The sequence below is a fragment of the Solwaraspora sp. WMMA2101 genome, from assembly GCF_049179175.1.
Lineage (GTDB): Bacteria > Actinomycetota > Actinomycetes > Mycobacteriales > Micromonosporaceae > Micromonospora_E.
The window spans coordinates 1,033,999-1,091,669 of record NZ_JBMHMA010000006.1; the positions used below are offsets into that span (position 1 = coordinate 1,033,999).

Consider the following 57,671-nt stretch of genomic DNA (forward strand, 5'->3'; position numbering starts at 1 on the left):
AGATGGAGTCCGCCGGGGTCGCCCAGGCCGCCCACCTGAACCGCTCTCTGCCGGCCGTTGTCGTCCGCGGTATCAGCGACCGTGCCGACGGGACCAAGGTCCACACCGACGGCGAGAACTGGCAGCCGCGGGCCGCCGCCAACGCCGCGGCCTTCGCCCTCGCGCTCGCTCAGGAGCTCGGGGCGCAGTATGGCTCCTCCCCTCGCCATCCTCGGAAAGAAGCAGGTGATGCGTCGATGTCCGGATCTGTCAGAAACGTCGCCAAGGACAACGCCCACGTCGGATTTCAGGCACATACCGTTCATCACGCGACCGTCTGCGGCGCGCCGGGCGGGCCCGGCAGGGAGACATTCCACGACCAGCTGGCAGACTTGCGCGCCGCGCTCCGTAAGTATCATGAGGCGGGTGACGTGGACACGGTCACGTACCGCGCTGCCGAGCACGAGATCGATGCAGCCTCCGCAGACGTGCCACCGACCGACGACGAGGCACGCAGTCGTGCGACCACCGCCCTGCGGAAGCTGCGCGGCCTGCTGCTGGACTGGACGGACCTCGCCACGCGGGTCGCGGGGCTCATAGCAGCTCTGCGCGCCCTGTCATGAGCGCCGGGCCGCAGGAAGCATCGTTCACCAATGTCGCGAGCGGCGATGCACGGGTAGGGTTCCAGGCCCAATGGGTCCACATCGAAGGCGGATACCACGTCACCGAGGACGACCCGCCTGAGCAGCAGTTCGAGGTCGGCCTCCGCTATCTGGGGATCAGCGCGCCGGCCGAGGCGAGGGAGCTGATCATGAAAGCGGTCGCCCGGGGCTACACGAACTCTCGCGCCTATTTCTACCTGGCGCTCGCACTGCTGAGCGGCCGTACCGTGCAGAGCCTGACGGACCAGGAACTCAAGCAGCTGGCACAGGTGCGCCGTTGGGCGGCACAACGCTCCGAAGATCCCTGGGCCCGAGGCATCGATGTCGTCGGCTCGCTGCTGGACTCGCTGCCGCAGACCACGGCGGAGACTCCCGACCCGGCCGCGATCGGTGCTGTGGTCAAGGAGTTCGAGTCGCTCGACCCGTCTCTACAGGAGAGAATCCTCAACCATCTCGAGGTCTTCCTGGCCGGCCCGCACCAGGACTGGACCTGGCAGAAGACGTTCGCGGCCGCCCGGCGGGACAGGACGGCCAAGGACCGGGCACAGCGCGTCTGGAAGTTCTTCCAGCCCAAGCCGATACCTCCTCGGCCGGTTCCGCCGACCCCGATCCGCACCAGCGCGGCGGACCTCCTGCGCGCCACCGGCGGCTCGGCACTGCTCCTCGTCACGGGCCTATTGGTGATCAACTACGCTTTGGCGCACTCGTGGCCCCGCTCGGCCGGCTACCTGATGGTCGCTCTTGGAGCCGCCGTCGTGGCGGTCCGGGCGAGATTCACGATCAGACTCGCTCAGCATCGACGACGGGTGGCCCGCCGGCGACTCACCTTCACACCACAGCGCGTTCCCGCACAGTCCGATCGGTTCGCCCCAGCGATGGACTCCCTGTTCGACCGCTACTTCGGACGTTACCTGCCGCAGGGCCTGACCCGGGAGACGTGGCTGGCGGAAACGGCGGGCATCCGGCAGTCCCTGCGCAACGAGCTGGTCGAGCTGTACCGGGATCAATCGGTCGACGCCAAGCGGGTCGCCTGGCTAGTGAGATTCCACGCCAGCGACGTCAAGCGGCGGTGGCTCAGCGGTGACCTCACGACAGATCCCGACAACTCGCGAGTGCCATCCCCGACGTGGGCCGCCTTCGTCGCCGCCGTGTTCGCCCTGGTCATTGCCGGGCCACTTCTCCTGTGGCAGGCCCTCGTCGAAGCACCGTTCACGACGGCGATCGCGACGATCGGCGTCGTGGCCGGGGCTCGCCTCGCCATCCAGGGCTGGCATGCGATCCTGCTCGAGCGCCACCGCTACCGTGACGACGTGGTCCGGGTCCGGCACGACTATGAGGACCGGTGCGCGGCGTACGACAGGTGGGTACGCAAGTTGGAATCGAAGCCGACCGATGCGGAGATGGCGCACTGGCTCGACTGCGATCGCAAGGTCCTGGTCCAGGACACGCTGCGGCACTACCGCTTGGCCGCGCAGGACGTGATAGCGCACGCCTTCATCGAGGCACCTGTGCCCGGGTGCAAGCGGGCCCGAGTCAGCAAAGGACCATGGCGCTACTCGCGATACAAACTTCTCCTCTTCCTGCTCACCAAGGACGGCGTCCGCCAGGTCACGGTCACCCTCGACTTCGAGACCACGGGGTTCGGCGATCAGCAGCGCCTGACATACCAGTACAACTCGGTCGTCGCGGCGCACGTCGTCGATGCCCGCAACGGCGAGAAGAAGCTCTCCCTGACCCTGACGAACAATCCCCGGGACGAGCTGACGATCACTGGCGAGTGGCCAGGCATGCCGGAGCTCGGCGACGACGACCGCATCGCCTCCCAGGTCTCCCTTGACGCCTCGGGCCTCGAGCGCACCCTGCATGTGCTGGAAGGCATCGCCGCCGAAGGCAAGGAGTGGATCACCCACGAGAACCGCCGGGAACGCGCCGGCCTACGGCGGCTCGTCGCGGCAATGGAAGACTGACAAACGCGGTGCCGCCCGTTTCTGGGGTCAGGGCCATCCAGCGGATCACGCCCCTGACGATCTCTGCGGCGGCGCAGACTGTGGGCTGTGTCAAGGATCTTGGACAGGTCTTCGTAGGTTTGCTGGTCAGGCGGCTATCAGGGCCTGGTAGCCGGTGAGGGCTTCGGCCGGGGTGCGGTAGTCAAGGCTGGAGTGCAGCCGTTGTCTGTTGTAGAACACCTCGATGTACTCGGCGACGGCGAACCGGGCGCGGGCACGGGTGTCGAAGCGTTCCCGGTGGTACATCTCGTTCTTCATGGTGGCGAAGAACGATTCGGCGGCGGCGTTGTCCCAGCAGACACCGGTACGTCCCACGCTCACCCGCACCTGGTTGTCGGCGCAGTGGCGGGCGAACCTGGCCGAGGTGTACTGCGCGCCCCGGTCGGAATGGAACACCGCATCCGGGCGGACGTGGCCGTGTCGGATGGCCATGGCCAGGGCGTCGACCACCAGGCTCGTGCGCATGTGCTCGGCGGTCTGCCAGCCCACGACCATCCGGGTGGCCAGGTCGATGACGGTGGCCAGGTACAGCCAGCCCTCACCCGTCCTCAGGTAGGTGATGTCGCCGACCAGGCGGGTGCCCGGGGTGTCGGCGGTGAAGTCCCTGTCGATCAGATCCTTCGCGGTGACCGGGTCCCGGCCGGGCACCGTGGTCCGCTTGTACGCCCTGGGTTGACAGGCCCGCAGGCCGAGCTCGCGCATCAGGTCGGCGACGAGCCCGACGCTGCACGCGACACCCTTGCGGTTGAGCGCGGCGGTCACCCGCCGGCAGCCGTAGGTGCCCCGGGAGGCGTCGAAGACCCGCCGCACGTGGTCGGCGAGGGTCCGACGTCGGGCGGCGGTGACCGTCTCGGCGCGTTCCCGCCAGGCGTAGTAGGTGGAGCGGGGCACGCCCAGCAGGCGGCACATCCAGGCGATCGGGTAGGTGGCCTTCTCCGCGTCGATCACCGCGCACCGCAGGGCTACGGGTGCGTCCGGGCGAAGAAGGCCGCGGCTTTTTTCAGGAACTCGTTCTCCATCCGCAGGCGGCGGATCTCGTCTTCCATCTCCTTCACACGGGTGTCCTCGGTCCGGTCGGTGTGCGGCGGTACGGGCGTGGCGTGTTCACGGCGCCAGGTGTTGACCCAGTTGCCCAGGGTGGCTTCGTGGACCTCCAGATCACGGGCCACCGCGGCGATCGGTCTACCGGTCTCGACGACCATCTGCACAGCCTCGGCCTTGAACTGCGGACTGTATCGACGACGTTGCTCGGACATGGATCCATCCTCTCAACTCGGAGGACATGTCCAAGATCCTTGGTACACCTCAACAGCTTCACGAGTGATTCGGACGGTGGGCTCGCAAATTCGATGACACGGGCAGATGCTTTCGCAAGCACCGTGCCGAACCAGGTAGCGGACTGGCTGCGCGTCGCCACGGACGTGACCATTACCGCCCCTTGCAAGGACGCCCTGTCCTCACGCCGACTCCCCTGAGGCGGGGTCGCGGGTCAGAAACTCGAAGACGGTGAAGCCGAATGAGGTGAGGCTGTAGAAGGAAGCGCCGGCTGCGAGAATCGCGTTCGGCGGGTTGGCCCCACCCAGCCACGACAGAATCCCCACGAGGCATCCGGCGACCAGCGCACCCAGCATAATGATCGCCGCCCACATGCTGCGCATCAGAGATGTCCTTCCAAGTCGCAGGAGCGGCTAACGAGGTACGAGTTGACAGAGGAGCCGACGGGCATCCTCAGCGGGGGCGGCCCGCAGTTGGAGGCGTCGTGTTCGTCACGGCGCTGGCCGCCGGGTCCCACGTCGGTCGGGATGATCGGGCAGTTCAGCAGTGCCGTGATCAGTCCATGCGGCCGGGCCCTGGGTTTCCATGCGACGGTAGACATAGACTCAGAGTCTCGACTCCAACACGGTCCGGCGACCCCCGTCCGGGGCCGGACGGGGGTCGACAGACCACTTGACCAGGGCGTTGTGGGTCCTGTTGTCCGGTGCAGATTGTCCGGCCTGGACGGTGATCGGCAGGAGGTGCTCGACATGCGACCATCGGCATCGGAACATTTCCGGTCCGGGGTGCAGAAGGCGGTGACCCAACTCGGCGGCGATCGGACGGCGGAGGCCAGCAGCGGCGTCACCAAGTCCACCTGGTACGACACCAAGACGGGCCGCTCCGTGCCGGGCGAGCAGACCTGGCCGGCAATGCGCGCACTCCTCGAGACAATTCCTTCCCGGCTGACCGGCGTCTCTGATTGGGAGGACCTTTATCAGCGGGTACGCGCGGAGCGTGGACGCCCCGCCTTTCGGTCTGCTCCCCATCACCTGCCGCCGGGAACCCGTCCATTCGTCGCACGAGAGGCCGAGTCAAGACTCATCGGCGAGTTGCTCGACCTAAGTGGTGCCCAATCGACGCCGATCGTAGTGATCGCCGGGCCGCCTGGCGTCGGTAAGACCGCCCTGGCAGTGGATTGGGCGAACCGGATGGCCGACCGGTTTCCGGACGGTATCCTTTACGTCGACCTGCAGGGCTGGGGGCCCGGCCGGGAGCTGACGGCGGCAGAAATCCTTCCCGGCTGGCTGCGGGCAGTCGGCCTCGACCCTGCCGCTCTGCCCGCCGATCAGACAAGCCAGACGGCCGCGCTTCGCAGTTCCGTCGCAGGTCGGCGTATGCTGATGGTGCTGGACAACGCAGGCTCCGAAGAGCAGGTCCGCCCGCTGTTACCCGGTTCACCGCCATGTCGAGTCATCGTGACCAGTCGCCACGCATTGGACGGGCTTCGGGTCCACCACGGCGGCCATGTCGTCACGCTCGCCCCGCTGGCGCCCGGCGATTCGGTCGGGCTGCTTCGTGAGATCGCCGGCTGGATCGTGCCCAACGAGGCGGCCAGGATCGCGCGGCTTTGCGGCCACCTTCCGCTGGCCTTGCGCGTCGTTGCCACATCGATCCCGACCGCGTCGCCTGGCGAGGTCACCGCCCTCATAGTCGAGTTGGAGGGACAGGATCGGCTCGGACGTCTGAGCACCGACGATCCCCGCACCGACCTACGTACGGTCATCTCGTGGTCGTTCCGTCAGTTGCCGGCCGCCGTTCAGGAGACGTTCCGTTCGCTCGGACGGTTCCCAGGACGGGCCTTCGATAACGCGACGGTCGCTGCCCTGACAGGTGCCCGGACCACTCAGAGCGCCGCGAGGCTTCGAGCCCTCGTCCGAGCGCACCTCGTGCACCGGGAACCCGACGGCCGATTCGCCATGCATGACCTGATCAAGGACTACGCGGTCGAGCTTGCCTCCGCCGAACCGGATGTCGAGGCCCGACTCCGGCTGTTCGGCTACTACCTGCACGCTTCCCAGCAGGCCGACCGATGGATAGCGCCGCACCGTTTCCAGCTCACTCTGCCGGTCGGTCCCTCGGTTGCCGCGCCCTTCGCCGACTATGCCGGAGCACTGCGCTGGTTCGAGGCAGAGAGCAGCACTATGGTGGCGCTATGCCTGACCGCCGATGAAGCAACCGATCATTTGCGGTGGCAGCTCGCGTTTCAGTTGAAGAGCTTCTACTTCCTCAGCAAAAGGACCGAGGAGTGGCTACTAAGCCACAGGGCTGCGCTGAGCGCCGTGGTGCGGGCCGGAGATCGTCGGGGCCAGGCGATGACCCGCAACAATCTTGGGCTGGCCTGGCATGAACACGGCGACGACGATCGGGCCTTGGAGCAGTACGAGATCGCGGAGGCGCTGTTCGCGGCGGCCGGCGACCTACACGGAATAAGCAACGCGGTGGCCAGCCAAGCCGTCGTGCACCGACGACGCGGCGACCTGGATCGCGCACTCGCGCTGAACAAACGCGCGCTCGTGTTCTACCGTGGTGCCGCAGAGGAGAGTTTCGGCGCACGGCGGTACGTCGCAATTACGCTGCGCTCGATTGCCCTCGTCGAAACCGAGGCGGGAGACCTTGCCAGCGCCGAGAGTCATCTCCGCGAGGCAGTCGGCCTATGCACTGAGCTCGGCATGGAGATGGACCTCGCCCGCACGTTGAACGCGCTGGGGCACGCGCTGGTCCTAGCTCTCCGATTCCCGGACGCGGAGCGCGCCTACCAGGCCGCTGCCGGGTGTGCTCGGGCGTGCGGGAGTCGCTTCGAGGAGGCCCTAGCCCGGCGCGGGCTCGGCACGGTGGCGGCGGCGGCCGGCGACCGAAACCTGGCCCGCGCGTGCTGGACGGACGCACACGCCATCCTCGTCTCGCTGAACTCTCCAAAGGCGAACGACATCGAGGCCGACCTCGATGCCTTTGACAGTCAAGCCTCCTGATCACCGGCCGACTGCCGGACCCAGTCGCGTAGGATCGTCGCGATCTCCAGATCGTCCGAACTCAGCTCGCCTGTCTCTGCGGCGTCGGCGATGGCTGGCCAGCTCTCCTCCAGCTCCTCCAGCGCCAAACCGACCTGCCCATCCACGTGATTCGCACCAGCCAGCGAATAGGCGAGAAGACACGTCGCCATCAAGCTGCGCGGGTCGTCGGAACCGAAGCGGTCTGTGCAGTCCTGCTGCCAGTAGATGGCCAGCTGCTGCAGGTCGATCTCGGTATCGGTGTGGTCGCCATCCAGCCGTACGACGCCCGGTGCCTCTGCCACCGGTTCGGGGCGACTCCCGAGCACTGCCCGGTTCCCCAACGTCGCCCGGTGTCCCGCCGAGCCATACTCAGCCCTGATCAGGTTGGCCATCGTCACACCGGTTCGAGGATGGCCCGGCCCCTGACCGCGTAACCGGCCTAGCAGGACCTTCCAGAGACCGTCCGCCGTCTCCTCCCCGAGCTCGGACCGGACGATCAACGCGTTCTCGGCGGTGCTCAAGGTGTCTGGGTGCTCAGATCCGAGCAGGTGCGCCCGGCGCTCACGCAGGTCGTCGAGGATCGCCACGGCCTCATCAAGGCAACCGATCGCGCGGCAGCTGAGGGCGAGTCCGTTAAGGACGTCGAGAGCGTACTGGTCGTCCGGGCCTGCAACACGCCTCCACCGCGCCCGAGCACCGAGCCAGAGCCGGTGGGCGGCCTGCTGGCTCCGCCTCCGCTCAGCGGCCGTGCTACCGAGATGCCCGCGAACCAATGCCAGGCTGTTCAGGGCCAGCAAAGTCTCGCGGTGAAGCGGACCGAGATCCGGGTGGTCGCGGCGTGCCTCGTATGCCTCCCGGACGAATCCATACGCCCGGTTGGGCCGGCCCGCAGCCAGGTGCGCCAGCCCGAGGTTGTGCCGGACCGTGACAGCGTCCGGGTGATCGGCCCCGATCTCCCGGGTCAGTGCCGCGACCGCCTTTTCCAGCAGGCCGAGCGCGACCGACCAATTTCCCTGCTCCTGATGGGCTGCGGCGAGCGCGGTGGCCACTGCGTACACGGTCTCCGCGTCGGCTCCGGGAGCCGTGCGGCACGCATCATACAGCGTCTGGAGCAGGCCGAGCGCGTCCCCGCTATGTCCGGCCTCGATCTCGGTGCGGCCGGTCTCATGGAGCAGATATCGCTCGTCCGGACCGATCGCCCAAGCGTCGCCGCCCCGTAGCAGGCCGGTCACAGCGCGGACGTGCGGCAGGTGGTGGGCTATCTTAGCGTGTCGGTACGACGTCCGGGTAGCCTCAACGGCCGATGTAAGGGCGCGAAGCGCCGACTCGCGGTAGCGCGCCCGCACGCCGGCAGGGAATGTCTGGACCCGAATCGCTCGCGCCGTCAAGGCGTGCATGGTACAACCACCCACGCTCCGCACGACCAAGCCCCGATCTGTCGCGACGTCGAGAGCCGCAGGCGCGCTTTCGCCTGCCATTGCGGCGAGCAGGTCGTCGCTGACGAATGTCGGACTCAGGACGCTCAGTGCCGTCAGCGCTGCCCGCGTCGCACCGGGTAAGGCTGCGAAGCTGCGAAGCAATGCCACCGCGAACGGTCTCACACACCCAACGGGCAGCTCACCCACCAGCCCACCAGCGACGGACTCAAGCCGGTCCGGTTCAGCAGACGCCAGCTCAGCGAAAAGCGCCGGATACCCAGCGAAGTCGGGCAGCGTGCTCAGTCCGGACGCCAGCGTAAGCCCGAGCGGGTGCCCGCCAAGCAGGTTCACGATGTCTCGGACGGCCTGCTGCTCGCCGGGGCTCACTCGCCGCCGGCTGATCAGCACCCGGCGACCCATCAATGGACTCAGCCGTTCAAGAGAAATCGTCGCCGACGCGGGCCGGTCGATGCGTCCCCGGGTAGTGATCAGTGTGTAGCCGAAGGCGGTTGGCGCACACAACTCGTCAACGAGTTCCGGACAAACGGTAGCCGGAAGGTCGTCCAACAGCCACAAATACGGCAGGCCGCTGGCGACGAGTGTCGGTGCCACCGCCTCCGGGCCACTCACACCCATGCACTCCGCCACGTCTGCGAGCTGACGCCGGAACGCCATCCGGATCGCAGCGTCACTGTTGGAGTTGGCACCACTACCACCGAGCTCGAACAGGAACACCCCGCCCGGATGCTCCTGTGCGAACCAGCGGGCATACTGCACAGTCAGTGCGGTCTTCCCGAGCCCACCGGGCCCTGTTACGACAACTACCGGTTTGCCCCGATCCGCGTTCCGGGACCGAGCGCGCATGCCATGGCGGATCTCCCACAGCTCGTCCCAACGGCCCTGGAACCGGGTGTTGCCGACGTGTTCCCGGGGGTACCACGGCGGATTAGGCCGTAGGGGTGCATCGCCAAACACTCCTGTGTGTCTCTTCACAACGGCGGTGATCTCGGCGGCGAGGTTCGCGTCCGGTGTTGCCGTACGTGGCAGCCGGAACCGCGTGAGCTCCCGCGGTCGTACCTCTTCCGGGGACATGTCAAGAACAACCGCCATCACCCGCGACGTGTCGCCTAGTCTGGCGGCCGCCGACAATGCCAGGTGCAGCTCCTCTCGGCAGTGTGGACTGTCCTGCAGGCGCGGAGACATCAGCGCAACGAGCGTCCGCGAACGCCTAAGCGCGCTCGTGATCGAGTCACCCAACGGGGCGTAGAGTTCGCCTTCGACCTTGTCCTGGAAGACCGACAGGCCTGCGGCGGTCATCGCGCCGTACATGGCGTCGGCAGCGTCGCCGTCGGCCCATGAGTAGCACAGGAAAACCTCGTAGGAAGGGACCTCCTCGTCCATGGCTTAAGCCTGCCATGCCTTCGCCTGCCTGCGCAGACACCTCGACCGGCGAGGAGTTCGAAATTCGTTGATGCGCCCTCAAAGGCGTGATTCGGCTGAGTCAGATCCAGGCTTGCTCGAGTGCCAGAGCGAGTCGCCTGGTCCAGCCCCACCGTGCGCACGCTCGCCGCCGAGTTCACGCCGAGGACCCGACAATCGCCAGCAGCCCCTTCGCAAGCGGACCGGCCAAGGCGTCCACCGTGCTGCCGGCTGCGGCCGCTGGGCTGGCCTACTCGTCTCGTTTCTTCAGATCACAGTCGCGGAATAGTCGCTGAGGCGGCTGCAGGAACAGCACCCCGGGCAGGATCAACGGTACGAGATTCGACCACCGCGACGCCGGCCACGCACTGCAGGCCAGGAACTCCTGCACGCTCGGTCCGCCACCCGTCGAGCCGCGTCGGCCCTCCTCCTGAACGCCAGGTTCAAGAAACTAACGCTTCCACACTCCGGAAGCGCTCGCGACACCGCTCCCCCAACGCCCAGGGGATGTTCCCCCTCGGGGTCCTCGACCGATGGAAGTTTTGGCGTTGAAGGAAGACGATCAAGCTCGGAGGTCCAAAACGTGCGGCTCTGTCAAGTTTTCGGTGTAACTGAGGTGAAATAGCTACTTGCGTCCGGTACGGAGTCGGCCGTCGAAGGCGATCTCGAAGGCGTTCAGGGCGGCCTTCCAGCGGATGGCCCAGCGTTTGCGTCCGGTGCCTGTGGGGTCCAGGGACATCACCGCCAGGTACACGCACTTGAGCGCGGCCTGTTCGTTCGGGAAGTGGCCACGGGCGCGGACCGCCTTGCGGATGCGGGCGTTGACGCTCTCGATTGCGTTGGTGGAACACACGATCGTGCGGATCTCGGCGTCGAAGGCCAGGAACGGCGCGAACTCCGCCCACGAGTTGGTCCACAGCCTGACGATCGCCGGGTACCGGTCGCCCCACACCTCGGCGAACTCCAGGAACCGCTGCTGCGCGGCCTGCTCGGTCGCTGCGGTGTAGACCGGCCGCAACGCCTTCGCGATCGCGTCCCAGTGCTGACGGGCCGCGTACCGGAACGACGCCCGCAGCAGGTGCACGACACACGTCTGGGTCACCGCCAGGGGCCAGGTCTGCCCGATCGCCTCGGGCAGACCCTTCAACCCGTCACACACCACCATGCACACGTCCTCGACACCACGGTTACGCAGCTCGGTGAGTACCTGGAGCCAGAACTTGGCGCCCTCACCGCCGTCACCGGCCCACAGCCCGAGGATGTCCCGGTGGCCGTCGACGGTCACCGCGAGCGCGACGTAGATCGGCCGGTTCGCGACCTTACCGTCCCTGATCTTGACGTGGATCGCGTCCAGGAAGATCACCGGATAGACGGGATCGAGCGGCCGGTTCTGCCACTCGGCCATCCCGTCGAGGACCTTGTCGGTGATCGTGGAGATCGTCTGGCGGGACACCTCCGCCCCGTACACCTCGGCGAGGTGGGCGCTGATCTCACCGGTGGTCAGGCCCTTCGCCGACAGCGACAGCACCAGGTCCTCCACACCGGACAGGCGGCGTTGGCGCTTACGCACGATCGTCGGCTCGAACGAACCCGCCCGGTCCCGGGGCACGCTGACCTGCACCGGTCCGACATCGGTCAGCACGGTCTTCGTCCGGGTCCCGTTGCGGGAGTTCCCGCTACCGTCGCCCGCCGGGTCGTGCCGGTCGTAGCCGAGATGGTCGGTGATCTCGCCTTCCAGGGCGGACTCCAACACGATCTTCGTCAGCTGCTGCAGCAGCCCGCCCTCACCGGACAGTTGCAGGCCCTGCTCACGGGCCTGGGCGACCAGTTGGTTGACCAGGGCCGGGTCCATACTCGCCGCCGTGGCCGGCTTCCGGGACCGCTTCGTCGTCTCGTTCTCAGGCACTGCGGAAGTATCCGCTGTGTCCGTGATGACCGTCATCAGAGGTGTCTCCTTGCTTGTCAGGAGTTACACCGTTGTTCTTACAGACCCAGCGACGGCCACCGCCTACCCGGGATCCGGGGCGTCTACAGCCACGTAAGCCCCATCGTCGAGCAACGCCTCGCCGACAGACTGCAGGCACGATGGGAGCGCACACCCCGCCCCTGGGGGTGACAACACTTCCCACTAGGAAGTGCTCACCGTGGAGCAGGACAACCGGTGAACGGAAGCTGTCACCCCCAGGGAGCGGCCCCGCTCCCCCGGTAAGAGCCGCGACAGCAGCAGGCCCGTTACCGGATGTCCGGCAACGGGCCTCGTGACGTGCTCGTACAGCTGGTGGGCGATACTGGGTTTGAACCAGTGACCTCTTCCGTGTCAAGGAAGCGCGCTCCCACTGCGCCAATCGCCCTCGTTGTTGACGAGGTGGAGACGGGATTTGAACCCGTGTACACGGCTTTGCAGGCCGTTGCCTCGCCTCTCGGCCACTCCACCGAGGTTGCCCCCGACGTGTCGTGGTGGCATCTCCGAGCGGACGACGGGACTCGAACCCGCGACCCTCACCTTGGCAAGGTGATGCGCTACCAACTGCGCTACGTCCGCATATGCTCGGCTTTCCCGCCCCGCCGGGGCGCTCCTGCCGACGAATGAGAACTCTAGCCGAGCCGTCGCGCCGTTGCCAACTCGGGGTCACCTCGGCGCGCCCGACGCCGATGCGCTGGACAAACCTCCCATCGCGGCACGGACGGGCTCCCGCCGGAACCCGTCATGCGAGGCGGGTTCGGGTTAGCCGATCTCCGCCCCGACGTGAGTCAGGAAATTGACTGGTAACTCATCGTATCGATGATAGTGCGTTACCGTGTTCGCCGTGACAAGACGTTCGGCCGAGATACGCCTTGACTCGCTGCTGCGGACCGCCTGCGAGGTGATCGTGCAACGCGGGCTGGCGAACACCCGTACCGCTGATGTCGCCGAAGCGGCGGGAGTCAGTCAGGCGCTGGTGTTCTACCATTTCTCGACCAAGGACAGGCTGCTCGCCGAGGCGTTCGCGTACGCCGCCGAACAGGACCTGGCCAGGCTCGACGCCGTCGTGCGGTCGACAGCCGGGCCACTGGAAAAGATCAAGAAGATCATTCGGTTGTACGCGCCGACCGGCCGCACCAAGTCGTGGGCACTCTGGATCGACGGCTGGTCGGAATCGATGCGTACCCCCGCGTTGAACCGGGTGTGCCGCAATCTCGACCTGCGGTGGAAGGAGGCGCTGACCGGGGTGATCGCCACCGGATGCGCCGACGGCACCTTCACCTGCCCGGATCCCAAGGGCGCGGCGTGGCGGATCAACGCGCTGATCGACGGACTCGCGGTGCAGGCGACGATGCACGACCGGGTCGTCTCCCGGCGACAGCTCACCGAGTGGATCCGGTTGGCGGTCGCCCGGGAGATCGGATGCACACCGAACGAACTGGCCTGACCATCGCGTCTATCGAAGCGGTTCAATCAGCGTCGGCGAGCAGCGTGACGACGTCCGGGCGCCGCAGGGTCCCGTCGACCACGTACACCCGGTGCCGTCGGGCGAGCTGTCCGCCGGCCGGCACCGGCACCGGGGTGTCGAACGCCAACGCCGCGCAGACCCCTGGGTAGCCGCCGGCACGCACGAACCAGTGGTCGCCGTCGCCGAGGCCGGTGAAGATCACGGTGTACGGCGACCCATCGGCGCCCTGACCGGTCAGCGCGACCCACGGCGCGGTGCTGCCGTTGACCGTCTCCTCTCCGTCGGCGTCGACGGTGAACACGGTGGGTGTGCCGGGGGCCAGCCGCCAGAAGAAGCCGCCGTACCCGGCTCCGCCGGGGCGTCCGTTGGTCGCCGGGCTGCCGAGGATGATCTCCCGGTCGGCGGGGGCGGTCAAGGAGTACCCGATCTCGAAGCGCCAGGCGGTGGTGTCCCCGGCGACCTCGCCGACGGTCACCGCACGCTCCTCGGTCAGCAGGGTGGCGCCCGCCGGATCGCACCACCGTAGCCGCTGCCGGAACCCGTCCGGGGCGCGGTCGAGCCAGCTGTCGTGGACGATCCGACCGTGGTCGTCGCGCCAGGTGTAGCCGGTGTCGCGGACGTAGGTCCGCCCGCCCCAGAGGTTGGTCCCGGAGACGTCCTGCATGGTGACGGAGACGCCGAGGTGCCAGCGGTGGTCCTCCGGCAGGGTGTCGGTCACCGGCACCCCGGCGAGCGTACGCACGGGGTGCAGGTACGGCCGGGGCGAGTACCGGGGGTCGACGTCGGGGTGGACCACGTACTCGGCGACGGGGCGTCCCGCCACGCGCAGGACCAGGTTGTCGGTCATCCTGCTCCTTCCGTACGCCTTTCCCCCATTAGGAAAGCGCTTGCCGATTGTGCCAGGTCGAGCGCCGTGACGGTGGCCGGCAGCCGACGTCGGCACCACTGCCCGACGGCCAGCGCCGGGACGGATAATCAACCGCAGGCGGCGACGTGGCATGCGGCGTCAGAGGGCCGCCGTCGAGGGGAGACCAGGTGCCGGGACCAGCGATCAGCATCCGGGACGTCGCCTTCCGCGCCGGCGTCTCCGTGGGCACCGTGTCCAACGTGCTCAACCGGCCGGACATCGTCGCCGCCGGCACCCGGTCGCGGGTGCTCGCCGCGATCAGTGAACTCGGCTTCGTCCCGAACGACGCGGCCCGGCAGTTGCGCCGGGGCCGGGGGCGCACCCTGGGCCTGGTGGTCCTCGACGTGGCCAACCCGTTCTTCACCGACGTGGCCCGTGGCGTCGAGGAGGCCACCAGCACCGCCGGGATGCCGGTGATCTTCTGCAACAGCGACGGCGACGCCGCCAAGGAGAACGCCTACCTCGACCTGCTCGAGGAGCAGCGGGTGCAGGGCGTTCTGATCACCCCGGTCGACGACGCCAGCGAACGCCTGCTGCAGCTGCGGGAACGGGGCGTACTGGTGGTCCTGCTGGACCGCCGATCCCGCCGGCCGGACCTGTGCTCGGTGTCGGTCAACGACCGGCTCGGCGGCGAACTGGCGGTACGGCACCTGATCGACGCCGGGCACCGGCGGATCGCCTTCGTCGGCGGCCCGACCCATCTGGAGCAGGTCCGGGATCGGTACGCCGGAGCGGCGGCGGCGCTCGTCGACGCGGGGCTCAGTGAGCGGGCACTGCGCCGGTTCGACACGCCGAGCCTGACGGTGGCCGCCGGTCGCGACGCCGCCGCCCGGGTGCTCGGGGTGCCCCGCAGCTCCCGGGTGACCGCCGTCTTCTGCGCCAACGACCTGCTCGCGCTCGGCGTTCTGCAAGGGTTGACCCGTCAGCAGGTCCGGGTCCCCGAGAACATCGCCCTGGTCGGCTACGACGACATCGACTTCGCCGCGGCCGCCGCGGTGCCGCTGTCGTCGGTACGTCAGCCCCGGCAGCGCCTCGGCCACACCGCCGCGACGCTGCTGCTCGACGAGGCGGCCAGTCCCGGCACCCACCGCCACGAACAGGTGGTCTTCGACCCGGAGCTGGTCGTGCGGGAGTCCAGCCAGGACGTCCGAGCACCACGTCCGGAGCCCTGACTCCCCTGGCGCAGGGTCGGTGGTCCGCCGGCGGCCCGACCTTGACAGTCACATCGGCGCACTCGTATGTTTGGAGCCCGCATTGAAACGGTTCATACAGGAGGCGACGTGCGGCGGTACTGCTTCCTGCTGCGGGTCCGCCCGGACCGGATCGACGAGTACCGGGCCCGGCACGCCGCGGTCTGGCCGCAGCTGCTGCACGCGCTGCGCGACGCCGGCTGGCACGACTATTCACTCTTCCTGCATCCCGACGGCCTGCTGGTCGGCCATGTCCGCGCCACCGACCTCGCCTCGGCCCAGGCCGCGATGGCCGCGACCGAGGTCAACGCTCGGTGGCAGGCCGAGATGGCGCCGTACTTCACCGATCTCGACGGCCGCCGACCCGACGAGGGCTTCGTCCTGCTCGACGAGATCTTCAACCTTGACGACCAGCTCGCCGCGACCGGCGACGCGTGACCTGGGACGGCGGGGCAGCAGATGCCTGAGGTGACCGCACGGATCAAGGCCGTACTGCGCACGCAGCGGATCGAGGTGCCGTCCTGGGCGTACGGCAACTCCGGCACCCGGTTCAAGGTCTTCACCCAGCCCGGGATTCCCCGGACCCCGTAGGAGTAGATCGCCGACGCCGCCCAGGTGCACGCGGTCACCGGGATCGCCCCGATCGTGTCGCTGCACATCCCGTGGGACCGGGTCGAGGACTACCCACAGCTCGCCCGGTACGCCGTCGACCTCGGTGTACGGATCGGCACCATCAACGCCAACGTCTTCTCCGACGACGACTACCGCCTCGGCAGCGTCACCAACCCCGACCCACGCGTCCGCCGCAAGGCCGTGGCACACCTGCTGGACTGCGTCGACGTGATGGACGCCACCGGGTCGACGGATCTGAAGCTGTGGTTCGCCGACGGGACCAACTACCCCGGCCAGGACAGCATCCGGGCCCGGCAGGACCGGCTCGCCGAGGCCCTGGACACCACGTACGCCCGGCTCGGGGCGCAGCAGCGGCTGCTGCTGGAGTGCAAGCTGTTCGAGCCGGCGTTCTACACCACCGACGTGCCGGACTGGGGTACGGCGTACGCGCACTGCCTGCGCCTGGGCGACCGCGCGCAGGTGGTCATCGACACCGGACACCACGCCCCCGGCACCAACATCGAGTTCATCGTGGCGTTCCTGCTGCGGGCCGGCCGGCTCGGGGCGTTCGACTTCAACTCCCGGTTCTACGCCGACGACGACCTGATGGCCGGTGCCGCCGACCCGTTCCAGCTGTTCCGGATCATGTTCGAGATCGTCGCCGCCGACGCGCTGGACCCGGCGGCCGGCATCAACTTCATGCTCGACCAGTGCCACAACATCGAGCCGAAGATCCCCGGCCAGATCCGGTCGGTGCTCAACGTGCAGGAGGCCACCGCCAAGGCGCTGCTGGTCGACGCCGAGGCCCTGGCCGACGCGCAGGCCGCCGGCGACGTGCTGGGCGCCAACGCCGTACTGATGGACGCCTTCCACACCGACGTCCGCCCGATGCTGCGCGAGCTGCGGACCGAGCAGGGCCTCGACCCGGACCCGATGGCGGCCTACGCCCGCAGCGGCTACCCGCAGCGCATCGTCGCCGAACGTCGCGGCGGGCAGCAGGCCGGCTGGGGAGCCTGACCCGGCCGGCGCTCCGTCGAGGATTGCGCTGGGCACTGGCGGGTAGGTCGGCACGTGCCCGACGACCGCACCCGGCCCGCTCAGCGCACCAGCCGCGAGAGCTGGACGCGGCTGGTGCGCCACGGTTGGACGCGGCTGGCCAGAGAGAGCCGCGCCCGGCTCCGGCACCTGCGCGGCAACATGATCATCCCGGTGCAGGCCGGCCTCGCGGCCGCGCTCGCCTGGCTGCTCGCCGACGATGTACTGCGCAACCCGGACCCGGTGTTCGCCCCGGCGGTCGCGGTCGGCACCATCGTGTCGGCCCTCGGCAACCGCCTACGCCGCACCCTGGAGACCGTCATCGGGGTGGCCGTCGGTATCGGTGCCGGTGACGTCCTGATCGCCCTGATCGGCAGCGGTCCGTGGCAGACCGGGATGATCGTGGCGATCGCCGTGGCGCTGGCGCTGCTGCTGCGCGGCGGCAGCACGCTGCTCGTGCAGGCCGGCGGCACGGCGGTGCTGATCGCCACGCTGGCCCCGGCCAATCCGGACATCGTCGTACCCCGGTTCGTCAACGCGGTGGTCGGTGGCCTGGTCGGGCTCGCCGTGGTGCTGGTGCTGCTGCCGCTCAACCCGCTGCGACTCGTGCAGCGTGCGGTCGGGCCGGCGCTTGACCGGCTGGCCACGCTGTTGGACGATGCGGCGGCGGCGCTGACCGCCGGCGACGCCGCCCGGGCGCAGCGGGCGCTGGACCGGGTGCGGGACTTCGACGAACGCCTGGCCACGCTGCAGGACGCACTCGCGGCGGCGAACGAGGTGGTGACGTTGGCACCGCAGCGGTGGTCGAACCGGCACGTACTGGCCAAGCTGACCAGCAGCGGCGAGCACCTGGAACGCGCGGCCCGCAACTGCCGGTCGATGCTGCGCCGGATCGTCTCGGTGCTCGAGGACGACGAACCGGTGCCGGGTCAACTGCCGACGGCGGTCCGCCAACTCGGCGAGGCGCTGCGCACGATGCATCACGAACTCGACCGGGGTCGGGAGTTCCACCGGACCCGGGAGCAGACGCTCGGGGCGGTCGACCAGTCCGGGGCGGCGTACGCCGAAGGGCTCGGCTACTCCGGCAACGTCGTGGTGGCGCAGGTCCGCACGGCCGGCAGCGATCTGCTACGGGCTACCGGGACCGGGCGGCGGGCCGCGAACCGGATGGTCCGCCGCGCCGCCGGGCACAGCCGACCACCGTCACCGCCACCGGCTCCGCCCCGGCCGTGACCGGCCCCAGCCGGTGGCCGGCGACGGTGCCGCCGCCGACTGCCACACATCAGCCGCCGACCGCCACCCGTCACCTGACGGGCCCACCGGCATGGCACCGGTGGCGGGCAGCGGGCCGTCCGGGTCCGCCGTCGACCGCAGCAGCCGGGCCCGGACCCGCATCAGCAGGCCGAAGCCGACGAAGACCATCGCGCCGCCGACGATGAACCAGGCCACCGGGATCCCGGAGGTGTCACCGGCGGGAATCGCGTCGACCGGCTGTGGACCCCCACCACCGGTGCCGGCCGGGGCGTCGGCGATGACCGCAGGGTCCTCGACGACCGGTGGCACCGACTCGGTCGGCTCCGGGTCGGACCCGCCAGGTTCGGTGACCACCGGCAGGGTGACAGCGGTGTCGGCGAGCAGGTTGACGTCCTCGTCGTATGCCTCGGCGGTCAGCGTCACCCGGCCTTCGGCGTCGTCGGTGAAGCTGAACTGGTACTGCGCCGTGACGGTCCGGTCCTGGCAGAGGGTGCCCGGGTCGAGCGCGACGTCGGTGAGGCGGGCGGTGTCGTCGTCGATCTGCACGTCGACAGCGAACGCCTGGCCCTGTTCCACCCGGGCGGCCCGGATCTGGTCGAACTCGACGCCGCCGACGCGCAGCAGCAGCGACCACCGGACCTTCTCGCAGTCCCCACCGAGGTCCCGGCTGACCACCACGGTCATGCCCACCGGGCCCTCGCCGGCGACGGCCTCGTCGGGCAACTCGGTGATCTGTGCCTGGTATCCGCCCTGCGCCGCCGCCGGTGTGGCGGCGAACAGCAGTCCGGCAACTCCGGCCAGCCCGACCGCGACTCCGGTCGCGATTCGCCCCACCGAGCCCACCACCTTCGTCCTCGTCCCACCGATCATGTCCACCGGCCACGGTACGTGCGTACCGGTTGGACCGATCATGTCCACCGGCCACGGTACGTGCGTACCGGTTGGTCGGACAGGGCCCAACTTGTCACCCAGCGCAAAGTAAAACGGGCAATTTAACCACCTGTGGTGAACCGGTGACCACGGGGCAAGGTTGGCGATGGTCAGTCGACCCGGCACAATCCGCAGACGTGTCTGCCGACCTGTCGGACTTCGTCCGCGCCCACACCCGCCTCGCGCCGGTGGCTCACGTACCCGAACTGCGGCTGCACCAGGCGGCCGAGCCGATCGGGCTGTGGGAGCTGACCGAGGGCGAGTTCCGCAGCGAACAACCGCCACCGTTCTGGGCGTTCGCCTGGGCCGGCGGCCAGGCGCTCGCCCGGTACCTGCTGGACCGGCCGGAGACCGTCGCCGGGCTACGGGTGCTGGACCTGGCCACCGGTTCCGGGCTGGTCGCCGTCGCGGCGGCCCGGGCCGGCGCGGCCGTGGTCCGCGCGGTGGACCTGGACCCGGTGGCGGGTGCCGCCACCCGGCTCAACGCCGCCGCCAACGACGTACGGCTGGACGTCACCGTCGGTGACCTGCTCGACGGTGACCACGGTGACGCCGACGTGGTGCTCGCCGGCGACGTCTTCTACAGCGAGGCGATGGCGGCCCGGGTGCTGCGGTTCCTGCTGGCCGCCGCCGCCGACGGGGCGCGGGTGCTGGTCGGCGACCCGGACCGGGCGTTCCTGCCGCGCGAGCGGTTCACCGAACTCGGCAGCTACCAGGTGCCGGTGCCCCCGGCGTTGGAGAGCGTCCGGGTGCGGCACACCCGGGTCTGGCAGCTACGCCCGCCGGTACGCCGACCGTCCCGGACGCTAGCGTGACCGGGTGCTGTTCCGTAACTGGGAAAGGGTCGACGACCGGTGGCCGCCGGTGGTCCGGGTCACCGACCACGTCGGTGCCGACCATCTGCTGGTGACCCGGCACGCCCTGGTGCGGCAGGTGTTGACCGACCCGGGCACGTACCGGCCGGACAACGCCCTGGACGCGGTCACTCCGATCCCCGTCGCGGCGCTGCGGATCCTCGCCTCGTACGGCTTCCGGCTGCCGCCGACGCTGGCTAACAACGGCACCTCGACCCACCCGGCGATCCGGGCCGCAGTGGCGGAGGTGCTGCACCCGACGCGGGTCACCGCCCAGGTCGGCTGGCTGACCGCGCTGGTCCGCGACCGGGTGGCGGCGCTGGACGCCGCGTTGGCCGCCGGCCGGCCGGTCGATCTGTACGCCGGCCTCGCCGCCGACCTGCCGCTGCTGGTCCTGGCCCGGCTGGTCCAGCTGCCGCCGGCGGCCACGGCGACGGTCAAGCGGTTCGCCCGCGCCGCGCTGGAGCTGTTCTGGGCCCCGGTGGACGCGGACCGGCAGATCGAACTGGCGCACACGGTCGGGCGGTTCCACACCGTGCTGCGCGACTTCGCGGTCACCGGCGACGGGTTGGCCGCGACGCTGCGTGCGGCCGGGCAGTCGCCGGACACCGTCGTCGGGGCGCTGTTCTTCCTGCTGGTCGCCGGGCAGGAGACCACCTCGCAGTTCCTGACCCTGCTGCTGCACCGGTTGGTCGGCGAGCCGACGGTGCTCGCCGGGCTGCGCGACGGATCGGTCCGGGTAGACGACGTGGTGGAGGAAGGGCTGCGGCTGGTGCCACCGATCGTCACCTGGCGGCGTCGGGCGGCGGTGGACACCACGCTGGCCGACGTACCGGTGCCGGCCGGCGCGAGCGTGGTGCTCTGGCTCGCCGCCGCCGGCCGCGACCCGGCGCTGGTGGCCGGGACCGACCAGTTCGTGCCCGGTCAGCGGGGGTCCCGTCGGCATCTGGCCTTCGGCGCCGGGGCCCATCGGTGCGTCGGGGCGCAGCTGGCCCGGATGGAGACGGCGGTGGTGGTCGAGCAGGCGCTGCCGCTGCTGGTCGGCGCCGACGTGGTCCGGGCACCGTGGTCGCCGGACAACCTGTCGTTCCGGATGCCCGACACGTTGCTGATCCGCCGTCCGACGGCGGCCGGCGGACCAACTGACGGGGCAGACCAACTGATGGGGCAGATCGGCAGGCGGAGGCCGGTCAGCTGACGTCGTCGGCCCAGGCCCGCCAGTCGTCCAGGACGCCGTAGAGCGCCGGCGTCAGCCAGCCCGACGCGGAGCGGCGGAACACCCCCGGCTCCATGCCGCCGGCACCGTCGGGGACCGCCCCGACCATGGTCGGCACCAGCTCGCTGAGGTTGGCCCAGTGCACCAGCTCCGGCTCGGCCGGCCAGGCACCGAGGACCACCCCGGCCGGGACCGCCCGGCGCTCCAGCGCCTCGAGAGTCAACGCGGTGTGGTTGAGCGTGCCGAGCCCGGCCCGGGACACCACCACGGCCGGCGCGCCCAGCGAGACCGCCAGGTCGGCCACCGTCCAGGGCTCGCCGGAGGGTCGCAGCCCCATCGGCACCAGCAACCCGCCCGCGCCCTCGACGAGCACCAGGTCGTGTTTGTCGGCCTCCGCGCGTACCGCGTCGACGGCGGCGTACAGCTCCAGCGGTTCGGCGCCGGCGACCCGGGCGGCGGCAAGTGGCGCGAGCGGCTCCGGATAGCTGACGAGGGTGCGTACGGTCGCCGGATCGGCGAGGCGGGCCACGACGTCGGCGTCCGGCGGCTCACCGGTCGCCGTACCGGTCTGGCCGGGTTTGACCATCGCCACCCGCAACCCGGCGGCCTGCGCCGCGACCGCGATCGCCGAGGTCACCACGGTCTTGCCGACACCGGTGTCGGTGCCGGTGACCACGACCGGCCCCTGCCAGCCGGTCACGGCGCGCACTCCACGATCACGTCCAGCGCGTGGTCGAAGTCGGCCCGGGGCACCCCGACGTTCACGGTGATCCGCAGCCGGGCCCGTTGGTCCGGGGTGGACGGCGGCCGGAAACAGCCGACCGCCACCCCCTTGTCGTGACAGGCCCGCGCCCAGGCCACCGCGGCCTGCGGGTCGGGCGCACCGACCGAGACCACCCCGGCCGCCGGTGGGCCGCCGACGGTCGCCCCGGCGGCGGTGAACCGGCGTACCGCCGCCGACACCCGGTCGGCCAGCTCGGTGCGCAACCGGTCGCCGGCACGGGCGTGCCGCAGCGCCACCAGCGCCCCGGCGGCCACCGCCGGCGGCAGCGCGGTGTCGAAGATGAACGTCCGTCCGGTGTCGATCACGTGCCGGATCAGCGGCTCGGGGCCGGCCAGCACTCCCCCGGCACCGCCGAGCGCCTTGGACAGGGTCGCGGTGACCAGGACGTCGGGCGCGCCGGTGAGCCCGGCGGCCGCGACGCCGCCGGCACCGCCGGGTCCGATCACGCCGAGGGCGTGCGCGTCGTCGACCAGCAGCAGCGCCGCATGCCGGCGGGTGACCGCGTGCAGGGCGGCCAACGGTGCCAGGTCACCGTCGACGGAGAAGACCGACTCGGTGACGACCACCGCCGGCCGGCCGGGGTACGCGGCGAGCAGGGCGTCCACCGCGGCCGGGTCGGCATGCCCGACGACCTCGGTCTGCGCACCGGTGAGGCGGCAGCCGTCGATCAGCGAGGCGTGGTTGTGCGCGTCGGACACCAGCAGGGTACGCGGCTGCGTCACCGCCCGGATCGCACCCAGGTTCGCCAGGTAGCCGGAGGAGAAGACCAGGCTGCGTTCGGTGCCGAGCCAGTCGGCGAGCTCCGCCTCCAGCGCGGTGTGCGCGTCGGTGGATCCGCGCACCAGTCGGGAGCCGGTCGCGCCCAGTCCGTACCGGTGCAGTGCGGTGGCCGCCGCCGCGACCACCTCGCGGTGGGTCGTCAGGCCGAGGTAGTCGTTGCCGGCCAGATCGACCTGCCCGTCGCCGGCCGCCCGGGGGCGCAGCTCCCGGGTCAGCCCGGCCGTGGCCCGCAGGGCGGCGCGCCGCCGCAGGCCGTCCCACCAGTCCGCCACGGCTCCCCCTCGTCACTCGCGCCGCCTTGTAGGGTACGACCATGTCGCAGATCCTCGACCTAGCCCGCGCCCAGGTTCTGGAACGTGGCGTCGGCCTCGACGAAGCCGGTGTCCTGGCCGTGCTGCGGCTGCCCGACGAGCAGTTGCCGGCGCTGCTGCAGCTCGCGCACGAGACGCGGATGCGCTGGTGCGGGCCGGAGGTCGAGGTCGAGGGGATCGTCTCGCTGAAGACTGGCGGTTGCCCGGAGGACTGCCACTTCTGCTCCCAGTCGGGGTTGTTCACCTCCCCGGTGCGGGCGGTGTGGCTGGACATCCCCTCGCTGGTCGAGGCGGCGAAGCAGACCGCGGCGACCGGGGCGAGCGAGTTCTGCATCGTGGCCGCTGTGCGGGGTCCGGACGCGCGCCTGATGAAGCAGCTCCGCGAGGGTGTCGCGGCGATCCGGGCCGAAGTGGACATCCAGGTCGCGGCGTCGGTGGGAATGCTGACCCAGGAGCAGGTCGACGAGCTGGTCGAGATGGGTGTGCACCGGTACAACCACAACCTGGAGACCTGCCGCTCCTACTTTCCGAACGTGGTGACGACGCACACCTTCGAGGAGCGTTGGGAGACGCTGCGGATGGTCCGCGACTCCGGCATGGAGGTGTGCTGCGGCGGCATCCTCGGCCTGGGTGAGACCATCGAGCAGCGGGCCGAGTTCGCCGCGCAGCTGGCCGAGCTGGACCCGCACGAGGTGCCGCTGAACTTCCTGAACCCGAGGCCGGGAACGCCGCTGGGTGACCGGCCGGTGGTCGACGCGCGGGACGCGCTGCGGGCGATCGCCGGGTTCCGGTTGGCGATGCCCCGCACGATCCTGCGGTACGCCGGTGGCCGGGAGATCACCCTTGGCGACCTGGGTACCCGCGACGGGCTGCTCGGCGGGATCAACGCGGTGATCGTCGGCAACTACCTGACCACGTTGGGTCGTCCCGCGACCGAGGATCTGGCGCTGTTGGCCGATCTGAAGATGCCGGTCAAGGCCCTGTCGGCGACGATCTGAGACCGCCGTGCAGGACGCGATCTGGTGTGACCGCTGCGGTACGCGGGCCGACACCGGCCGGCACGCCGACTGCGTCGCCGCCCGCACCTTCGAGCCGCCGCGCTACTGCACCCGGTGCCGCCGCCGGATGACGGTGCAGGTGCTGCCGGCCGGCTGGTCCGCGCGCTGCGTCGAGCACGGCGTGGTCGACCCGTCGACGGTGTCGGCCGATGACTGACCCGACCACGGAGGTGGCCGTGCGGGCGGCGACGGAGGCGGACTGGCCGGGCATCTGGCGGTGCCTGGCCCCGGTCGTGGCCGCCGGGGAGACCCTCACGGTGGATCCGACGGCGTCGGAGGAGTCGGTGCGGCGGTACTGGATGTCGCTGCCGCACCGGGGCCGCCTGGTGGTGGCGGTCGATCCGGCCGGCGCGGTGCTCGGCTCCGCGCGCAGTCAGCCGAACCAGGGTGGCGCCGGCGACCATGTGGCGAACGCGTCCTTCGTGGTCGACCCGGCCGCGTCGGGGCGGGGTGTCGGCCGGCGACTTGGTACGTACATGGTGGAGTTGGCCCGGTCGGACGGTTACCGGGCGATGCAGTTCAACGCGGTGGTGGAGACGAACGTGCGGGCGGTGGCGCTGTGGCGCTCGCTCGGCTTCGACATCCTGGCCACGGTGCCGGCGGCGTTCCGGCACCCCCGGCACTCCTACGTCGGCCTGCACGTGATGTACCGGCGATTGTGAACCCGGACAGACCGTCACCACGTCGACACCGCTCTATCGCATTTCCGACACGAAGAGTTATCGGGCGATAATTCTGCGTAAGCCTGCTCCTCGGCGGTCCCGCCCGACCGCCGGATCAGCAGGAGGAGACGTGTCACGTGACAGCTGACCCAGGCCCGGCCAGCACCAGCGCCCGCACCGGCACCGCCGTACTCGTCATGACGTTGCTCGCCGCAGCCGGTCTGGCCGGCGCCGCCCCGGCGGTGGCCACCCCGGCCGACGGGGTGAGCGCCCCCGCCGCCCGCGACACCGGCGAGGCCACCACCGACGCGATGATCCAGGCGTACCTGACCAGCTACCCGGGGATGACCGCCGACACCGCCGCAGCCGCCGTCGCCGCCCAGGCCCGGGGCGACCTGCTCAAGGCCGACCTCGTCGCCCGGTCGGCCACCGTCGGCGGGGCCTGGTTCGATCCGCACGCGGCGACCTACCGGGTCGCGGTCACCAGCCCCACCGCCGCCGCCGGGATCACCGCCGTCGGCCGCCGACACGGGATACCGGTCCGCACCCACCAGGTCACCCGCACCTATGCCGAACTGGAACGGCAGGCCGAGGCGTTGCGTACCGGCCGGGACCCGCTCGGCGCGGCCGCCGCCGGACGGGTCGGCATCGACGTGACGGACAACAGCGTCGTGGTCGCCGTCGCGCGACAGCGACAGGCCGCGCTCGCCGGGCGCGCCCCCGCCGGAGTACGGGTGGTCGCCGCCGACAGCCACGTCGTCGACCTCGACGCCTGCGTCTCCCGGGCCGACTGCACCGACAGCCTGCGCTCGGGGCTGGTGATCCGCCGACCGGGCGCGACCTGTTCCGCAGGCTTCACCGCCCGGGGCAGCACCGGCATCCGCTGGCTGCTGACGTCCGGCCACTGCGCCGGGCTCGACGCCGCCTGGTCCACCGGCACCACGACCCCCACCGTCGTCGGCACGATGACCGACGCGATCGACTCCGGCCGGGTCGACGCCGGCGCCATCCAGGTCACCGACGCCGGCTACCACGGCGACACCGTCGGACGGATCTACCTACACGGCGTACCCGGCCGATCGGTGCCGGTCGACGGCGCGGCCGCGACCATGGGCTTCATCCTGCAGGGCGAGACCGTCTGCCTGGCCGCCCGGGTCACCGAACCCGCCAGCCCGGGCAACCCGTGCGGCACCATCACCTCGGTCAGCGACCCCCAACGGCGCGGCATGGTCCGGGTCGACGGGTACGACGCCTGCCCGGGCGACAGCGGCGGCGGCTGGTACTGGCTCGGCTCCAGCGGCACCCGCTGGGCGTACGGCCTGCACAGCCGGAGCACCAGCGGCTGCAACTCGGCCCCGCACACCTCGTGGTTCAGTCCGCTGCCGTCGTTCTGGAGCGGGCTGACCTACGAACGGGGCTGACCGGGTTGGCCATAACACCCGGACGATATCCATGATGATGGGTATCCAGACAACTACATAGGGCGACAAGATGAGGGCTGAGTGTGCCCAGGAACCATCGAGGGCACCGGACGACTCGCCGAAGGGATCCCCCGTGACAGTCTCCGCGATCCGGAAAGTGCTCACCACCGGCCTGCTCGCCCTGCTGGTGGCGGTCGGACAACCGGCCCCGGCGCAGGCCGCCGGCCCGCTCGGCGAGATCCGCCGGGCCGGTGGTGCCACCGCCGTGGCGGACAGCTACGTCGTCGTCCTGCACGCCGACCCCGCCGCCGACCCCGCGACGACCGCCCACCGGCTCACCGCCCGCTACGGCGGCACTGTGCACCACGTCCTGCACGCCGCGCTCACCGGATTCACCGTCTCGATGTCCGCTCGGGCGGCCCGCCGCCTCGCCGCCGATCCGGCGGTCGCCCACGTCGAACAGGACCACGTCGTCACCCCGCTGAACGCCGGCGTACAGCTGAATCCGCCGTCCTGGGGCCTGGACCGCATCGACCAGCGCTACCTGCCGCTCGACGGCCGGTACGCCTACCCGTCGACCGCGCCGAACGTGCGGGCCTACGTGATCGACACCGGGGTACGGCGGTCCCACACCGACTTCGGCGGCCGGGTGGCCACCGGATTCGACGTGATCGACGGTGGACCCGCCGACGACTGCAACGGCCACGGCACGCACGTCGCCGGGATCATCGGCGGCCGGGCACACGGGGTGGCCAAGGCCGTCCAGCTGGTGCCGGTACGGGTACTCAACTGCGCCGGGTCGGGCACCACCGCCGGGGTCATCGCCGGAATCGACTGGGTCACCGCCAACGCGGTCCGGCCAGCGGTCGCCAGCCTCGCCCTCGGTGGCGGGGCGAGCACCGCGCTGGACACCGCCGTGACCGCCTCGATCCGTTCCGGGATCAGCTACGCGGTTCCCGGCGGCAGTTCCGCCACCAGCGCCTGCAACACCTCCCCCGCCCGGGTGCCCGCCGCGCTCACCGTCGCCGGCACCACGATCACCGACGCCCGGATGAGCTCGGCGAGCTACGGGTCGTGCATCGACCTGTTCGCCCCCGGCGCGGGCATCACGTCGACCTGGCACACGACCGACACCGCCACGGTGACGATCAGCGGCAGCTCGATGGCCTCGGCGCACGTCGCCGGCTGCGCCGCGCTGGTGCTGGCGGCCAACCCGACGTGGAGTCCGGCCCAGGTCGCCAACCGGCTGGTGTCGACGGCGACCCCCGGTGTGGTCACCAACCCCGGCACCGGCACCCCCAACCGGCTCGTCCACTGCATCGGCTGACCAGCTCGGACCCGGTCCGGCACGCCGGCACGACCCTGCCCAGAGGAAGGAAACGGATGCCCACCACCGTCACTTTCGACAATCTTCCGCACACTTCGAGTCGACTGCTCGCCGCAGCGCTCACCCTGCTGAGTGTCACCGCGATGCTGCTGATCACCACCGCCGTACCGGCGCGGGCGGCGACCACCCCCGGTATCGATGTCTCACACTGGCAGGGCGCGATCAACTGGACCAGCGTGCGCAACAGCGGAATCGAGTTCGCCTACATCAAGGCCACCGAGGGCACCAGCTACAAGGATCCCCGGTTCAACACCAACTACGTGGCGGCGTACAACGCCGGGGTGATCCGGGGCGCTTACCATTTCGCGCTCCCGGACCGCTCCTCCGGTGCCGTCCAGGCCAACTACCTGGCCAGCAACGGTGGCGCGTGGTCGGCGGACAGCCGTACGCTGCCGGCGGCCCTGGACATCGAGCACAACCCGTACGGCGCGATGTGCTACGGGCTCAGCCAGTCGGCGATGCGCAGCTGGATCAACGATTTCCTGGCCACCTACCGGTCGCGGACCGGCCGGTACGCGGTCATCTACACGACCACCAGCTGGTGGACCAGCTGCACCGGCAACTGGACCGGGCCGTGGAGCAACCACCCGTTGTGGATCGCCCGATGGTCGTCGAGCCCGGGAACGCTGCCGGCCGGCGCCCCGTACTGGTCGTTCTGGCAGTACACCGCGAGCGGCAGCGTCGCCGGTGTCGCCGGGGCGGTCGACCGCAACCACTGGAACGGTACGCGGGCCCGGCTGGTCGCCCTGGCCAACAACACCTGAGTCGGCGACCGGTGGACCCACTGACGGACCGCAACGGCCAGCGCCGGTCGGCGGTCACAACGGCGGGTCCACCGGCACCGGGTTGCGCCGACCGCGCAGCGCCAGGTCGAACACGACGATCGTCAGCAGCACCAGGTTGACGCAGCCGGCGACCCACACCGGCGGCAGGTGCGGCAACGCCGGGGCGAGCAGCACCAACGCCCCGGTGCCGGCCAGCAGCGGCCAGCCGAACCGGCCGAAGACCTCGTACTCGAACCGGCTGCGACCGAGCAGGAAGACCACCGCACCCCCGACGATCACGATCGACCAGCTGGCCGGAATGGTGCCGGTCGGCTGGTCGATGACCAGCTTCGCGCTGGTGGCGGTCGCCACCACACCGGCGATCATCAGCAGGTGGGTGAACGGTGCCGCCCGGGTGAACTGGCCCGGTGTGCGGGCGGCCTCGATGGCGTTGGTCAGTTGGGCACCGGCACAGTGCACGTAGATCCGGAACAGGATCGCGGCGCTGGCGAACGCCACGACGAACCCGATCGTCCGACCGGGCGTGACGGCGTCACGGCTGAACGCCAGCCCGGCCACCAGGATGATGTCGCCGAGGGCGATGATGAAGAACTGGTGGTACCGCTCGGCCAGATGCTCGGCCGTCGGGTTGAACTGGCTCGCCGGGACCGACCGGCGGCCGGGCACCGGGTAGCCGGCAGCGAACACGGCGTACTCGAGCGCCAACGCGACCGCCCAGAGCAGCAGCTGCGCGGTGCCGCCGAGGACGGCGCCGACCAGCCACGGCACCGCGGAGACACCGAACCAGGCCCAGATCCGCAGCGCCCGCTGGCGCGCCATCTGCTCGTGCAGCAGCAGAAAGAAGAACAGACCTCGACCGAGGTGGATGGCCACGTACGCGCCGGCGAACAGCAGGGCGCGGTCGCCGAAGGCCGCCGGCAGCGCCGCCGCCATCAGCAGCGCCCCGAACATGACGCCGACCGTCACGGCCTTGATCGCGGTGCTGTCCGGGTTGTAGAGGTCGGTGACCAGGGTGGTGATCACCCAGACCCACCAGATCGCGAGCAGCAGGATCGCCGATTCGACGGCACCGACCAGGCTGAGCCGGTTCACCAGGGTCTCCGACAGCAGCGCGAGGGCGACGACGAAGACCAGGTCGAAGAAGAGCTCCAGGAACGTGGCCCGGCGCGGTGCCTGCTCGCCGCGCAGCAGTCCGAGCCGGTTGTCAGCGGTCACGACGGCGCCACCGGAGTCGACCGTCGACTCCGTTGATGGTAGGCGAAGAAGACCGGCATATCGGTCTTATCGTACGGGTCTCCGGCCGGTCGGCGCTGAGGATCGCCAGCGCCGACCGGCCGGTCCGGGCGTCAGACCGTGGTGCAGACCGCACCGTTGAGGCTGAACGAGGTCGGTCGTGGGTTGCTGCCCGGATGGGTGCCGTTGAACCCGATGCTGGTGCTCGCGCCCGGAGCGAGGGCACCGTTCCAGGACGCGTTGGTGGCGGTCACCTGGTTGCCGCTCTGCGACCAGGTGGCGGACCAACCCTGGGTGAGGAGCTGACCACCGGGGAAGGCGAACCGCAGCGTCCACCCGTTGATCGGGGAACCGCCCATGTTGGTGATCGTCACCGTGCCGGTGAACCCGGTGGACCAGTCGTTGGTGCCGTAGGCCACCCGGCAGCCCAGCACCGGCAACGTGCCGGTCGGCGACGGGGTCGGCGACACCGACGGACTCACCGACGGCGACGGGCTGACCGACGGGCTCACCGACGGCGACGGCGTGGGCGAGACCGACGGGCTCGGTGAGACCGACGGGCTCACCGACGGCGACGGGGTCGGTGACGGTCCGTCCGGCTCCTGCCCCCAGATCAGCTGGCCACCGTCGTAGAGCGGCACCGACCGGTTCGGCCCGGCGCTCGCCTGGTACGACGGGTCGTTGGCCGGATTCCAGGTGCCACCCTCGGCGACCCCGATCTTGAGTTGCACTTCCATCCGGTGCGCCGACTGACCAGCCGGAGCGATGGTGTGACCGGTGCAGTCGACCTCGACGTACCACAGGTCACCGGAGTGCTGCCGGGCCTCGGTCGGTTCCGGGCACCCCTGGCTGTACGGGCTGCTCACCTGGAGCGTGCCGGAGCCGTCCCGCACGAAGTAGTACCGGAAGGTGGCCCGGGTCAACACCCGCGCAGGGAAGGCCGACTTGTTGTAGATGATCACCTTGACGCCGGTCGACCGGGTCTCGTTCTGCATGATCGTCGTCTCGACCGACATCTCGTCGATGTCCGGTGCCTGCGGTTGCGGGAAGTTGGCCAGTGGGGTGCCGCCGTACTCGATGTGGAGTCTGGCCAGGGCGGAGGTGAAGCCGGCGTTGTAGTCGGTGGCGACCTCGTTCATGACGTAGTCGTCCCGCCGGTCGGTGTACGCGTCGTCGGGCGCCGACGGACCACCGACCAACGCGCCGTACAGCACGTGCCGGGTCTGCTCGGGCACCTGCATGCTGTCCCACCAGGACCCGTGCGCGGTGCGATGGTGCGGGTTGCGCGGCGAATTCGCCCCGAAACCGATGACGTAACTGGAATTGCGCGGGTTGTCGCCGAGCGCGTAGTCGATCTGCCGCACCGCGAAGTCGTGGTAGCGGGTCCGGCGGGTGGCGTCGGTGGTGTTGTCGCTGTAGACCAGCGCGGCGAACGCGGTGTTCGCCGCGTAGCGCAGTGCGCCCCAGGTGTCCAGCACGACCATGCCACCGGGCGAGGTACGGATCCTCTCGCCGTTGACCCCGACGGTCCAGTAGTCCAGCCAGCGGTTGGCGTCGTCGACGTACTTCTGCTTGCCGGTCAGGTTCGCCAGCAGCACGTACGCGCCGAACTGCTTGTTGTCCCAGGCCAGGGTCCACTTGTAGGCACGGGTGGTGGTCTGCGGTTCGGTGCCGAGGTTGTCGTACTCGGCCTCGGCCTTGGCCAGGTAGGACGCCTCCCCGGTGGCCCGGTGCAGCCAGATCGCGCCCCAGACCAGTTCATCCTGGTAACCGCTCCAGGAGCGGTAGAAGCTGGTCGCGTCGGTGATGCACTCGTGGTACGCCTTACGTACGGTGTCGGCGAAGGTGTAGAGCTGCCGGGCGTGGCGGACCAGCGTGTCGGCGTACGCCGGGTCGGTCGGCCGGAACACCATCGACGACGCGGCCATCGCGGCCGCCGTCTCGGCGGCCAGGTCCGAGCCGCCACAGCTGGCATCGATGCGGTACGCCGGCCGCGCCATCGGCATCACCTCGGCCGGACCCCACCATTTGTGGTCGTCGTCGCCCTTGCCGACCTGGCCGTAGAGCACGTTGGGCGACGGGTGGGCCTTGATGAAGTAGTCGTTGACGAACCGCAGGTTGTTCAGCAGGTGCGGCAGCTGCCCGGAGGCGGTGTAGCCGGCGCGGTACTCGACCGCGCCCCAGGCGAGCATCGTCGTGGTGAATGCCATCGGAAAGCCGAACTTGACGTGGTCTCCGGCGTCGTACCAGCCACCGGTCAGATCGAGGCCGACGTCGGCGCCGTCGGTCAGTGCCGAGTCGCCCCGCCAGGAGACGCGGTTCCACTGCGGCAGCGGGCCGGACTGCTGTGCCTCGTAGAACAGCAGTGACTTCTGCAGGGCCTCGCCGTAGTTGAACGGCCCGGCTGCGGCCGCGCCGGAACGCGGCGCCGCCAGAAGCACCGTGACCGCGGCGAGCAGGACCGCCAGGCCGGCGGCGGCCAGCCGGCGTTGTCGTCGGGTCCGACCAGTGACGACGCTGGCCGGTCTATTGCTTTCGCGCATTACACTCGCTCCTGTCCGTGGAGCCGCGCGCGACATCGCGTCGTGGAGGGACACCGAGGGGCGGATGTGGGCGCATCCGCCCCTCGCCTCACGCTGATCGCATCATCGCCGCGGAGGCTACGGCCGGCCGTACGGTGACCGGGCACGGCCGATCGCCACTGGCAGTCCGAAGTCGGGAGACACCAGACGCCTGGGAGCGCTCCCATCGATGAGTGGCGATCGCCTGGCGTACCGATGATTTAACCGCCTCGCCCCGCGTTTGGGAAGGCCCCACCGCCGACAGAACCACGCCGGGCACGAATGGAGGCGGGGTCTCCTCCTGCCGTCCTACAGGAGGAGACCCCGCATGCCGCCGTCGACCCAGTCGTCCGACGTACCGGCCCCGCACCAGGACCGGGACGTCGGGGCAACCGCCTAGGTCGTGGCGGCGGGAGTCGGTGCCGCGACGTCGACCGGCCGATCGACCAACGGCACCGTTACGCTCATCAGTTCCCCGTCCTGCTCGACCGGCCCGGGACGGTGCAGCCGGGCCAGCGTCCGGAGCATGCCGAGATCGCTGGCGGCGACATGCGCCACCAGCGCCAGTTGGCCGGCGCGGCCGGCGGCCGCGGCGAGCCGACGCAGCAGCGCGGTACCGACTCCACGCCGCCGCCAGGTCGGCTCCACCAGCAGTGACACCTCGCCGAGTGCGCCCTCGACGACCAACTGCCCGACGCCGACGATCTGATCGCCAGCCGCGCTGCCCTCGACGGCGACCAGCAGCAGACCACGGGGCTGCTCCAACATCCGCTGCAACCGGGCGGTGACCGTCGCGACCGGGCGACCGGGCAGACCCGGCGTACCGCTGGACACCGGGCAGTGGGAGATCATCGCCCGCAGGGCGGGCAGATCGTCGGTGACGGCGGACCGCACGGTCAGCTCGGTGCCGTCGGCCAGCATCAGGTTGACCTGGTCACCGGTCCGACGGTTGACCGCTGCCGCCAGCTCCACCAGCGCCTGGGCCCGAGCGAACTCGGCCGGGGTGAAGCTGGGCTCCCGGCGTACGACGTCGTAGCAGCCGCCGGCCGGATCGGGCAGCCGCATGGTGTCGGACAGTCGGGCGGCCGGCTCCGGCACCGGGGCCGGACGCCAGGTCACCGTACTGGCACCCAGCAACGCCCGCAGGACGTCACCGAGCGCCTCCGGATCCCGGACCAGCCGGTTGGCCAGCGCCAGCGACCGGGTCGGCTGATCGGCCAGGCCGCGGGCCTCGGCCCGGGCGACCCACGGGTCGCGGCCCCGGCCGCGCTCCACCGCGGCGATCAGGTCAGCCTCGGTCAGCGTCTCCGGGGCGTCGACCAGGAAGTCGTCGACCGCGCCCGCCTCGGTGGTGTGCACCTGGACGGCGAGGATGTTCACCGCACGCAACGCCAGGCTGGCGGTGAGCACGGCCAGGTACCCCGGCCGGTCGTCCACCGTCGCTCTGATCCGCCACAGCGCCATCGGCTGCTCCTCTCCCACCTGGTGCCCGGTGCCCGCTGACCTCAGCGCCGCACTGCGCCCACATCCCAGCTTGCCGCGATGCTGTTTCCCTCAGATTGCCCGGCGATGACTTCTCGCGGTGGACCGGCCGTCCGGGTCCGGTCAGCGCCGGACCACGACCGGGTCGGCACCGACCAGGTCGAGCCGGTCGCCGAGAATCACCGTGGCGGCCCGGACCAGTTGGGCGATCCGGTCCACCTCGGTGATGTGGAAGGCGGCAGCCGGCAGCCCGTCGCCGTCGGACCGCGCCACGATCAGCACCAGGCCGGCGCGGCCGAACGGCACCGAGGCGTAGCGGACCCCGTCGGGCCCGTCCATCGGGCGGGCACGCAGCGGAGTGACCTCGGGCAGCCGCAGCGGCACCGGGGCCCGCCAGCTGGCGTACGCCACCGCTGGCGCGCCAGCGGACGGTGGCTCGTCGACCGGCACGCTCAGCCCGGCGACGAAGCCCTCGCGGGAGTGGCCCGGCCCGTCCGGACCGGACAGGTCGAACGAGGTCAAGGTCGCGGGCGCGGCGGCGCCGGACGACTGCCGGGCGCCGCTACGGATCGCCCAGTCGGCCGGCACCACGGCGGCGGCGGCCCAGTCGGCGGCGAGCAGACCGGGTACGGCATCGACCAGGGTGGCCAACCCGTCGACCGGGTTGCCGGCCACCTGGGCCAGCAGCTCGGCGTCCTGTCCACCGGTGACGGGCGTACCGATCGCGCGCCACACCCCGTCGACCTGGACGCCGGGAATGGCGGCCAGTCCGGCGAGCAGCCGGTCGACCCGGGCCGCTCCGGGCCAGACGACGGTGAAGTCGTCCACCGCCCGGCCACCGAGCCGCTCCAGTACGGTCACCTGGACGATGTCGGCGCCGGCGACACCGAGTGTGCGGGCCACCTGGCCGAGTGCGCCGGGCCGGTCCGGCAGGGTCACGCGAACCCTCAGCAACATGTCAGTCCTCCCGTAGCGCAGGCCGGCCCTCCCCCGGTCGTCAACCAGCTTGCCCGATGACCATTTCATCCCTGTTGCGATGGCATGACCCGAGCGGAAATCACCCGCCGGATCACCTGCCGCCACGACGGAAGGGCGATTCCGGTCAGGCCGATGCGCGCGGGACCAGATGGGTCTCCAACAGGACGTACGGGACCTGCAGCTCGTCACGGCGGATCCGGCTCAGCAGCAGCCGGGCCATCTGTCGGCCCATCTCCTCCACCGGCTGGTACACGGTGGTCAACGGCGGGTCCGACTGGCGCGCGATCGGGGCGTCCTCGAAGCCGACCACCGCCACGTCCTCGGGCACCCGGCGACCGGCCTCCCGCAGCGCCCGCAGGGCACCGCAGGCCATCAGATCCGAGGCGACGAAGACGGCGTCCAGGTCGGGGTGGCGTTCGAGCAGTTGGCGCATTGCCGCGGTCCCGCTGCCCTCGCTGAAGTCGCCGTAGGCGACCAGCGACGGCGCGTCCACCCGACCGCTGTGCCGGATAGCCTCGTGGTAGCCGGCGAGCCTGGCCACGCCGACGCCCATGTCCTGCGGACCGGCGATGGTCGCGACCCGGCGGCGCCCGGCGGCCAGCAGATACTCGACGGCCAGGCGCGCGCCGCCGGCGTTGTCGACGTCGACGAAGTAGGCCGGGCGGGCGTCCGGATGCAGCATCCGGGCCGGTCGACCGCCCAGCACGCTGGGTAGCCCACGCTGCTCCAGCAGGGTCGGCAACGGATCGGAGTCGTGCAGCGACAGCAGCAGCACCCCGTCGACGTGCTGGTTGGTCAGGTGGTGCTCGACGCGCTCCCGCTCGGCCGGCGACTGTGCCATCGCCAGCCACAGCTGCATCGAGGTGTCGAGCAGTCCGGAGCTGATCCCCCGGACGATCCCGGCGAAGAACGGCTCCCCGAAGACCCGCTCCTCGGACTCGGAGACCACCAACGCCACCGAGTCGGTCCGTTGGGTGACCAGCGCCCGGGCGGCCCGGTTCGGCACGTACCCCAGCTCCGCGATCGCCTGTTGGACCGCAGCCCTGGCCTCGGGGCTGACCTGCGGTGACCCATTGACGACACGGGACACTGTGCCCCGCCCGACCCCCGCCCGCGCGGCGACCGCATCGAGAGTGGGCCGCCCGAGTGACCGGGTGCGCTGGGTTGTCATCGTCTGTTCCTCCGACCCTGGGTCGACGGCGCCGGTCCCGGCGGGACCGGCGCCGCGCGGCCCGTTATTGCTGGTTGACCACGCCTATTGTGCGGCCAGACCGTTACGTCGGATCACATCGGCGTACCACCTGGCGCTCGACTTGGGGATCCGAAGCTGGGTGTCGTAGTCGACGTGGATCATGCCGAAGCGCTTCGAATAGCCCCAGGCCCATTCGAAATTATCCATCAAAGACCACGCGAAGTAGCCCCGCACCGGCACCCCGGCCGAGATTGCTTCGTGACATGCCCGCAGGTGGGCGTCGAAATAGGCCAACCTGTCCGGATCATCGACTTTGTCGTTGACGACCTCGTCGACGTACGCCGAGCCGTTCTCGGTGATGTAGATCGGCACCTCCGGGTACTCGGCGTGCACCCGGCGCAGCACCTCGACCAGCCCGGGAGCGTCCACCTCCCAGCCCATGTCGGTCACCGGCAGCCCCCGGTCGACGAACCGTACGGTGTCGCTGCCCGGCCAGCAGGACGGCTCCGGCGGCGCGTCCGGCGCCGGCGCGGCCACCACGTGACGGGTGTAGTAGTTGATCCCGAGCACGTTCAACGGGGTCGAGATGACGTCGAGGTCGCCGTCGCGCACGTGCGCCATGTCCGTCAGCGGCTGCAGATCCGCCACGACGTCGACCGGGTACTCACCACGCAGCACCGGATCCAGGAAGATCCGGTTCGCCAGACCGTCGATGCGTCGGGCGGCGTCGACGTCGGCCGCCGAGTCCGACTGCGGCGAGACCGCGTACAGGTTGAGCGTGACGCCGAACTCGTGGTCGGGCCGCGCCGCCCGCATCGCCTGTACGGCGAGACCGTGGCCGAGCATCAGGTGGTGGGCGGCCCGCACCGACGCGGCGCCGTCGGTGACGCCAGGGGCGTGCACCCCGGAGCCGTAGCCGAGAAACGCCGAGCACCACGGCTCGTTGAGGGTCGTCCAGTACCGCACCCGGTCGCCCAGCGCGGCGTGCACCAGCTCCGCGTAGTCGGCGAACCGCGCCGCGGTGTCCCGGGCGGGCCAACCGCCCGCGTCCTCCAACGGCTGGGGCAGGTCCCAGTGGTAGAGCGTGAGCCAGGGTTCGATCCCCTGGCCGAGCAGCTCGTCGACCAGCCGACGGTAGAAGTCCAGTCCGGCCTGATTGGCCGCGCCGGAACCGCCGGGCTGGACCCGGGGCCAGGACACCGAGAAGCGGTAGGACTTCAGCCCGAGTTCGGCCATCAGGCCGACATCGTCACGGTAGCGGTGGTAGTGGTCGCAGGCCACGTCCCCGCTGTCGCCGCCGAGCACCTTCCCGGGGGTGTGGCTGAACGTGTCCCAGATCGACGGGGTCCGTCCGTCGACGGTCGCCGCGCCCTCGATCTGGTACGCCGCCGTGGCGGCACCCCAGAGGAAACCCGGTGGAAACTGCAGCTGTCCGGAACTCTCCGGCAGCCCAGCGGCCTGCGGACCTACTGCTTTTGTCACGACTTGACGGCGCCTTCCATGATGCCGCCGATGATCTGGCGGCCGAAGATGATGAACACAACGAACAGCGGGAGCGTCGCGATCAGCGTGCCCGCGAAAATCTGGGAATTATCGGCGAAGTACGCCGAGTTCAGACTCCGCAGTGAAATCTGGACCGTCGGGTTGGTCGGATCGGCAAGGACGACGAACGGCCAGAAGAACTGGTTCCACTGCTCCATGAAGGTCAGCAGGCCGAGCACGGCCGCAGCGGGACGCAGCGCCGGCACGACCACGGACCAGAAGACGCGCCAGGTGGAACAGCCGTCCACCCGGGCGGCCTCGATCAACTCGTTGGGTACCGCCTGTTCGGCGTACTGGCGCATCATGAAAATGCCGAACCCGCCGATGAGGAACGGCACGATGACCGACGGCATCCGATTGAGCCAGCCGAGCTCGGACATCAGGATGTACAGCGGGAGCACGCCGAGCTGAATCGGGATCATCATCGAGGCGAGCACGATCAGCAGCATGGCGTTCTTGCCCCGGAACCGCAGCTTGGCGAAGGCGAAGCCGGCGAGGGAGCCGAAGAAGACCGTGGCGATCGTGATCGTGCCCGACACCAGGACCGAGTTCATCAGGCCCTTGAGGATGTTGGCGTCCTGATTGGCCAGCACCCGGCCGATGTTCTCACCCAGATTGCCACCGGGCAGGAACGGCGGCGGCCAGGCGTTGGCCGCGTCGTTGGTCCGCGAGGCGATGACGATCATCCAGTAGAACGGGAACAGCGACAGGATCACGCCCAGCACGAGCCCGATCCAGGTCAGCGGGCTGGCCTTGAACAGCCGCTCAGAGGTCGACGACGGGCCCTTGCCGCGTTTTGGCTTGCCCGCCACGGGTTGCAGGGTTGCGGTGCTCATCGTGCCTCACTTGTCCGAGCTGATTCGACGGGCCAGCAGATAGTTGACGAGCGACATGCCCGCGATCAGCAGGAACAACAGCAGCGACACCGCGCCCGCGTAACCCCACTGGAAGCGCTGGTTCATGACGTCGAGCAGGTACATCGTGATCGTCTGGAACTGCCCCTGGGAGCCACCGGAGATTCCGCCCGGCCCGCTGGTGAACAGCAAGGGCTCGGTGAACAGCTGCAGGCCGCCGATCGTCGAGATGATCAGGGTGAAGATGATGGTGGGGCGCAGCTGCGGCACGGTGATCGACCAGAACTGCCGCATCCGGGACGCGCCGTCGAGCGCGGCGGCCTCGTACATGTCCTTGGGGATGGCCTGCATCCCGGCGAGGTAGATCAGTGCGTTGTAGCCGACCCACCGCCAGTCGACCATCGTGGAGATGGCGAACCAGGAGGCGAGCTTGCTGGCCCGGAAGTCGATCGGATCGACGCCGAACACCGACAGCAGCCAGTTGACCAGGCCGAAGTCGCGAGCGTAGATCATCGAAAAGATCAGCGCGACGACCGCGGTCGAGGTGATGATCGGCATGGCGATGGCCATCCGGAAGAAGGTTTGTCCCCTGATCCGCCGGTTCAACGCGTTGGCGAGCATCATCGCGATCACCAGCTGCGGCACGGAGGCCATCACGAACATGCCGAAGGTGTTGTAGACCGCGTTCCAGAACTGGGGGTCGTCGGTGATCAGCCGGACGAAGTTCTCCAGGCCGACGAAGCTGATCTCGGCGTTCAGCGGCGACCGGTCGGTCAGCGCGATCCAGACGGTGTAGACGATCGGGTAGACGCCGAAGATCGCGAAAATGACGAAGAACGGCAGGACGTACAGGTAGGGGGAGAATCTGAGGTCCAGGCGGGTGAGCGAGAGGCGCCGGGCCTTCTCGCCGCCGCCGGCCGGACCCGCCCGGTGACCGCGCGGCTGTGCCGGCGCGGGGGTGTCAAGCTCCAGGCTCATCGGGAAGTCCTTCAGTTGTACGGCGGCCGGCCGCCGTTGGCCAGGGGGTCCACGCGCCGCTGGCACCGCGACGCGGCGGGAGAAGTGGCGTCGGCAGGTCCTGCCGACGCCACTTCTCACACGGGGTGCCGCACCGCTCTATCGGCCGGCGGCCGTACCGTTCGTGACGGCGTCCTGCCAACCCGCCTCCGGCGACTGGCCCTGCTCGACCGCACGCAGCGCGTTCTCCACCGCCGTACGGACCGCCTGGTTCTTCGGGCCGAGGTAGACCGGCTTGAGCTCGCTGGCACCGGCGGCGAAGATCTCACCGGTCGGGGCGTCGGAGAAGTAGTCGTTGACCGCCTCGGCGACCTTCGGGTCCGCCAGCGCCTGCGGCGACGACGGCAGGTTGCCGACCGCCTCGAAGGCGGCAATGTGGCCCTCCGGGCTGGTCAGGTACTTGACCAGCTCAGCGGCGGCAGCCTGGTGCTTGCTGGAGGTCGGCACCGCGAGGAACGAGCCGCCCCAGTTGCCACCGTTGCCCGGCGCCTTGGCGATGTCCCACTTGCCGGCGGCCTCCGGACCGGCCTGGCCCTCGATGACACCGGTCATCCAGGCCGGGCAGGCGATGGTGGCGAAGCTGGCGTTCTTGAAGCCGGCGTTCCACTCGTTGGAGAACGACTGCAGGTTGTTCGACAGGTCGGCACCGATCATGTCGGTGGTCAGGTCGAACGCCGCCCGTACGTCCGGGTTGCTCTCCAGGACGAACTCGTTGCTGGTGTCGTAGTAGGTGTGCCCGCTGCCTGCACCGGCGATCTGGCTCAGCACCAGGTTGTAGAAGCTGGTCGCCGAGTCGACGAACGCCTTGTCCGGGGTGGCGGCCTTGAACTGCTTGCCGACCTCGATGAACTCTTCCCAGCTGGACCACAGCGCGCCGACCTCGTCACGCTCGGTCGGCAGGCCGGCGGCCTCGAAGTGGTCCTTGCGGTAGCACAGCGCCATCCCGCCGACGTCGGTGCCGAGCCCAAGCACCTTGCCGTCGGGCAGCACGCCGGCCTCCCACTTCCAGGGCAGGAAGTTGTCCTTCAGGTCGTTGGCGCCGTGCTCACCGAGGTCGACAAACTTGTCGGCCTGGGCGAAGAACTGCGACATCGTGCCCTCTTCGATCGCCACCACGTCTCCGGCACCGGAGCCGGCGGTGATCTGCTGAGTGAGACGGGTGTTGTAGTCGCCCAGGCCAAGGCCCTTGCCCCGCTGCTGCACGGTGACGTTCGGGTTGTCCTGCTGGTACTTCTCGATCAGTTCGTCGTATCCGAAGCCTGCGTCGCCGAAGATGTCGACGACCAGGGTGATCGGGCCGTCCGGATCCGATTCGGCGTCGTCAGAGCCGCAGGCCGCCGCCGTCACGAGGACGGCGGAGGCGAGTGCGACTGCGGCGTACCGCCGGAGCGTGACGCTCATCCTGACCCCTCTCAAGGTCGCTTCTGTGGTGGGGGGTGATCACGTGGTGTCCGCTCCGGCGGGGACAGCGTGGGTCGAAAGGGGTCCGTCGACCGGGAGCGGGCACTGCGCGACCACGCTCCGCGGAGCACAAGCAAGTGATGTCAGTCTCACTCACCCCGGCCGGGAGCGCTCCCATGAGATTGCCGGCAGGTTTCGGAGGTGTCAAGGGGCCGATGGGAGCGTTCCCATTTCGTTACGGCCGACCGGGCACCCTTCTGCGGTCAGCGCAACGGCCACCCACACCCTGCGTAGTCGGCAGGCGGCGCAGGCGGGCTCAGGTCGGCAGGCGGTGCAGACGGGCTCAGGTCGGCAGGCGGCGCAGACGCGCTCAGGTCAGCCGGCGCAGCAACGTCGTGGCGCGGCACGGGTCGAAAGCGGCCGGATCGAACCGACGGTCCACCCAGTCCAGCATCTCGCCATGCCGGGGATGTGCCGGATCGGCGATCGCGGACAGGAACTCGACGTAACCGAAGGCACCGCCGACGTCCTCAGGTGGGCAGGCCCGCTCCCCGTCGGCGCAGTACGGGTAGCGCAGATCCGGCTCGGGCGCCCCGACGTCCTCCACCACGACGTCGTGCTCCCACCAGTCACCGAAGTCGTAGGTGTAGCGCAACCGGGTGCCCTTGCCGGCGACCGCGTCCAACCGGGTGTCCAGTTCGTCGCGCAGCAGTAGTTCGCCGTCCGGATCCGGCTCGCCGTACTGCGCGCCGTTGATCTCGAAGGAGTGCAGGTGACAGTCCTGCCAGCCCATGGCGTGCTGGATCACCCGGTGCACCCGGTCGAGGGTGTACCCACCCGGCACCTGGACCCGGCGCCAGACCGGCGGCACCACCTCGGCGAGGGTGACCAGCAGATGGAAGATCTGACGAGGCATACCGGCCCTTTCTCTGGCCTAGGCTCGGACTCATGATCTGCCGTGCGTGCCGGGAACACCAGCACGAAAAGTGTCGAGGCGGTAACTGGTGCGATTGTCAGCACCGTACCCCCGCCCCGGTCCCCCCGGTCACCGGTCCGGCCGGCGAATGAGCACCGCCACGACGAGGTCGGCTATCCGCCGGCTCTCTCCCGGGCCCGCCAGCGACCCGCTCGACGACGCACGGCTCGTCGACGCGTACACCGTCACCGCCGACGTACACCTGCGCGCCAACTTCGTGACCAGCACCGACGGCGCGGTGGCGGTCGACGGTCGCTCGGCCGGCCTGTCCGGTGACGCCGACAAGCGGGTCTTCGGCATCCTGCGGATGCTCTGCGACGCGCTGCTGGTCGGCGCCGGCACGCTGCGCCAGGAGCAGTACCGGGCGCTGCGCCTCGACGAACGGCGACGCGGCTGGCGCCGCCGACAGGGTCGCCCGGCGCAGCCCACCCTGGTGGTGGTCTCCGGTTCGCTCGATCTGGATCCCGCACTGCCGGCCCTGGCCGACGCGCCGGTCCGGCCGATCGTGCTGACCACCTCCGACGCGCCGACGCACCGACGGAGGAGGCTGGCACCGGTGGCCGACCTGGTCGTCGCGGGCGAGCGCACCGTCGACCTGGCCGCCGGGCTGGACGCGCTGCGCGAGCGCGGCATGCGCCACCTGCTCTGCGAGGGTGGCCCGCTGCTGCTCGGTACGCTGACCGCCGTCGACGCGGTCGACGAACTCTGCCTGACCGTCGCGCCGCTGCTCGCCGGCGCCGGGGCCGGCCGGATCACCGCCGGGCCGTCCGGACCGGTCCGCCCGATGCGGCTGCACCAGGTGCTGGCCGCCGACGACGGCATGCTGCTGCTGCGTTACACCCGACCCGGCTGACGCGCCCGACCCCGGGTCGGATGCGGCCGGAGTCGTACCGGTGGGGCAGGATGCAACCCGTGGGAACGAAGCGACGCGAGATGCAGCGATCAGGACATCACGATGAGTGATGCGACGCCGGAGGGCATCCCGGTCGGCCGGGTGCTCGGCACCGCCGACGCCACCCCGCTGCAGTTCTGGACGGCGGTCGACGAACACAACTACCTGCAGCTCGACGACGTCGTGGTGACCCGCCGCGAGCTGCCGGGAGCCGAGCCGGTGACGATCGCCGGGGTGGTCACCCAGGTGCGCGCCCGGCACGAGGGCGCGCAGTTCGACTCCGACGTGTTCGCCATCGCCGACGGCACCCTGCCCGCCCAGGTGCAGGAGGCCGCCGAGGTCACCGCCACCCGGGTCGACCCGGAGATCTACGTACCGCCGTCGCCGGGCGCGCCGGTCTGGCGGGCCCAGGGCGACGCCCGGGCCCGCGCCCTGCACTTCGACCGGATGGAGCGCCGGATCCCGATGGGTACCGGCCGCGACGGGGTGCCGGTCTACCTGAACGCCGACTTCCTCGACGGTCAGCGCGGCGCGCACGTCTCCATCTCCGGCATCTCCGGCGTCGCCACCAAGACCAGCTTCGCCACGTTCCTGCTCTACTCGGTGTTCCGCTCCGGCCAACTCGGCGGTGACGCGGTCAACGCCAAGGCGCTGATCTTCAACGTCAAGGGCGAGGACCTGCTCTTCCTCGACCATCCCAACATCCGGCTGGACGAGGCCACCACCGCCGCGTACGCCAAGCTGGGCCTGCCCGCCGGGGCCTTCCCGGACGTACGGGTCTACGCCCCGCCCCGGGCCGGCGACGCCTCCGGCACCCCCGACGTACAGAGCCGGCTCACCGGCGTGGACAGCTTCTACTGGACCGTCGCTGAGTTCTGCGACAAGCAGCTGCTGCCGTACGTGTTCGCCGACGCCGACGACGAACGCCAGCAGTACACGATGGTGGTGCACGCGGTCACCGCGTACCTGCGCCGGCACGCGCAACCCGCCGACGGCGGCATCAGCATCGACGGCCGGCGGATCGGCTCGTACGGGGATCTGGTCGACCACGTCGTCGACCAGCTCGGCGACGAGGAGACCCGGTCGGCATGGGCCGGGTCGGCGGTCGGCATGGGTACGGTGAACGCGTTCGCCCGCCGGCTGATCGGCAGCAAACGCGACCTGGCCCGGCTGATCCGCGGCGACCTGGCCAGCCGACGGCCGCACCAGATCAGCACCGACGACAGTGCCCAGGTGACCGTGGTCGACCTGCACAACCTGCCGGACCGGGCGCAGCGGTTCGTGGTCGGGGTGACCCTCAAGAACGAATTCGACCGCAAGGAACGGGCCGGCACCGCCAAACCGTTGCTGTTCGTCGTGCTCGACGAGCTCAACAAGTACGCCCCCCGGGACGGGTCGTCGCCGATCAAGGAGGTGCTGCTCGACATCGCCGAGCGGGGCCGTTCGCTCGGGGTGATCCTGATCGGTGCCCAGCAGACCGCCAGCGAGGTGGAGCGGCGGATCGTCACCAACTCGGCGATCCGGGTGGTCGGCCGGCTCGACCCGGCCGAGGCGTCCCGGCCGGAGTACGGCTTCCTGCCGGCCGTGCAGCGCCAACGGGTGCTGCTGGCCAAGCCGGGGACCATGTTCGTCAACCAGCCGGACATCCCGGTCCCGCTCTGCCTGGAGTTCCCGTTCCCGGCCTGGGCCACCCGCTCGTCGGAGGCGGGGGCCGCGCCGTCGGGCACGCTGCGCTCCATCGTGCAGGCGGCAGACCCGTTCGCGGTGGTCGGCAGCCGGTCGACGATCAACGACGATGATATCCCGTTCTGACCCGAGGCTCAGGAGGTCCCCCCGGATGCGGATCCTGCACACCTCCGACTGGCACGTCGGCAAGGTCCTGAAGGGACAGCCCAGACTGGCCGAGCAGATCCAGGTGCTCGCCCAGCTGGTGGAGATTGCCCGCACCGAACGCCCGGACCTGGTGATCGTCGCCGGCGACCTCTACGACACCTCCGCCCCCGGGCCGGACGCCACCCGCGTGGTCACCCGCGCGCTGACCGCGCTGCGCGCCACCGGGGCAGCCGTGGTGGCCATCGGCGGCAACCACGACAACGGGGCGGCCCTGGACGCGCTGCGGCCGTGGGCGGACGCCGCCGGCATCACCCTGCGCGGCACGGTCCGCGACAACCCGGACGAGCACATCGTCACCGGCGTCACCGACAGCGGCGAGCGGTGGCGGCTGGTCGCCCTGCCGTTCCTGTCCCAGCGGTACGCCGTACGGGCCACCGAGATGTACCAGCTGACCGCCGCCGAGGCCACCCAGACCTACGCCGACCACGTCGCCCGGGTGCTGGCCCGACTCACCGACGGCTTCGGTGAACCGGGCGTGGTCGACCTGATCACCGCGCACCTGACGGTGGTCGGCGGGCGCTCCGGCGGCGGCGAGCGCGAGGTCCACACCGTTCTCGGGTACGCCGTACCGGCGACGGTCTTCCCGACCGGCACCCACTACGTCGCCCTCGGCCACCTGCACCGGGCGCAGCAACTGGAGGCGCCCTGTCCGGTGCGTTACAGCGGCAGCCCGCTGGCGGTCGACTTCGGCGAGGAGGAGAACGTCCCGTCGGTCAGTCTGGTCGACGTCAGCGCCACCACCGCCGCCCGGGTACGCGACGTACCGGTAACGGCCGCCGCGACGCTGCGTACCGTCCGGGGCACGTTGGCGGAGCTGGCCGCCGGTGACCACGGCGACGCCTGGCTGCGGGTCCTGATCCGGGAGGTGCCCCGGGCCGGGCTGCGCGAGCAGGTGCAGGAGCTGCTGCCCCGGGCCTTGGAGGTCCGCATCGACCCGGAGTTCGCCCGGGCCCAGGTCGGTCCCGCCCGGACCGCACAGCGCACCGGACGCGACCCTGGTGTGCTGTTCGCCGACTACCTCGACGCGCGCGGGCAGGACGACGACGGGGTCCGCGCCCTGTTCGACACCCTCTACGAGGAGGTGACCTCGTCGTGAGGCCGCTGCGGCTGGACATGGCCGGTTTCACCGTGTTCCGCGAGGAGACCACGGTCGACTTCACCGACGCCGACTTCTTCGCCCTGGTCGGGCCGACCGGGTCGGGCAAGTCCAGCATCCTCGACGCGATCTGCTTCGCCCTGTACGGCCAGGTGCCCCGCTGGGGCAGCAGCCGGGGCATCGGCTCGGCCCTGGCGCCGTCGGCCACCGAGGCGCGGGTCCGGCTGGTCTTCGAAAGCGCCGGCAGCCGCTACGTGGCCACCCGGGTGGTACGCCGCGACTCCCGGGGTGCGGTCAAGACCGGCGGCGCCGGGCTGCAGCTGATGCCGCCCGGGTTCGACGTGACCCGGCTGGACACCGGGATGAGCCCGGACGACCTCGGTGAGGTGCTGGCCGGCAGTCCGGCCGAGATGGAGCAGGCGGTGCTGGAGGCGGTCGGGCTGCCGTACGAGCAGTTCACCACCTGTGTGCTGCTGCCCCAGGGCCGATTCGCTGACTTCCTGCACGCCAAGCCGGCCACCCGCCAGCAGATCCTGATCAACCTGCTCGGGCTGCACGTCTACGAGCAGGTCCGGGATCGGGCCACCGCCCGCGCGGGTGCCGCCGAGGCGGCGATGGCCGCGGTCGACCACCTGCTCGGCGGGCTGACCGACGCCGACGCCGACGCGGTGGCCGCCGCGGCGGCGCACGTCGAGGCGATGCGGACGCTGGCGGGCGCGGTCGACGACGTACTGCCCGAGCTGGAGCAGGCACAGCGGACCGTGACCACGGTCGCCGACCGGGTCGCCGCGCTGGCCGCGGAGATCGACCTGTTGGCCGGCGTGACACCGCCGGCGTCGGCGACTGTCCTCGCCGACGAGGTGGCCCGGGCGCGGACCGCCGCCGCCGACGCCGACCGCGCGGTGCTCGCCGCCGAGGAACGGGAGGAGAAGGTCCGCGCCGAACTGGCCGCCGCCGGTGATCCGGCCGCCCTGCGGCTGCTGCTGCAGGCGCACGTCGAACGGGACCGGGTCGCGGCGGAGATCGCCGGGCTGGCACCGGCGCTCACCGCCGCGCAGGCGGAGCAGGCCGCCGGCCAGGCGACCCTGGACGCGGTCCGGGCCCGCGCCGAGGCGGCCGACGCCGCGTTGGAACAGGCCCGCCGGGCGTACCAGCAGGCGCAGACCGCCGACCGGGCCGCGGCACTGCGCCACGAGCTGGTCGCCGGGGCGGACTGCCCGGTCTGCGCCCAGCCGGTGCCGGTGCTGCCACCGGAGCCGGCCGGCTCCCAAGTCGCCGAGGCGAAGGCCGCCGGCCAGGCGGCCCGGGCCACCGCCGACCAGGCCAGCCAGGCGGTCACCGACGCCGAGCAGGCCCTGCGCGAGGTCGACCGGGCCGTCGACCGGGCCCGGGTACGCGCCGAGCAGCTGGCGGGCCGGTTGGCCGAGCTCGACCGCGAGGTGGCCGCCTCACCCGGCAGTGAGGCACTGCACGCCGAACTGACGGCGGTCGACCGGCTGCAGGACCGGCTCGACTCCGCCGGTGTCCAGGTCCGGCAGGCCCGGGACGTGGCCCGCCGGGCACAGCAGGCCGCCGTGGCCGGCGAACAGCGGTTGCAGTCGGCCTGGCGGGACTTCGACACCGTCCGCGACGCGGTGGCGCGGCTGGCACCGCCGGCCGCCGAACGCGGTGACCTGGCCGACGCCTGGACCCAGCTGGCCGGCTGGGCGGACGCGCTGGCGGCCGACCGCCGGGCGGCACAGTCCCGCGCCGACCAGGAGCTGACGAACGCCCGGGAGTCGGCCGCCACCGTCGCCGACCGGATCGACGCGCTGTTCCTAGCCGCCGGTGCGCCGGCGCCGGTACCCGACGCCCGGCGCGGCGCCGACGACCGTGGGCCGGGTGCCCGCGCGGCGGTCGACCCGGCGGCGTACCGACAGGCCGCCGCGTTGGCGGTGCAGCGGGCGGGCAGCGACCACGACCGGCTCGTCGAGCGGTTCGCCCAGGTGGGCGAGCTACGCCAGCGCCGCGCCGACCAGGAACGGCAGGCGCAGCTGGCCCGGACCCTGGCCGGACATCTACGGGCGAACAACTTCGAGCGGTGGCTGCTGGTCGAGGCGCTGGACCTGCTGGTGGACGGGGCCTCGCGGATCCTGCAGGAGTTGTCCAACGGCCAGTACGAACTGGTGCACGACGCGGGCGAGTTCTTCGTCGTCGACCATCACGACGCGGGGCTGCGCCGAGGCGTACGCACGCTGTCCGGCGGGGAGACGTTCCAGGCGTCGCTGGCGTTGGCCCTGGCGTTGTCGGAGCAGTTGGCCGGCATGTCGACAAGCGCGGCGAGCCTGGAATCGATCGTCCTCGACGAGGGCTTCGGCTCCCTCGACGCGGCCACGTTGGACACGGTCGCGGCCACGTTGGAAGGGTTGGCGGCCCGGGGCGACCGGGTGGTCGGGATCGTCACCCACGTACCGGCGCTCGCCGCACGGGTGCCGGTACGCTTCGAGGTACGCAAGGACGCCCGGACCGCGCGGGTGCACCGGAGCGGGCTGTGACCGGCGGGCCGGCGCAACAGCCGGGCGGCGGTGTCCGGTGGTTCGTCGAGGGCTGGCAGCCCGGCTACGGCACGTCGTTCGAAGCACCCGAAGCGGGGGCGCCGGGCGCGACCGACGACAGCTCGGACGCCACCGATCTCGCGGTGGAGCTGGATCCGGCTGCCTGGCAGGCGTTACGGCAGCCCGCCGACGTACGCGCACCGGACGTGGTGCTGCTGGTCGACGGGGTACGCCGGATCGACGCGTCGTTGTGGAGCGACGAGCCGGACGGGGTGTCCTACCCGGCGATAGCCGCCTCGTACGCGGCCGGCGTGGTCCGCTGCGACCTGCGCGCAGGATCGGCGACGTTGGCCGGAGCACGGCCGGAGCGCGGACTGTTCACTCCGAGCGCCGCCGCGACCGACCTGACCGTCGGGCAGATCCGCTACCCGGCGCGGCGGGTCGACCACCCGGATCCGGCGACATTGCCGCAGGTGGTGCAGCCGGCGTTGGCCGCGCTGGAGATCGCCGTGTCCGAGCAGGCCCGGGCCGGGGCCGACGGCGCCGATGACGAACTGCTGGTGGTGGACGGTCCGCTGCGCGGTCGGCAACTGCCGAACACCATCGGCTACATCAAGTCGGTCAGCAAGACGTACCTGCCGGCCGGTCTGCTCCCGGTGGTGACCGGGCTGCGACCGGCCGAACGCAGTCCGGTGTTCCTGCATGGCACCCGGTGGCGTACCTACTCGTGGTACCTGCGGCTGCCCGGGCCGCGCGGCGCTCCCTGGGCCGGCATCGTCCGGGTGGAGTGCCGGCCGGACATCACGGCGCAGGCGGCCATCGCCCTGGCCGATCTCTCGCTGGCGGCGCTGCCCCGGTTCGCGTCGACGCCGTACAAGGACCCCCGCGCGCCGCAGAACCTGGTGCCGATCGCCGGGCTGGAGCGGCGGCTGCGGGCGATGCTCGGCGACGCCCGGCTGCTGCACCGGGCGTTGAGCCTGTCGGCGGCCCGGCGATGAGCCCGTCCCCCATTGGGCGTCGAGCCTGTCGGCAGCCGGGCGTTGCGCCGGTCCCCCGCCGGCTGTCCGGTGCGGTACCGGCATACTGCCACCGTGGGCCGCGCTCGTAGGACAGCACCGCCGCCGGTCCAGGTCGACACCGGCACCGCGCAACTCGTCGCGGACCCGGACCGCCGCCGGGGTTACACCCTGCTGCTGGACGGCACCCAACAGTCACATGTCGACCTGGACGATCCGACGCACCTGGAGTTCGAGTACGTCCGGCGGATCGCCGCCGCCGTCGACCTGGCCGCCGAACCGGGCGTACCGCTGCGGGTCCTGCACCTGGGCGGTGGTGCGTTGACCCTGCCGCGCTACCTGGCCGCGACCCGACCCGGGTCGCACCAACGGGTGGTGGAGATCGACGCCGCGCTGACCGAGCTGGTCCGCCGGGAACTGCCGTTGCCGGCCGACCGCAACCTGCGGGTCCGGGTCGGCGACGCCCGTACCGCGGTCGAGCAGGCCCGCGCCGGCAGCTACGACCTGGTGATCGCGGACGTCTTCTCCGGTGCCCGTACTCCGGCGGGGCTGACCTCGGTGGAGTTCGTGACCGAGGTGGCCCGGGTGCTCGCCCCCGGCGGGCAACTGGTGTCCAACGTCGCCGACGGGCCGCCGCTGCACTGGGCCCGGCGACACCTGGCGTCGGTCCGCCAGGTGCTGCCCGGCATCTGCCTGATCGCGGACGCGGCGGTGCTGCGACAACGCCGGTACGGCAACCTCGTGGTGGTCGCCGGACGCACGCTGCCGCAGGTCGCTGAGCTGACCCGGCGCGCCGCCGGGGACTGGTTCCCCAGCCGGGTGGTACACGGCGCGGCACTCGACCAGCTGATCGCGGCGGCGGCGCCGATCGACGACGCCACCGCGCAGCCGTCGCCGCCACCACCCGACGGAACTTTTCCGCATGGGCTTTGATCCGTCCGCCGGTCGGTTCCGTATCTGGAGGTGGGCCCCCAGCCGCGGGCCGTCAGGTGACGTCGGATGGAGGTCCTGCGATGTATGCGGTCGCGAGCGGCTGGCAGGCGGAGACGGTCCGGCCAGGCGTGACCGGCAGCGGGTCGCCGGCCATCAGGGCCATGCAACGTTGGCAGACCATCGACGGGAGGGCGGCCGAGCGCGATGATGAGCCGGTGACGTCACGGACTGCAGGCAGCCGGCACCAGGCCGGGACGCCGGAGTCCAGCCACGGGGACGATCTCGTCCGCACGCTGTATGCCGAGCACGCCCGACCCCTGTTGGGGTTCGTGCTCCGGCTGACCGGGGGGGACCGGCAGCGGGCCGAGGACATCGTCCAGGAGACACTGCTGCGGGCGTGGCGCAACGCCCACCGGCTCGGTGCCCAGGGGCAGGCGTCGTTGCGCCCCTGGCTGGTCACCGTGGCACGGCGGATCGCCATCGACGACCACCGCAGCGAGAAGGCCCGGCCGACCGAGGAGTACGACCGGGACCTGGAAAGTTTCGCCGAGTCCGACGGCACCGATCAGGTGCTGCGTCAGATGACGGTGACCGATGCCATGCGGACGTTGAGCCAGCCGCACCGGGAGATCCTGATCGAGACGTACTTCCGGGGACGCACCGTCCCCGAGGCGGCACAGGAGCTTGGTCTGCCACTGGGTACCGCGAAGTCGCGGGTCTACTACGCGCTACGTGCGCTGCGGACGGCGCTGCAACAGCGGGGGGTAACGGAATGACACGGTCCGCGCACTGGGACGTCGGGGCGTACGCGCTGGGCGCGCTCGACGCCGACGACGTCGAGCGTTTCGAGGAGCACCTCGCGGGCTGCTGGGCCTGCGCCGCCGAACTCGAGTCCCTGATCCCGATCGTCGGGCTGATGTCCACGGTCGACATCAGCCAACTGGAGGGCAGTTCCGCCCTCCCTTCGCAGAGCCCCACCGGTGTGGACCTGCCTGGTGGGGCGACCGGCAGCGCCGACGACGTGCCGCCGCCCGGCTGGGCCGGCGGCGAGTCCGGCACCGACCGGCACCGCGACCATGGTCAGGTCCTTCCGCTCGACCTCGCCCGTAGCTCCCGCCGTCGGCGGCTGGCCAGCCGACCGGTACAGATCGCTGCCGGGTTCGTCCTGATGGCGACTCTGACCGGCGGCTCGTTCCTGGTCGGCGCGCAATGGTTCGGCGCGGACTCCGCCACGGTGCCGCAGGCCGGCGGGGAGGTCTCGGCCACTGCCGGTCCGTCTCCGCTCGGTCCACAGTCCGGGGTCGGCGGGCCGGAGGTGACCGGGGAGAAGTTCAGCACGGTCGACCCGACCACCGGGGTGGAGGCGGACGTGGTGCTGGAGGAGGCCGGGTGGGGCACCCAGGTGTCCTTCGCGCTACGCCGGGTGCCAGGGCCGATGCAGTGCCGGCTGGTGGTCATCCGGGCCAGCGGCACCGCCGAGGTGCTCTCCACCTGGGCCGTGCCGGAAACCGGTTACGGCACGCCCGAACAGCCGGCCCCACTACTGCTCACGACGTCCACCGCAGCACCACGCGACGATATCGAACGCATCCAGGTGCAGGCGGTCGACCAGTCCGGCGTGGCCACGGCACTCGTGACGGTACCGGTCTGACCGGGGGTCTCGACCATTCCCACATCGACAACAGAATCAGGTGTGACGCCGACAGTCCGTGGGTGTCCGGAGCAAATGCCGGACACCCACGGACTGTCGGCGTTTTGCGGACCGTCCGGCAGCCGGATCCGCCTGACCGGCGACGCAGAAGCAGCCGACACGCAGCCCGGCAGCACCTGGTTCAACCAGCACATGTGAAATTGTGCACTCGCTATTGCCGATCCAATCCTGCGGATGGTGCGTACCTCTAGATGAAGCCCGATGTGGACGAATGAGGGAGGGCACGTGGCACTGGGAAAGCGGACCGTCATAGTCGCAGGCGCGCTGGCGGCACTCGTGTTGCCGGGTTGCGCCCCGGCAGGTTACAACCCGGACGACTTTGGCGGCGCTCAGGCCCAGCCGGTCGTCAACGCGGCGAACGCGGCGCAGGCTTCGGCCGCGCCCGAGCCGGTCGACACCGATGACGTCGCCGTCGACGTCGCCGACGAGGACCTCACCAAGGAACTGGTTGGCAAGGCTGTCGACAAGATGGGTAACGTCGTCACGGACGAGGACGGCTGGCTGCTCTACCGCTTCGAGAACGACACCGACGACCCGCCGGCGTCGAACTGCGAGGGCGACTGCGCCAAGATCTGGCCGCCGGCCCTGACCGACGGCGACCCGATCCTGTCCGGAGTGGACGAGGAGCTGGTCGGCACGGTGAACCGGCCCGACGGCACCCGGCAGCTGACCATCGACGGATGGCCGATCTACTACTACGCGGGCGACGAGAAGCCCGGCGACTGGAAGGGCCAGGGCGTCGGTGGCACCTGGTTCGTCGTCCAGCCGGACGGCTCGAAGAACCTGGAATGCCTGCCGGAGGGCACGCCGAAGCCGATCGCGGTGCCGGACGGCGACGGCCGCGACAACATCAAGGGCCTCGACAGCAAGGACTCGGACAAGGACGCCGACTCCGACAGCGACTCGGGCGACTACGACTACTGATACCCCACGGCGCCCGTGATTCGCGGCGGCCGGTCGTTGCCAGGGAGGGCGCGGCCGGCCGCCGCTTCGTTGTGTGCGCACTGTCGGCATGCCGCATCATCGGCAAGCTTGAAATCGACATTAATTGCCGCCTAAGTGTTTCGCATTTACCGGAAGGATTGTTGACTGTCGTCGAGTCACCTTCGTACGGTCGGTCTCCGCGAACAGACATCGCAGCACCGACCGCGTTGCACCGGACGCCCTCGGTCGGGGTCCGATGAAAGAGGTGGCATCACGTGAACCGTTCACCGCGCCGACGGCGTACCGACGATCGACCTGCCCGACGCGGCAGCACCCGGACCCGCGTACTCGCGGTGGCCATGATGCTCGCGGTCTTCGGCGGAGTCGTCGCCGTAACCCAGATCTCCTCCGCCGGGACCCGGGGCGACCGGGACCGGGACCGGGACCGCCGGGACCGCGCCGTCGCCTGTCAGAGCGCACCGGACCCGGCCGCATCGACCGATCCGGCCGACACCGGCACCACGGTGGACGAGTTCGGGGTCCGGCACCACTGGGGCGACGGCCAGCGTGGCCCGACCGGCGGCCGGGACGCCTGTCCGCAGCCGTCCGCCGAGGGCACCGCCACCGCCGTGCCGGCCCCCGACGCACTGGAGATTCTCGGCGACGACTGCTCCGGCAGCGATCTGCCACCGCACGACGGGTTCCAGGTCGGTGACCGCTGCGTGAGCACGGCCTTCGGCGAGGTCGGCGACGCCGACAACAACCCCCAGCTCATGATCGTCTCGGCGCCTGACCGGGTCCGGTCGAACGAGCCCTTCACCTTGCGGATCAGCACCCGCAACCTGGTCCGGGACCGGTTCCTGCCGGCCGGGCAGGGTGGTTACTACCTGGAAAGCTCCTTCCTGAACGAGGACGGGCTGACCCGGGGGCACTTCCATACCGCCTGCCGGATGCTCACCAGCAACCGCACCGCACCCCAGCCCGGACCGGTGCCGGCGTTCTTCGTTGCCACCGAGGACGGCCGGGGCGGTGCGGATGCCGACGAGGTCACCGTCGAGGTTCCGGGCCTGCCCGGCCCTGGCGTGGCACAGTGCGCGTCCTGGGCCGGCGACGGCTCCCACCGGGTGCCGATGATGCAGCGGGCCAACCAGATCCCCGCCTTCGACGTGGTCCGGGTGCTGGTCACCCGATAGGCGCCCGGTGGTGCACCCACTGGGCAACCGGTGCGGGTCGCCAGCCGGGGCGGTGGCCGCCCGCACCACACCGGCTGGCACAGTGGCGGTCATGGCCGGGCACGAGCGGGTGGACAGGTCGGCGAGCCGGCAACGGATTCTGCGGCCACCGGCCGGTTACCACCTGGCCCGGTCCGTGCGTCCGCTGGCGATGGGCCGGTTCGACCCCTGCGCCCGCTGGCACGCGGACACCTTCTGGTGGACCGCCCGTATGCCGAGCGGTCCGGCGACACTCACGCTGCACCGGCGCGGCGGCGAGCTGATCGCCACCGGGCACGGCCCCGGCGCGGCCGACGTCGTCGACATCGCCGACGCGGTCGCCGGGCTCCGCGACGACGTCGACGGATTCCGTCCGCTCGCCCGACGCCACCCGGTGGTGCATGCCCTGGCCCGCCGCTACGCCGGGGTCCGGCTGCCCGCGACCGGCGCGGTGTTCGCCCGGGTGCTGCGGGCCGTCCTGGAGCAGAAGGTGACCGGGGTCGAGGCCTACCGCGGGTACGCCGCCACCGTACGCGCCTTCGGGACACCGGCACCCGGGCCGGCGGCCGGCCTGTGGGTCACCCCCGAACCAGCGGTGATCGCGACGACCCCGTACTGGAAGTTCCACCCGCTCGGCATCGAGCAGCGCCGGGCGCAGACCCTGTGCCGGGCGGCGGCCGTGGCCGACCGGCTGGAGGCCAGCGTCGACGCGGCGACCGCGACCAGCCGACTGACGAGCCTGCCCGGAATCGGCCCGTGGACCGCCGCCGAGGTGGTCCGGGTCGCCTTCGGCGCGGCGGACGCGGTGAGCGTCGGGGACTTCCACCTGCCGAACACGGTCGCCTGGGCGCTGGCCGGCGAGGCACGCGGCGACGACCAGCGGATGCTGGACCTGCTGGAGCCGTTCCGTGGCCACCGGGGACGGGTCTGCCTGCTGCTGGAGCTGGCCGGCCTGGCGGCCCCCCGGTTCGGCCCCCGCGCACCGCTGCGGTCCTTCGCGCGGTTCTGACCGCGTCGGCGGCCGGGCCCCGGTGCAGCCCGGGCGCACCGGATCAGCCGGCCCCTCCGCAGCGGATCAGCGGGTCAGCCGGCGCAGCGCGACACCCAGTCGCCAGGCGTAGAGATGCTGGGCCGCCACCGCGACCGGGCCGGCGAGCCGCATCGCCGGTGCCACCGGTCGGCTGAACGCCACCACGGAGAACCACACCCGGTCACCGGCCCGCTCCACCAGGAAGGCCTCCTCGCCGCTGGCCGGGTGCCCGTCGAGCGTGCCGTAGGCGAACCCGACCCGGTCCGCGGTGTCGGTCGCCCACACGACCGCGCACGGCGCGGTCATCCGCAGCGGACCCACGCCGAGGCTGACCGTGACCTGCACACCGGGTTCGGCGCGTGGTGCCGAGGCGGCGACCCGGGCCCCGGCGGCCCGGTGCATCCGCCAGGTGAGCACGGCCCGTCCCGCACGGTCGAAGGTGCCTGGTCGTAGCGCCGTCCGGTAGCGCAGATGGCGGTAACCGGCGGGCAGGGCCGGGTAGGGCCGGTGCCCGGCCTCGGCGGTACGCAGCAACTGGCTGGTGGCCCCGGTCTGCGGATAGGTGAAACCTGACATCCGGTTCGCCTTTCTCAGGCACCTGCCGCCACCGTTGACAAGCAGTCGGGACAGGCGGTGCGCGATGCGGTACGCACCTCGAATTGTGCCCGCGACGAACCGTTGATGTTTCCACATTTGGCGGTAAGGTCTCCGGACATGACGGCGCTCACACCGGTCCTGCCCGACCTGAAGGCGAACTACCTTCGCACCGGCTTCCATCGGGTCCACGGCTGGCTGAACCCGTCGACCGCCGTCTACCTGAGCGGCATCGAGACCGCGCAGCGCGCCGACGGTATCACCGGCGATGTCGCCGAGATCGGGATCCACCACGGCAAGTCGTTCCTCTGTCTCGCGCTCGCCCTGCCGACGGACCAGCGGGCGGTCGCCATCGACGTGTTCGGCGACCAGTCGGCGAACGTGGACCGGTCCGGGTACGGCGACCGGGACACGTTCGAGCAGAACCTGGCGACCTACGGTGCCGGCGACAACGTCGACATCCTGCAGACATCCAGCCTGGAGCTGGAACAGACCGGATTCGTCTCGGCCGGCCGCCGGTTCCGGATCTTCTCCATCGACGGCGGACATACCACTGAGATCACCGAGAACGATCTCCGGATCGCCGAGCAGACGGTCACCGAGCGCGGAATGGTCGTTGTCGACGACATTCTCAACCGGCACTGGCTCGGTGTGATCACCGGCCTCTTCCGGTACCTCGAGCACGGCGGCAGCCTGGTGCCCGCCGTGCTGGTGCCCAACAAGCTGATCCTCGCCACCTCGGTGGAGCAGGCCAAGCAGTACCGGGCGATGTTCGCCGAGCACTTCGCCGCTACCCGGGAGAAGGCCGACGTACCGCTCGCCGGGCATCAGGTCGACATCTACGCCGACCGCCCCTGGCTGGTGCGCGGCGAGAACGGCGAGTCCGGTCCGATCCTCGAGCACGAGCCGATGTCGACCATCCCGACCGCCCGGCTGAGCGAGCTCGAGGAGCAACTGCGGTCCAGCCGTGCCGAGCTCGACCGCACCAAACGGCAGCTCAAGACCGTACGGCAGGAACTGCGCGCCGCCGCCGTGCCGTTGTACCGCAAGGCCGCCCGCCGGATGCCCTGGCTGGCCCGTCCGGTCCGGCCGGTGTTCCGGCGGGTACGCGACGTGTGGCGGCGTTTTCACTGACGGGACGGCCGTGACCGCGAGACGGGAACGCCGGTGACGGCCCGGTCGGAATCGCCGGCCACGACGGGGCCCGGACCGTCGGGGCGGGATGGTTCACTGGTCCGGTGAAACTGCCGATCCCCTGCCCGATCGAACCGATGCTGGCCAGGCCGGTCACCACACTGCCGGTCGCCGACGGGCTCAGCTACGAGCCCAAGTGGGACGGCTACCGGTGCGTCATCTTCCGCGACGGCACCGAGGTGGAGCTGGCCAGCCGTGGCGGCAAGACCCTCACCAGGTACTTCCCGGAAGTGATCACCCAGGCGCTGGCGCAGTTGCCACCCCGGGTCGTCGTCGACGGTGAGCTGGTCGTGATCCGCCCGGAGGCAGACCGGTCACGGCTGGACTTCGACCTGCTCGGGCAGCGCATCCACCCGGCGGCGTCGCGGGTCCGGCTGCTCGCCGAGCAGACCCCGGCCTCGTTCGTCGCCTTCGACCTGCTCGCCCTCGACGACACGGCCCTGCTCGACGAGCCGTTCCGCATCCGGCGCGAGCGGTTGACCGACGCCCTGGCCACCGTCACCGCCCCCATGCATCTGACGCCGGTCACCACCGACCCGCAGACCGCCCGGCAGTGGTTCGACATCTTCGAGGGCGCCGGCCTCGACGGGGTGATCGCCAAACCGGCCGGGCTGCGGTACGAACCAGGCAAACGGTCGATGTTCAAGGTCAAGCACGGGCGTACCGCCGATGTGGTCGTGGCCGGATTCCGCTGGCACAAGTCCGGCCCGGTGGTGGGTTCACTGCTGCTCGGTCTCTACGACGACACCGGCACGCTGCACCACGTCGGGGTCTGTGCGTCGTTCACCGCGGCCCGGCGGGCCGAGCTGGTCGAGGAGCTGGCACCACTGCGTACCACCGCAGCCGAACACCCGTGGGTCGGCGGTGACGGGACCTCCGGGCAGCGCGTGCCGGGAGCGCCCAGCCGGTGGAGCGGCGGCAAGAACCTCGAATGGCAGCCGCTGCGACCCGAGTGGGTCGCCGAGGTCGGCTACGACGCGATGGAGGGTGACCGGTTCC

49 protein-coding genes and 3 tRNA genes (2 of these 52 only partly in view) are annotated in these 57,671 nt (G+C 70.8%); 30 read left to right on the forward strand and 22 right to left on the reverse strand.

Annotated elements, in window-relative coordinates:
* Positions 1-602 carry the 3' portion of a purine phosphorylase gene (locus tag ACN28F_RS05220; RefSeq protein WP_421357129.1) on the forward strand. It extends 550 nt beyond the left edge of the window, so 602 of the gene's 1,152 nt are visible here — the last part of the coding sequence; its start codon lies off the left edge, out of view; the stop codon is at positions 600-602.
* Positions 599-2,608 (forward strand): hypothetical protein, encoded by a 2,010-nt coding sequence (locus tag ACN28F_RS05225; RefSeq protein WP_421357130.1) that lies wholly within the window; start codon positions 599-601, stop codon positions 2,606-2,608. The genes ACN28F_RS05220 and ACN28F_RS05225 overlap by 4 nt, the downstream gene beginning before the upstream one ends.
* A 126-nt stretch (positions 2,609-2,734) precedes the next feature.
* Here the strand turns inward: ACN28F_RS05225 and ACN28F_RS05230 are convergent.
* Together ACN28F_RS05230 and ACN28F_RS05235 are read right to left on the reverse strand one after the other, a co-directional pair.
* Positions 2,735-3,903 (reverse strand): IS3 family transposase gene (locus ACN28F_RS05230; protein ID WP_421357131.1). Its coding sequence is split into 2 segments (ribosomal slippage): positions 2,735-3,648 and positions 3,648-3,903, totalling 1,170 coding nucleotides; the frame shifts between segments, so codons are not numbered across the junction.
* A gap of 201 nt (positions 3,904-4,104) precedes the next feature.
* Positions 4,105-4,305 (reverse strand): hypothetical protein, encoded by a 201-nt coding sequence (locus tag ACN28F_RS05235; RefSeq protein WP_421357132.1) that lies wholly within the window; start codon positions 4,303-4,305, stop codon positions 4,105-4,107.
* Between the two features lie 327 nt (positions 4,306-4,632).
* Here ACN28F_RS05235 and ACN28F_RS05240 point away from each other — a divergent pair, with 327 nt between their 5' ends.
* Positions 4,633-6,933: an ATP-binding protein gene (locus ACN28F_RS05240; RefSeq protein ID WP_421357133.1), complete on the forward strand. Its 2,301-nt coding sequence runs from the start codon at positions 4,633-4,635 to the stop codon at positions 6,931-6,933.
* Here ACN28F_RS05240 and ACN28F_RS05245 read toward each other — a convergent pair.
* The 5 genes from ACN28F_RS05245 to ACN28F_RS05265 form a co-directional block, all read right to left on the reverse strand.
* Positions 6,921-9,773 carry a tetratricopeptide repeat protein gene (locus ACN28F_RS05245; RefSeq protein WP_421357134.1) on the reverse strand — a complete coding sequence of 951 codons (2,853 nt, stop codon included), beginning with the start codon at positions 9,771-9,773 and terminating at the stop codon, positions 6,921-6,923. The two genes, ACN28F_RS05240 and ACN28F_RS05245, sit on opposite strands and share 13 nt — an antisense overlap.
* Before the next feature lie 643 nt (positions 9,774-10,416).
* Positions 10,417-11,643 (reverse strand): IS256 family transposase, encoded by a 1,227-nt coding sequence (locus ACN28F_RS05250; protein WP_421361270.1) that lies wholly within the window; start codon positions 11,641-11,643, stop codon positions 10,417-10,419.
* 424 nt (positions 11,644-12,067) lie between these two features.
* Positions 12,068-12,142: transfer RNA gene (locus tag ACN28F_RS05255), tRNA-Val, on the reverse strand.
* A 12-nt stretch (positions 12,143-12,154) separates the two neighbouring features.
* Positions 12,155-12,225: transfer RNA gene (locus ACN28F_RS05260), tRNA-Cys, on the reverse strand.
* Between the two features lie 35 nt (positions 12,226-12,260).
* A tRNA-Gly gene (locus ACN28F_RS05265) sits at positions 12,261-12,333 on the reverse strand.
* Between the two features lie 265 nt (positions 12,334-12,598).
* On the opposite strand from ACN28F_RS05265, the gene ACN28F_RS05270 reads away from it, so the two are divergent.
* On the forward strand, positions 12,599-13,201 hold the full coding sequence (locus tag ACN28F_RS05270) for a TetR/AcrR family transcriptional regulator (RefSeq protein WP_289206962.1): 603 nt from the start codon (positions 12,599-12,601) through the stop codon (positions 13,199-13,201).
* Positions 13,202-13,223: 22 nt separating this feature from the next.
* Here the strand turns inward: ACN28F_RS05270 and ACN28F_RS05275 are convergent, their stop codons facing one another.
* Positions 13,224-14,069, reverse strand: a complete 846-nt coding sequence (locus ACN28F_RS05275) for a PmoA family protein (protein ID WP_289206963.1) — start codon at positions 14,067-14,069, stop codon at positions 13,224-13,226.
* A 188-nt stretch (positions 14,070-14,257) separates the two neighbouring features.
* Here ACN28F_RS05275 and ACN28F_RS05280 point away from each other — a divergent pair, with 188 nt between their 5' ends.
* The 5 genes from ACN28F_RS05280 to ACN28F_RS05300 all read left to right on the forward strand — a co-directional run bounded on the left by ACN28F_RS05280 (position 14,258) and on the right by ACN28F_RS05300 (position 18,199).
* A complete protein-coding gene (locus ACN28F_RS05280; protein ID WP_289206964.1) occupies positions 14,258-15,301 on the forward strand; it encodes a LacI family DNA-binding transcriptional regulator in 1,044 nt (347 codons plus the stop codon).
* A gap of 108 nt (positions 15,302-15,409) precedes the next feature.
* Complete coding sequence (locus ACN28F_RS05285; protein WP_289206965.1) at positions 15,410-15,757, forward strand: L-rhamnose mutarotase; 348 nt, start codon at positions 15,410-15,412, stop codon at positions 15,755-15,757.
* Positions 15,758-15,778: 21 nt separating this feature from the next.
* Complete coding sequence (locus tag ACN28F_RS05290; protein ID WP_289206966.1) at positions 15,779-15,910, forward strand: hypothetical protein; 132 nt, start codon at positions 15,779-15,781, stop codon at positions 15,908-15,910.
* 6 nt (positions 15,911-15,916) lie between these two features.
* Positions 15,917-16,948, forward strand: coding sequence for an L-rhamnose isomerase (rhaI, locus tag ACN28F_RS05295; RefSeq protein WP_289211024.1), 1,032 nt, complete (start codon positions 15,917-15,919; stop codon positions 16,946-16,948).
* Positions 16,949-17,002: 54 nt separating this feature from the next.
* Positions 17,003-18,199 carry an FUSC family protein gene (locus ACN28F_RS05300; protein ID WP_421357135.1) on the forward strand — a complete coding sequence of 399 codons (1,197 nt, stop codon included), beginning with the start codon at positions 17,003-17,005 and terminating at the stop codon, positions 18,197-18,199.
* On the opposite strand, the gene ACN28F_RS05305 is transcribed toward ACN28F_RS05300, so the two are convergent.
* Positions 18,170-19,132 carry a hypothetical protein gene (locus tag ACN28F_RS05305; protein WP_421357136.1) on the reverse strand — a complete coding sequence of 321 codons (963 nt, stop codon included), beginning with the start codon at positions 19,130-19,132 and terminating at the stop codon, positions 18,170-18,172. The two genes, ACN28F_RS05300 and ACN28F_RS05305, sit on opposite strands and share 30 nt — an antisense overlap.
* Before the next feature lie 155 nt (positions 19,133-19,287).
* Between ACN28F_RS05305 and ACN28F_RS05310 the strand changes: the two genes are divergently transcribed.
* Together ACN28F_RS05310 and ACN28F_RS05315 are read left to right on the forward strand one after the other, a co-directional pair.
* Positions 19,288-19,965, forward strand: coding sequence for a class I SAM-dependent methyltransferase (locus ACN28F_RS05310; protein WP_421357137.1), 678 nt, complete (start codon positions 19,288-19,290; stop codon positions 19,963-19,965).
* Positions 19,966-19,969: 4 nt separating this feature from the next.
* Positions 19,970-21,202: a cytochrome P450 gene (locus ACN28F_RS05315; RefSeq protein WP_421357138.1), complete on the forward strand. Its 1,233-nt coding sequence runs from the start codon at positions 19,970-19,972 to the stop codon at positions 21,200-21,202.
* Here ACN28F_RS05315 and bioD read toward each other — a convergent pair.
* On the reverse strand, positions 21,195-21,929 hold the full coding sequence (gene bioD / locus ACN28F_RS05320; RefSeq protein ID WP_421357139.1) for a dethiobiotin synthase: 735 nt from the start codon (positions 21,927-21,929) through the stop codon (positions 21,195-21,197). The genes ACN28F_RS05315 and bioD overlap by 8 nt on opposite strands.
* Positions 21,917-23,056, reverse strand: a complete 1,140-nt coding sequence (locus tag ACN28F_RS05325) for an 8-amino-7-oxononanoate synthase (RefSeq protein ID WP_289206972.1) — start codon at positions 23,054-23,056, stop codon at positions 21,917-21,919. Before ACN28F_RS05325 ends, bioD begins: the two co-directional genes overlap by 13 nt.
* A gap of 41 nt (positions 23,057-23,097) precedes the next feature.
* On the opposite strand from ACN28F_RS05325, the gene bioB reads away from it, so the two are divergent.
* The 6 genes from bioB (at position 23,098) to ACN28F_RS05355 (ending at position 28,387) form a co-directional block, all read left to right on the forward strand.
* On the forward strand, positions 23,098-24,093 hold the full coding sequence (gene bioB / locus ACN28F_RS05330) for a biotin synthase BioB (RefSeq protein WP_289206973.1): 996 nt from the start codon (positions 23,098-23,100) through the stop codon (positions 24,091-24,093).
* 7 nt (positions 24,094-24,100) lie between these two features.
* Positions 24,101-24,310, forward strand: coding sequence for a hypothetical protein (locus ACN28F_RS05335; RefSeq protein ID WP_421357140.1), 210 nt, complete (start codon positions 24,101-24,103; stop codon positions 24,308-24,310).
* The gene (locus ACN28F_RS05340) at positions 24,303-24,815 is read left to right on the forward strand and encodes a GNAT family N-acetyltransferase (protein ID WP_421357141.1); all 513 of its coding nucleotides are present in this window, start codon (positions 24,303-24,305) and stop codon (positions 24,813-24,815) included. Before ACN28F_RS05335 ends, ACN28F_RS05340 begins: the two co-directional genes overlap by 8 nt.
* A 137-nt stretch (positions 24,816-24,952) precedes the next feature.
* Positions 24,953-26,236, forward strand: a complete 1,284-nt coding sequence (locus ACN28F_RS05345; RefSeq protein WP_421357142.1) for a hypothetical protein — start codon at positions 24,953-24,955, stop codon at positions 26,234-26,236.
* 133 nt (positions 26,237-26,369) lie between these two features.
* Positions 26,370-27,563, forward strand: a complete 1,194-nt coding sequence (locus tag ACN28F_RS05350) for a S8 family peptidase (RefSeq protein ID WP_421357143.1) — start codon at positions 26,370-26,372, stop codon at positions 27,561-27,563.
* A gap of 56 nt (positions 27,564-27,619) precedes the next feature.
* Entirely contained in the window at positions 27,620-28,387 is a 768-nt protein-coding gene (locus ACN28F_RS05355) for a GH25 family lysozyme (protein ID WP_289206978.1), read from the forward strand.
* Positions 28,388-28,441: 54 nt separating this feature from the next.
* Here ACN28F_RS05355 and ACN28F_RS05360 read toward each other — a convergent pair whose 3' ends face one another.
* From ACN28F_RS05360 to ACN28F_RS05405, 10 genes are all read right to left on the reverse strand, one after another.
* Entirely contained in the window at positions 28,442-29,623 is a 1,182-nt protein-coding gene (locus ACN28F_RS05360) for a low temperature requirement protein A (RefSeq protein ID WP_289206979.1), read from the reverse strand.
* A 131-nt stretch (positions 29,624-29,754) separates the two neighbouring features.
* Positions 29,755-32,184: a glycoside hydrolase family 9 protein gene (locus ACN28F_RS05365; RefSeq protein ID WP_421357144.1), complete on the reverse strand. Its 2,430-nt coding sequence runs from the start codon at positions 32,182-32,184 to the stop codon at positions 29,755-29,757.
* Between the two features lie 414 nt (positions 32,185-32,598).
* Positions 32,599-33,666, reverse strand: a complete 1,068-nt coding sequence (locus ACN28F_RS05370) for a GNAT family N-acetyltransferase (RefSeq protein ID WP_289206981.1) — start codon at positions 33,664-33,666, stop codon at positions 32,599-32,601.
* A gap of 141 nt (positions 33,667-33,807) precedes the next feature.
* Entirely contained in the window at positions 33,808-34,641 is an 834-nt protein-coding gene (locus tag ACN28F_RS05375; protein ID WP_289206982.1) for an amino acid-binding protein, read from the reverse strand.
* Positions 34,642-34,786: 145 nt separating this feature from the next.
* A complete protein-coding gene (locus ACN28F_RS05380; RefSeq protein ID WP_289206983.1) occupies positions 34,787-35,833 on the reverse strand; it encodes a LacI family DNA-binding transcriptional regulator in 1,047 nt (348 codons plus the stop codon).
* 84 nt (positions 35,834-35,917) lie between these two features.
* On the reverse strand, positions 35,918-37,336 hold the full coding sequence (locus ACN28F_RS05385; RefSeq protein WP_421357145.1) for a GH1 family beta-glucosidase: 1,419 nt from the start codon (positions 37,334-37,336) through the stop codon (positions 35,918-35,920).
* Positions 37,333-38,232 carry a carbohydrate ABC transporter permease gene (locus tag ACN28F_RS05390; RefSeq protein ID WP_289206985.1) on the reverse strand — a complete coding sequence of 300 codons (900 nt, stop codon included), beginning with the start codon at positions 38,230-38,232 and terminating at the stop codon, positions 37,333-37,335. Before ACN28F_RS05390 ends, ACN28F_RS05385 begins: the two co-directional genes overlap by 4 nt.
* A gap of 6 nt (positions 38,233-38,238) precedes the next feature.
* The gene (locus ACN28F_RS05395) at positions 38,239-39,228 is read right to left on the reverse strand and encodes a carbohydrate ABC transporter permease (protein ID WP_289206986.1); all 990 of its coding nucleotides are present in this window, start codon (positions 39,226-39,228) and stop codon (positions 38,239-38,241) included.
* Between the two features lie 138 nt (positions 39,229-39,366).
* Positions 39,367-40,668, reverse strand: coding sequence for an ABC transporter substrate-binding protein (locus tag ACN28F_RS05400; protein ID WP_289206987.1), 1,302 nt, complete (start codon positions 40,666-40,668; stop codon positions 39,367-39,369).
* A gap of 370 nt (positions 40,669-41,038) precedes the next feature.
* Positions 41,039-41,584, reverse strand: coding sequence for a plasmid pRiA4b ORF-3 family protein (locus ACN28F_RS05405; RefSeq protein ID WP_289206988.1), 546 nt, complete (start codon positions 41,582-41,584; stop codon positions 41,039-41,041).
* Positions 41,585-41,732: 148 nt separating this feature from the next.
* Here ACN28F_RS05405 and ACN28F_RS05410 point away from each other — a divergent pair, with 148 nt between their 5' ends.
* The 11 genes from ACN28F_RS05410 (at position 41,733) to ACN28F_RS05460 (ending at position 54,863) form a co-directional block, all read left to right on the forward strand.
* Positions 41,733-42,497: a pyrimidine reductase family protein gene (locus ACN28F_RS05410; protein WP_421357146.1), complete on the forward strand. Its 765-nt coding sequence runs from the start codon at positions 41,733-41,735 to the stop codon at positions 42,495-42,497.
* 102 nt (positions 42,498-42,599) lie between these two features.
* The gene (locus tag ACN28F_RS05415) at positions 42,600-44,348 is read left to right on the forward strand and encodes an ATP-binding protein (protein WP_289206990.1); all 1,749 of its coding nucleotides are present in this window, start codon (positions 42,600-42,602) and stop codon (positions 44,346-44,348) included.
* Between the two features lie 25 nt (positions 44,349-44,373).
* The gene (locus tag ACN28F_RS05420) at positions 44,374-45,525 is read left to right on the forward strand and encodes an exonuclease SbcCD subunit D (protein WP_289206991.1); all 1,152 of its coding nucleotides are present in this window, start codon (positions 44,374-44,376) and stop codon (positions 45,523-45,525) included.
* Positions 45,522-48,059, forward strand: a complete 2,538-nt coding sequence (locus ACN28F_RS05425; protein WP_421357147.1) for an AAA family ATPase — start codon at positions 45,522-45,524, stop codon at positions 48,057-48,059. Before ACN28F_RS05420 ends, ACN28F_RS05425 begins: the two co-directional genes overlap by 4 nt.
* On the forward strand, positions 48,056-49,057 hold the full coding sequence (locus ACN28F_RS05430; protein WP_289206993.1) for a hypothetical protein: 1,002 nt from the start codon (positions 48,056-48,058) through the stop codon (positions 49,055-49,057). Before ACN28F_RS05425 ends, ACN28F_RS05430 begins: the two co-directional genes overlap by 4 nt.
* Before the next feature lie 93 nt (positions 49,058-49,150).
* Positions 49,151-50,008: a spermidine synthase gene (locus ACN28F_RS05435; RefSeq protein WP_289206994.1), complete on the forward strand. Its 858-nt coding sequence runs from the start codon at positions 49,151-49,153 to the stop codon at positions 50,006-50,008.
* Between the two features lie 80 nt (positions 50,009-50,088).
* Entirely contained in the window at positions 50,089-50,784 is a 696-nt protein-coding gene (locus ACN28F_RS05440) for a sigma-70 family RNA polymerase sigma factor (RefSeq protein WP_289206995.1), read from the forward strand.
* Complete coding sequence (locus ACN28F_RS05445) at positions 50,781-51,659, forward strand: anti-sigma factor family protein (protein WP_289206996.1); 879 nt, start codon at positions 50,781-50,783, stop codon at positions 51,657-51,659. The genes ACN28F_RS05440 and ACN28F_RS05445 overlap by 4 nt, the downstream gene beginning before the upstream one ends.
* Before the next feature lie 285 nt (positions 51,660-51,944).
* Positions 51,945-52,643: a hypothetical protein gene (locus ACN28F_RS05450; RefSeq protein ID WP_289206997.1), complete on the forward strand. Its 699-nt coding sequence runs from the start codon at positions 51,945-51,947 to the stop codon at positions 52,641-52,643.
* Positions 52,644-52,918: 275 nt separating this feature from the next.
* Entirely contained in the window at positions 52,919-53,836 is a 918-nt protein-coding gene (locus tag ACN28F_RS05455) for a Pecanex-like protein 1 (protein ID WP_289206998.1), read from the forward strand.
* 91 nt (positions 53,837-53,927) lie between these two features.
* Positions 53,928-54,863 carry a DNA-3-methyladenine glycosylase family protein gene (locus ACN28F_RS05460; protein ID WP_289206999.1) on the forward strand — a complete coding sequence of 312 codons (936 nt, stop codon included), beginning with the start codon at positions 53,928-53,930 and terminating at the stop codon, positions 54,861-54,863.
* Positions 54,864-54,929: 66 nt separating this feature from the next.
* Here the strand turns inward: ACN28F_RS05460 and ACN28F_RS05465 are convergent, their stop codons facing one another.
* The gene (locus tag ACN28F_RS05465) at positions 54,930-55,460 is read right to left on the reverse strand and encodes a DUF1990 family protein (RefSeq protein ID WP_289207000.1); all 531 of its coding nucleotides are present in this window, start codon (positions 55,458-55,460) and stop codon (positions 54,930-54,932) included.
* 138 nt (positions 55,461-55,598) lie between these two features.
* On the opposite strand from ACN28F_RS05465, the gene ACN28F_RS05470 reads away from it, so the two are divergent.
* Positions 55,599-56,612: a class I SAM-dependent methyltransferase gene (locus ACN28F_RS05470; RefSeq protein WP_289207001.1), complete on the forward strand. Its 1,014-nt coding sequence runs from the start codon at positions 55,599-55,601 to the stop codon at positions 56,610-56,612.
* Positions 56,613-56,716: 104 nt separating this feature from the next.
* Positions 56,717-57,671: the 5' portion of an ATP-dependent DNA ligase gene (locus tag ACN28F_RS05475; protein WP_421357148.1), read on the forward strand. The gene runs 131 nt beyond the window's last position; only the first 955 of its 1,086 coding nucleotides appear in the window; the start codon lies at positions 56,717-56,719; its stop codon lies off the right edge, out of view.

Excerpts from the sequence above, each read along its gene's own strand:
- ACN28F_RS05225 (WP_421357130.1), top strand. The coding sequence starts at position 599 with ATGAGCGCCGGGCCGCAGGAAGCATCGTTCACCAATGTCGCGAGCGGC.
- ACN28F_RS05235 (WP_421357132.1), bottom strand. The coding sequence starts at position 4,305 with ATGCGCAGCATGTGGGCGGCGATCATTATGCTGGGTGCGCTGGTCGCC.
- ACN28F_RS05245 (WP_421357134.1), bottom strand. The coding sequence starts at position 9,773 with ATGGACGAGGAGGTCCCTTCCTACGAGGTTTTCCTGTGCTACTCATGG.
- ACN28F_RS05250 (WP_421361270.1), bottom strand. The coding sequence starts at position 11,643 with ATGGACCCGGCCCTGGTCAACCAACTGGTCGCCCAGGCCCGTGAGCAG.
- ACN28F_RS05275 (WP_289206963.1), bottom strand. The coding sequence starts at position 14,069 with ATGACCGACAACCTGGTCCTGCGCGTGGCGGGACGCCCCGTCGCCGAG.
- ACN28F_RS05290 (WP_289206966.1), top strand. The coding sequence starts at position 15,779 with ATGCCTGAGGTGACCGCACGGATCAAGGCCGTACTGCGCACGCAGCGG.
- ACN28F_RS05305 (WP_421357136.1), bottom strand. The coding sequence starts at position 19,132 with ATGATCGGTCCAACCGGTACGCACGTACCGTGGCCGGTGGACATGATC.
- bioB (WP_289206973.1), top strand. The coding sequence starts at position 23,098 with ATGTCGCAGATCCTCGACCTAGCCCGCGCCCAGGTTCTGGAACGTGGC.
- ACN28F_RS05340 (WP_421357141.1), top strand. The coding sequence starts at position 24,303 with ATGACTGACCCGACCACGGAGGTGGCCGTGCGGGCGGCGACGGAGGCG.
- ACN28F_RS05355 (WP_289206978.1), top strand. The coding sequence starts at position 27,620 with ATGCCCACCACCGTCACTTTCGACAATCTTCCGCACACTTCGAGTCGA.
- ACN28F_RS05365 (WP_421357144.1), bottom strand. The coding sequence starts at position 32,184 with ATGCGCGAAAGCAATAGACCGGCCAGCGTCGTCACTGGTCGGACCCGA.
- ACN28F_RS05370 (WP_289206981.1), bottom strand. The coding sequence starts at position 33,666 with ATGGCGCTGTGGCGGATCAGAGCGACGGTGGACGACCGGCCGGGGTAC.
- ACN28F_RS05375 (WP_289206982.1), bottom strand. The coding sequence starts at position 34,641 with ATGTTGCTGAGGGTTCGCGTGACCCTGCCGGACCGGCCCGGCGCACTC.
- ACN28F_RS05380 (WP_289206983.1), bottom strand. The coding sequence starts at position 35,833 with ATGACAACCCAGCGCACCCGGTCACTCGGGCGGCCCACTCTCGATGCG.
- ACN28F_RS05390 (WP_289206985.1), bottom strand. The coding sequence starts at position 38,232 with ATGAGCACCGCAACCCTGCAACCCGTGGCGGGCAAGCCAAAACGCGGC.
- ACN28F_RS05395 (WP_289206986.1), bottom strand. The coding sequence starts at position 39,228 with ATGAGCCTGGAGCTTGACACCCCCGCGCCGGCACAGCCGCGCGGTCAC.
- ACN28F_RS05400 (WP_289206987.1), bottom strand. The coding sequence starts at position 40,668 with ATGAGCGTCACGCTCCGGCGGTACGCCGCAGTCGCACTCGCCTCCGCC.
- ACN28F_RS05405 (WP_289206988.1), bottom strand. The coding sequence starts at position 41,584 with ATGCCTCGTCAGATCTTCCATCTGCTGGTCACCCTCGCCGAGGTGGTG.
- ACN28F_RS05410 (WP_421357146.1), top strand. The coding sequence starts at position 41,733 with ATGAGCACCGCCACGACGAGGTCGGCTATCCGCCGGCTCTCTCCCGGG.
- ACN28F_RS05415 (WP_289206990.1), top strand. The coding sequence starts at position 42,600 with ATGAGTGATGCGACGCCGGAGGGCATCCCGGTCGGCCGGGTGCTCGGC.
- ACN28F_RS05420 (WP_289206991.1), top strand. The coding sequence starts at position 44,374 with ATGCGGATCCTGCACACCTCCGACTGGCACGTCGGCAAGGTCCTGAAG.
- ACN28F_RS05440 (WP_289206995.1), top strand. The coding sequence starts at position 50,089 with ATGTATGCGGTCGCGAGCGGCTGGCAGGCGGAGACGGTCCGGCCAGGC.
- ACN28F_RS05445 (WP_289206996.1), top strand. The coding sequence starts at position 50,781 with ATGACACGGTCCGCGCACTGGGACGTCGGGGCGTACGCGCTGGGCGCG.
- ACN28F_RS05460 (WP_289206999.1), top strand. The coding sequence starts at position 53,928 with ATGGCCGGGCACGAGCGGGTGGACAGGTCGGCGAGCCGGCAACGGATT.
- ACN28F_RS05465 (WP_289207000.1), bottom strand. The coding sequence starts at position 55,460 with ATGTCAGGTTTCACCTATCCGCAGACCGGGGCCACCAGCCAGTTGCTG.
- ACN28F_RS05470 (WP_289207001.1), top strand. The coding sequence starts at position 55,599 with ATGACGGCGCTCACACCGGTCCTGCCCGACCTGAAGGCGAACTACCTT.